Source organism: Nostoc sp. NMS2 (genome assembly GCF_017115105.1).
Taxonomy (GTDB): domain Bacteria; phylum Cyanobacteriota; class Cyanobacteriia; order Cyanobacteriales; family Nostocaceae; genus Nostoc.
In genome coordinates this window covers 1-53,648 of the sequence record NZ_JABXKH010000034.1, presented here as the reverse complement: position 1 = coordinate 53,648, position 53,648 = coordinate 1, and the positions used below count along the sequence as shown (strand labels likewise).

General features: G+C 42.3%; 41 protein-coding genes. 19 read left to right on the top strand and 22 right to left on the bottom strand.

The window, feature by feature from the left end; genetic code table 11:
• Positions 1-104: 104 nt before the first annotated feature.
• A complete protein-coding gene (locus HWQ36_RS03715) occupies positions 105-1,115 on the bottom strand; it encodes a zinc ABC transporter substrate-binding protein (RefSeq protein WP_292698213.1) in 1,011 nt (336 codons plus the stop codon).
• 336 nt (positions 1,116-1,451) lie between these two features.
• Here HWQ36_RS03715 and HWQ36_RS03710 point away from each other — a divergent pair, with 336 nt between their 5' ends.
• Positions 1,452-3,059 (top strand): iron uptake porin, encoded by a 1,608-nt coding sequence (locus tag HWQ36_RS03710; protein ID WP_292698211.1) that lies wholly within the window; start codon positions 1,452-1,454, stop codon positions 3,057-3,059.
• Between the two features lie 180 nt (positions 3,060-3,239).
• Here HWQ36_RS03710 and HWQ36_RS03705 read toward each other — a convergent pair whose 3' ends face one another.
• Positions 3,240-3,413: a hypothetical protein gene (locus HWQ36_RS03705; RefSeq protein WP_292698215.1), complete on the bottom strand. Its 174-nt coding sequence runs from the start codon at positions 3,411-3,413 to the stop codon at positions 3,240-3,242.
• A 97-nt stretch (positions 3,414-3,510) separates the two neighbouring features.
• Between HWQ36_RS03705 and HWQ36_RS03700 the strand changes: the two genes are divergently transcribed.
• Together HWQ36_RS03700 and HWQ36_RS03695 are read left to right on the top strand one after the other, a co-directional pair.
• Positions 3,511-6,420 carry a hybrid sensor histidine kinase/response regulator gene (locus HWQ36_RS03700; RefSeq protein ID WP_292698209.1) on the top strand — a complete coding sequence of 970 codons (2,910 nt, stop codon included), beginning with the start codon at positions 3,511-3,513 and terminating at the stop codon, positions 6,418-6,420.
• A 213-nt stretch (positions 6,421-6,633) separates the two neighbouring features.
• Entirely contained in the window at positions 6,634-7,953 is a 1,320-nt protein-coding gene (locus HWQ36_RS03695) for a response regulator (protein WP_292698207.1), read from the top strand.
• Positions 7,954-8,280: 327 nt separating this feature from the next.
• Here HWQ36_RS03695 and HWQ36_RS03690 read toward each other — a convergent pair whose 3' ends face one another.
• Both HWQ36_RS03690 and HWQ36_RS03685 read right to left on the bottom strand, forming a co-directional pair.
• Positions 8,281-8,877 (bottom strand): DUF6745 domain-containing protein, encoded by a 597-nt coding sequence (locus tag HWQ36_RS03690; protein WP_292698205.1) that lies wholly within the window; start codon positions 8,875-8,877, stop codon positions 8,281-8,283.
• Positions 8,864-9,157 (bottom strand): hypothetical protein, encoded by a 294-nt coding sequence (locus HWQ36_RS03685; RefSeq protein WP_292698203.1) that lies wholly within the window; start codon positions 9,155-9,157, stop codon positions 8,864-8,866. The genes HWQ36_RS03690 and HWQ36_RS03685 overlap by 14 nt, the downstream gene beginning before the upstream one ends.
• A 443-nt stretch (positions 9,158-9,600) precedes the next feature.
• Between HWQ36_RS03685 and topA the strand changes: the two genes are divergently transcribed.
• The 5 genes from topA (at position 9,601) to HWQ36_RS03660 (ending at position 17,499) form a co-directional block, all read left to right on the top strand.
• A complete protein-coding gene (topA, locus tag HWQ36_RS03680) occupies positions 9,601-12,249 on the top strand; it encodes a type I DNA topoisomerase (protein ID WP_292698201.1) in 2,649 nt (882 codons plus the stop codon).
• Between the two features lie 492 nt (positions 12,250-12,741).
• The gene (locus HWQ36_RS03675; protein WP_012410890.1) at positions 12,742-12,882 is read left to right on the top strand and encodes a hypothetical protein; all 141 of its coding nucleotides are present in this window, start codon (positions 12,742-12,744) and stop codon (positions 12,880-12,882) included.
• Positions 12,857-13,351 (top strand): type II 3-dehydroquinate dehydratase, encoded by a 495-nt coding sequence (aroQ, locus tag HWQ36_RS03670; protein WP_292698198.1) that lies wholly within the window; start codon positions 12,857-12,859, stop codon positions 13,349-13,351. The genes HWQ36_RS03675 and aroQ overlap by 26 nt, the downstream gene beginning before the upstream one ends.
• A gap of 86 nt (positions 13,352-13,437) precedes the next feature.
• Positions 13,438-14,376 carry an ADP-ribosylglycohydrolase family protein gene (locus tag HWQ36_RS03665; RefSeq protein ID WP_292698196.1) on the top strand — a complete coding sequence of 313 codons (939 nt, stop codon included), beginning with the start codon at positions 13,438-13,440 and terminating at the stop codon, positions 14,374-14,376.
• A 423-nt stretch (positions 14,377-14,799) separates the two neighbouring features.
• The gene (locus HWQ36_RS03660; protein ID WP_292698194.1) at positions 14,800-17,499 is read left to right on the top strand and encodes an HD family phosphohydrolase; all 2,700 of its coding nucleotides are present in this window, start codon (positions 14,800-14,802) and stop codon (positions 17,497-17,499) included.
• A 273-nt stretch (positions 17,500-17,772) separates the two neighbouring features.
• Here HWQ36_RS03660 and HWQ36_RS03655 read toward each other — a convergent pair whose 3' ends face one another.
• On the bottom strand, positions 17,773-17,985 hold the full coding sequence (locus tag HWQ36_RS03655) for a hypothetical protein (RefSeq protein ID WP_292698192.1): 213 nt from the start codon (positions 17,983-17,985) through the stop codon (positions 17,773-17,775).
• Positions 17,986-18,648: 663 nt separating this feature from the next.
• Between HWQ36_RS03655 and HWQ36_RS03650 the strand changes: the two genes are divergently transcribed.
• Together HWQ36_RS03650 and HWQ36_RS03645 are read left to right on the top strand one after the other, a co-directional pair.
• Positions 18,649-18,849 (top strand): hypothetical protein, encoded by a 201-nt coding sequence (locus tag HWQ36_RS03650; RefSeq protein ID WP_292698190.1) that lies wholly within the window; start codon positions 18,649-18,651, stop codon positions 18,847-18,849.
• 6 nt (positions 18,850-18,855) lie between these two features.
• The gene (locus HWQ36_RS03645) at positions 18,856-19,242 is read left to right on the top strand and encodes a hypothetical protein (RefSeq protein ID WP_292698189.1); all 387 of its coding nucleotides are present in this window, start codon (positions 18,856-18,858) and stop codon (positions 19,240-19,242) included.
• A gap of 351 nt (positions 19,243-19,593) precedes the next feature.
• Here HWQ36_RS03645 and HWQ36_RS03640 read toward each other — a convergent pair whose 3' ends face one another.
• The 3 genes from HWQ36_RS03640 to HWQ36_RS03630 form a co-directional block, all read right to left on the bottom strand.
• Complete coding sequence (locus HWQ36_RS03640; protein WP_292698187.1) at positions 19,594-19,728, bottom strand: hypothetical protein; 135 nt, start codon at positions 19,726-19,728, stop codon at positions 19,594-19,596.
• Positions 19,725-19,964 (bottom strand): hypothetical protein, encoded by a 240-nt coding sequence (locus HWQ36_RS03635; RefSeq protein WP_292698185.1) that lies wholly within the window; start codon positions 19,962-19,964, stop codon positions 19,725-19,727. The genes HWQ36_RS03640 and HWQ36_RS03635 overlap by 4 nt, the downstream gene beginning before the upstream one ends.
• Positions 19,965-20,116: 152 nt before the next feature.
• A complete protein-coding gene (locus tag HWQ36_RS03630) occupies positions 20,117-20,773 on the bottom strand; it encodes a TetR family transcriptional regulator (protein ID WP_292698183.1) in 657 nt (218 codons plus the stop codon).
• 333 nt (positions 20,774-21,106) lie between these two features.
• Here HWQ36_RS03630 and HWQ36_RS03625 point away from each other — a divergent pair, with 333 nt between their 5' ends.
• Together HWQ36_RS03625 and HWQ36_RS03620 are read left to right on the top strand one after the other, a co-directional pair.
• Complete coding sequence (locus HWQ36_RS03625) at positions 21,107-22,060, top strand: Rieske 2Fe-2S domain-containing protein (RefSeq protein WP_292698181.1); 954 nt, start codon at positions 21,107-21,109, stop codon at positions 22,058-22,060.
• Between the two features lie 76 nt (positions 22,061-22,136).
• Complete coding sequence (locus HWQ36_RS03620; RefSeq protein ID WP_292698179.1) at positions 22,137-23,501, top strand: cytochrome P450; 1,365 nt, start codon at positions 22,137-22,139, stop codon at positions 23,499-23,501.
• Here the strand turns inward: HWQ36_RS03620 and HWQ36_RS03615 are convergent.
• Positions 23,492-27,532 (bottom strand): DEAD/DEAH box helicase, encoded by a 4,041-nt coding sequence (locus tag HWQ36_RS03615; RefSeq protein WP_292698177.1) that lies wholly within the window; start codon positions 27,530-27,532, stop codon positions 23,492-23,494. The two genes, HWQ36_RS03620 and HWQ36_RS03615, sit on opposite strands and share 10 nt — an antisense overlap.
• A gap of 424 nt (positions 27,533-27,956) precedes the next feature.
• Between HWQ36_RS03615 and HWQ36_RS03610 the strand changes: the two genes are divergently transcribed.
• Positions 27,957-28,532: a Uma2 family endonuclease gene (locus HWQ36_RS03610; protein ID WP_292698175.1), complete on the top strand. Its 576-nt coding sequence runs from the start codon at positions 27,957-27,959 to the stop codon at positions 28,530-28,532.
• 119 nt (positions 28,533-28,651) lie between these two features.
• Here the strand turns inward: HWQ36_RS03610 and HWQ36_RS03605 are convergent, their stop codons facing one another.
• The 3 genes from HWQ36_RS03605 to HWQ36_RS03595 form a co-directional block, all read right to left on the bottom strand.
• The gene (locus HWQ36_RS03605; RefSeq protein WP_292698173.1) at positions 28,652-29,887 is read right to left on the bottom strand and encodes a DUF445 family protein; all 1,236 of its coding nucleotides are present in this window, start codon (positions 29,885-29,887) and stop codon (positions 28,652-28,654) included.
• 250 nt (positions 29,888-30,137) lie between these two features.
• Positions 30,138-30,851, bottom strand: coding sequence for a bifunctional demethylmenaquinone methyltransferase/2-methoxy-6-polyprenyl-1,4-benzoquinol methylase UbiE (gene ubiE / locus HWQ36_RS03600; RefSeq protein ID WP_292698171.1), 714 nt, complete (start codon positions 30,849-30,851; stop codon positions 30,138-30,140).
• Positions 30,852-30,924: 73 nt separating this feature from the next.
• A complete protein-coding gene (locus HWQ36_RS03595; protein ID WP_292698170.1) occupies positions 30,925-31,863 on the bottom strand; it encodes a response regulator in 939 nt (312 codons plus the stop codon).
• A gap of 335 nt (positions 31,864-32,198) precedes the next feature.
• Between HWQ36_RS03595 and HWQ36_RS03590 the strand changes: the two genes are divergently transcribed.
• Positions 32,199-33,287, top strand: coding sequence for a RuBisCO accumulation factor 1 (locus HWQ36_RS03590; protein ID WP_292698168.1), 1,089 nt, complete (start codon positions 32,199-32,201; stop codon positions 33,285-33,287).
• 213 nt (positions 33,288-33,500) lie between these two features.
• Here HWQ36_RS03590 and HWQ36_RS03585 read toward each other — a convergent pair whose 3' ends face one another.
• Positions 33,501-34,724: an ATP-binding protein gene (locus HWQ36_RS03585; RefSeq protein WP_292698166.1), complete on the bottom strand. Its 1,224-nt coding sequence runs from the start codon at positions 34,722-34,724 to the stop codon at positions 33,501-33,503.
• 120 nt (positions 34,725-34,844) lie between these two features.
• Between HWQ36_RS03585 and HWQ36_RS03580 the strand changes: the two genes are divergently transcribed.
• The gene (locus HWQ36_RS03580; RefSeq protein ID WP_292698164.1) at positions 34,845-37,313 is read left to right on the top strand and encodes an ATP-dependent helicase; all 2,469 of its coding nucleotides are present in this window, start codon (positions 34,845-34,847) and stop codon (positions 37,311-37,313) included.
• A gap of 739 nt (positions 37,314-38,052) precedes the next feature.
• A complete protein-coding gene (locus HWQ36_RS03575; RefSeq protein ID WP_292698162.1) occupies positions 38,053-38,217 on the top strand; it encodes a hypothetical protein in 165 nt (54 codons plus the stop codon).
• Between the two features lie 46 nt (positions 38,218-38,263).
• Here HWQ36_RS03575 and HWQ36_RS03570 read toward each other — a convergent pair whose 3' ends face one another.
• Together HWQ36_RS03570 and HWQ36_RS03565 are read right to left on the bottom strand one after the other, a co-directional pair.
• On the bottom strand, positions 38,264-38,839 hold the full coding sequence (locus HWQ36_RS03570; protein ID WP_292698159.1) for a GNAT family N-acetyltransferase: 576 nt from the start codon (positions 38,837-38,839) through the stop codon (positions 38,264-38,266).
• A 30-nt stretch (positions 38,840-38,869) separates the two neighbouring features.
• Complete coding sequence (locus HWQ36_RS03565; RefSeq protein ID WP_292698157.1) at positions 38,870-39,538, bottom strand: DUF1345 domain-containing protein; 669 nt, start codon at positions 39,536-39,538, stop codon at positions 38,870-38,872.
• Positions 39,539-39,876: 338 nt separating this feature from the next.
• On the opposite strand from HWQ36_RS03565, the gene HWQ36_RS03560 reads away from it, so the two are divergent.
• Positions 39,877-41,025, top strand: coding sequence for an alanine--glyoxylate aminotransferase family protein (locus HWQ36_RS03560; RefSeq protein WP_292698155.1), 1,149 nt, complete (start codon positions 39,877-39,879; stop codon positions 41,023-41,025).
• A 394-nt stretch (positions 41,026-41,419) separates the two neighbouring features.
• Here the strand turns inward: HWQ36_RS03560 and HWQ36_RS03555 are convergent, their stop codons facing one another.
• The 4 genes from HWQ36_RS03555 to HWQ36_RS03540 form a co-directional block, all read right to left on the bottom strand.
• A complete protein-coding gene (locus tag HWQ36_RS03555; protein WP_292698153.1) occupies positions 41,420-41,824 on the bottom strand; it encodes a response regulator in 405 nt (134 codons plus the stop codon).
• Positions 41,825-41,879: 55 nt separating this feature from the next.
• Positions 41,880-43,298: a DUF3370 domain-containing protein gene (locus HWQ36_RS03550; RefSeq protein ID WP_292698151.1), complete on the bottom strand. Its 1,419-nt coding sequence runs from the start codon at positions 43,296-43,298 to the stop codon at positions 41,880-41,882.
• Positions 43,299-44,042: 744 nt separating this feature from the next.
• Entirely contained in the window at positions 44,043-45,470 is a 1,428-nt protein-coding gene (locus HWQ36_RS03545; protein WP_292698149.1) for a hypothetical protein, read from the bottom strand.
• A gap of 672 nt (positions 45,471-46,142) precedes the next feature.
• Positions 46,143-46,472, bottom strand: a complete 330-nt coding sequence (locus HWQ36_RS03540) for a hypothetical protein (protein ID WP_292698147.1) — start codon at positions 46,470-46,472, stop codon at positions 46,143-46,145.
• Between the two features lie 465 nt (positions 46,473-46,937).
• Here HWQ36_RS03540 and HWQ36_RS03535 point away from each other — a divergent pair, with 465 nt between their 5' ends.
• Positions 46,938-47,711 carry an MlaE family lipid ABC transporter permease subunit gene (locus tag HWQ36_RS03535; protein ID WP_292698144.1) on the top strand — a complete coding sequence of 258 codons (774 nt, stop codon included), beginning with the start codon at positions 46,938-46,940 and terminating at the stop codon, positions 47,709-47,711.
• Positions 47,712-47,898: 187 nt separating this feature from the next.
• Here HWQ36_RS03535 and HWQ36_RS03530 read toward each other — a convergent pair whose 3' ends face one another.
• A complete protein-coding gene (locus HWQ36_RS03530; RefSeq protein ID WP_292698142.1) occupies positions 47,899-48,348 on the bottom strand; it encodes a hypothetical protein in 450 nt (149 codons plus the stop codon).
• A gap of 362 nt (positions 48,349-48,710) precedes the next feature.
• Positions 48,711-49,838, bottom strand: a complete 1,128-nt coding sequence (locus tag HWQ36_RS03525; protein WP_292698140.1) for an ABC transporter ATP-binding protein — start codon at positions 49,836-49,838, stop codon at positions 48,711-48,713.
• 202 nt (positions 49,839-50,040) lie between these two features.
• Here HWQ36_RS03525 and mrdA point away from each other — a divergent pair, with 202 nt between their 5' ends.
• A complete protein-coding gene (mrdA, locus tag HWQ36_RS03520) occupies positions 50,041-51,888 on the top strand; it encodes a penicillin-binding protein 2 (RefSeq protein WP_292698138.1) in 1,848 nt (615 codons plus the stop codon).
• Positions 51,889-51,992: 104 nt separating this feature from the next.
• Here the strand turns inward: mrdA and ada are convergent, their stop codons facing one another.
• Complete coding sequence (ada, locus tag HWQ36_RS03515; protein ID WP_292698136.1) at positions 51,993-53,069, bottom strand: bifunctional DNA-binding transcriptional regulator/O6-methylguanine-DNA methyltransferase Ada; 1,077 nt, start codon at positions 53,067-53,069, stop codon at positions 51,993-51,995.
• Positions 53,070-53,648 lie beyond the last annotated feature (579 nt).

Here is a 53,648-nt window from a genome sequence, read left to right as displayed (position 1 = left end):
GTCATTGGTCATTGGTCATTGGTCATTGGTCATTGGTCATTGGTCATTGGTCATTTTTCATTGGTCATTAGCAAATGACAAAGGACAAAGGACAAATGAAAAACCTATTTACAGGACGTTTCCAAAATTTTTAAGTTAGCTTTCATTGCCTTGAAATAATGCTGTGGATCTGTTTCACCAGTTTCCAGCGAATCCAGAGGGCGCAAAGTTAATTTCAAATCTTTGGAGAGGCTACTTAGGAGCTTGTTATCTACTCCTGGTTCACTAAATAAAGCTTTAACTTTGTACTTTTTCACAGCATTGACTGCATTTTGCACATCAGTTGGTGAAAGTTGATCTTCGGGAATTTGCACCACAGCAACTTGCTTAAGGTTATAGCGTTTTGCTAAATATGGAAACGCATCATGAAAGGTAATAAAGGTACAACTAGGAGTTTTTTGTAAAGTCTGCTGAAATTCACTATTTAAACTTTCTAATTCTTTAATATAAGCCGCAGCATTTGCTTCATAATTAGCTTTATTTGCCGGGTCAGCAGCAATTAATCCATCCCGAATATTAGTTACCTCTTGTTTTGCCAAAACTGGATCTAACCAAACGTGAGGATTACCTTGGGTGTGTTCGTGGTCTTCTTCCTCCTTCGCTGTTTTTACAACGGGTGAAATTTCATTTAAGGGTTTAATACCAATGCTTGCATCAATTTCAACTAATTTGGTATTTTGGGCATTTTTGACCGTATTTTCCAAAAATTCCTCCAAACCTAAACCATTTTTTAGTAACACATTTGCAGTTGCGATCGCTTTGACATTTTCGGGTGTCGCTTGGTATTCATGTACCTCCGTACCAGGCGGCACTAGAATTTCTACATCTGCAACATTGCCAACAACTGCCTTAGTAAACAAATATATCGGCAAAAATGTCGTCACTACTTTAGTTTTTCCCAACTGCGGTACTGGGGTGGATACAGTCGCCTGTGCTGGCGGTGACTGTTCAGAAGTTTTTCCCTGATTGGGATTCGATTGGCTACAGCCAGCAGTCATTGACAACACTAACAGAGCAATTATGGACAATTTACCGCTTCTTTGTCTGCCTACTCTAAGTCCTCTGCAATTCCCCATCACAGCGTTTTCTCCTCAAAATCGATGCAACGTCTGCCTCTGCCACCATTCCTATTGACAATGAGACCTATTCTAAATTTTATACTATAATAATTCTCATTCTCATTCATGACACATAATATCATTCTCAGTTTCGTGTGTGATGAGTTACAACAAAGCTTTTTCAGATGGCACAGTCCTCTGCAATTTAGTTTTCCCTGAATAATTAGGATTTCTTGACTTTTTTTGTTAAAAAGTTTGCTGACTTCTGATAAGATTGCTGACAAAGATTCTCATAAAATAGCGTTTAAAAAAACGTGCTTTGGGTGTGAATTAAAGATCAGTGTGAGGAGAAAAATGCAAAAATTCTGGAAATATCTGCTAGTTAGTCCAGCAGTCTGCTGTGCAATGCTATTTGTGAATACTGCTGCATTTGCAGGTGAAACATCAGGTACATCTGAAATTAATCAACCGCAAATTTTAGCTAGTCCAGACACAAATACTCAGATAACGGGGCAAGTTACTTCCGTATCTCAATTTTCCGACGTACAACCCACCGACTGGGCATTCCAAGCATTGCAGTCATTGGTTGAGCGCTATGGCTGTATTGCAGGATATCCAAATAGCACTTATCGCGGTAATCGCGCATTAACGCGATATGAGTTTGCTGCTGGTTTGAATGCTTGTCTCGATCGCGTTAACGAACTTATTGCTACAGCCACAGGTGATTTAGTTAACAAACAAGATTTAGCCACATTACAAAAGCTGCAAGCAGACTTTTCAGCAGAACTGGCGACACTCCGAGGTCGTGTAGATACAGTAGAAGCTAAAACTGCTGAATTGGAGGCGAATCAGTTTTCAACCACAACCAAGCTGAACGGGGAAGTAGTAATAGCGATCGCAAGTGTCGTAAGTGGTAATACAGTTAATGGTCAAGAAGTCAACCAAAATGCTGTCCTGGCAGACCGGGTACGTCTGAACCTCGACACCAGTTTCACTGGTCAAGATTTACTGAGAACACGACTTCAGGCAACAAACCTAGACCCCTTCTCTGACACTGCTACCTTTACACCAGAAGGTGACTTCCGATTTGCTGGTGGTAACAACAGTAATGGAGTTGTGATAGACGCACTGTTGTATCAGTTCCCTCTCGGTGATAAAACAGGCATCACCCTGGAAGCAAATGCAGGTGCAATTGATGATTTCACTAACACAGTCAACCCGTACCTAGATGGGGACGGTGGTAGCGGTGCCCTTTCCCAATTTGGGAGTCGCAACCCAATTTATTATCTAGTTAATGGTACTGGTATAGGAATCAAACACGAGTTCAGCGATAAGCTGGAATTAAGCTTGGGGTATTTAGCGAATGATGCTGCTAGCCCTCAACTAGGCTCTGGACTATTCAACGGTGCTTATGGTGCTATGGCGCAGTTAACTGTTAAGCCTAGCAACCAAATTACCCTTGGTTTGACTTACATTAACGCCTACAAAAATACTTTTTTTGCCAATGGTAGTGGTGGTAGCAATAACGCTAATGACAATATATTGCAGAATGCTTCTAGTAACTCCTACGGTATAGAAGTATCCTTTCAACCTAGCTCAAAATTCGTGATTGGCGGTTGGGCTGGCTTGACCAAAGCTCGTGTCCTTTCGGTTACTCCTGGCGATGCTGACATCTGGAACTATGCCGTCACACTGGCTTTTCCGGATCTTGGTAAAACAGGTAACATTGCAGGCATTATTGTTGGTATGGAACCTAAAGTTACCAGCGTGAGCAATTCTCTCAGCAATGCAGGTATCAACAAAGATCCAGACACTTCATATCACATTGAAGGTTTCTATCAATATAAGTTGAGTGACAATATCAGCATCACCCCAGCAGTTATCTGGCTAACAGCGCCAGATCATAATAATCAAAACGATGATATCGTGATTGGTACAGTGAGAACCACATTCACTTTCTAATTTTCAAATATAAAAAAAAGACGCAAATTTATCCTTTGCGTCTTTTTTAGTGTGTGATTTAAAAAATCAATATAGCGACTCCAGGGCTATTTCATTCTTATCTGGCCCGCTACCATAAGGAGAGATAATAGTCTTACACTTTTTTAGTATGGTTCTAAATTGGTAAATTCGCTGAAGCAGTTATGTTTGCACACCAAATGCCTCTGGAGCTACACCCCAATTTACCCAGCGAATTGCTTCATGCGCTGAGTTCATATTCGGTGGAACTCGCAAGGCGTGAATAAAGGCTGTGCTAGAACAAGTCATTTTTAATAAAATCCAAAACCAAGACGAGCCTGAGTAGTTGGATAGCATAAAACCTGCCCGTCCCTAAAGATAGCCCATGATTACATGGACGAGAAATGCGGGACGGAAGAATGTTCAAGCTAGAAATTTTTGGGGAATCATCTTAATGAGAGCAACAGTTTTCGCTGGTTCTAGTGAATTCAAAGCCGTGCCAGTAGCTCTCAAAATGAACCAAAGTTTCCAGCGTATGAAGATCCATCCATCATCCAGTAAATTCCGGGCATTGCCATTACAGCTTGTCCTCATCGTTCCTTTTGTCGTGCAAGTGTTTGGCGCAGTGGGGTTGGTGGGATACTTGTCGTTCAAAAATGGTGAGAAAGCAGTTAACGATCTGTCTGGGCAATTGATGAAGCGAACCAGCAGTGAGGTAGATCGCTATTTGGCTGCCTACCTGTCGATTCCGCATAAAGTCAATCAGATCAATGCTGATGCAATTCGCATGGGATTGCTGAATGTGCGCGTAGGCGCAGCCAGCACTTCGGCTGCGCTCAGTGACCACCGTAGGCATCGCAAAACCATTGGCAAGTACTTCTGGCACCAAATGCAAGCCTATGACCTGACCTACATCGCCCTGAGTCTTCCCACCGGGGAAGGGGCTGGAGCCGCCCGTTTCGATGGCAAGACAGTTACCATTGATGATACTGCAACCAAAACGCCCAGCCTACCGAAAAATGCAACAACTTACTTGGCAGATAACGATGGCAACCCAACTCAAGTCGTAGCTACCACAACGTGGGATACTGTCAACGAGCCTACGTACACCGAACCCGTCAAAGCGGGAAAACCTATCTGGACTCGCATCTACACCTACTACGACCCTGCCTATCCTCCCTATATTGCGGCATCGGCTGGTCGCCCAGTTTATGATGCCAGCAAAAAGCTGATTGCCGTAGTGGGGGTTGATATCCATCTGTCGAAACTGAGCGAATTTTTACGAACCTTAGATATTAGTCGCTCTGGGCAAGTATTTATTCTGGAGCGGGATGGTATGTTGGTAGCTAATTCCGGTCAGGAGCAACCTTTTACTGTCACTAATAACGAAATTAAACGCCTCAAAGCAACGGAGAGTTCCAATCCAGTTGTGCAAGGCATTGTTAAGCAGCTTCAAAAAAGCATTCCAGACTTCCACTCCATCACTAATACCCAAAAACTAAGCGTCAATTTCCAAAGCGAAAAATATCATGTGCATATTAGTCCCTGGCGCGATAAATATGGCTTGGACTGGTTGGTTATAACCAGCGTTCCAGAAAGCACCTTCATGGCACAGATTAACGCCAACACCCAAACTAGTATCCTGCTTTGTTTAGGGGCGCTGGTAGTAGCAATGGTGAGCGGTGTCTTCACCTCCCGGTGGATTGCACGTCCCATCCTGCACCTGAATCAGGCGAGTCAGGCGATCGCAGCCGGTGACTTAGACCAGACAGTCACAGAGGGCAACATCCAGGAATTCAACACCCTTGCCGACTCCTTTAACCACATGGCAGGGCAATTGCGCGACTCTTTCATCGCCTTAGAGAAAAGTAATGCAGATTTAGAAGAACGGGTAGAAGAACGCACCGCCCAACTACAACAAGCAAAGGAAGTCGCCGAAGTTGCCAACCGCAGCAAGAGCGAATTTCTCGCCAACATGAACCACGAACTGCGAACCCCACTCAACGGCATCCTCGGCTATGCCCAGATCCTCCAGCGCGACCCAGCCACCACCCCCAAACAACAGAAGGGATTGGGCGTAATTCACCAATGCGGCTCCCACCTGCTGATCCTGATCAACGACATTCTGGATTTGTCAAAACTGGAAGCGCAGAAAATGGATCTCTACTCCCAAGATTTCCATTTCGCCAACTTTCTGACCACCACCGGAGAAATCTGCCGCATCAAAGCCGAGCAAAAGGGGGTAGCCTTCTATTATCAGCCCGCCGCCAATCTGCCCACCGCCTTCCATGCCGACGACAAACGCCTGCGGCAAGTGTTACTTAACCTCCTCAGTAATGCGGTGAAATTTACCGACTTTGGCAGCGTGACGTTTAGGGTTGAGGCAGTAGGAAATGGGGAAATTGCCCTTGGTGAAGCCTCCACGCAGGGGAATTGCCTCTCTACGAAAATCCGCTTCCAGGTAAAAGACACAGGCATTGGTGTTGCCTCAGAAAAACTAGCAGCCATCTTTTTACCCTTTGAGCAAGCCGGGAAACGCGATCGCAACAGTGAAGGCACTGGGTTAGGGCTGGCAATCAGTCAGCAAATTGTCCAGATGATGGGCGGCACTATTCATGTCAACAGCATTTTCGGCCAAGGCAGCACCTTTTGGTTTGAGGTAGATTTGTCCACCGCTACTGATTGGCTCTCTCAGCCTGCGACTGCCCACCAAAAGGTGATCGGTTATCAAGGCGAACGGCGCAAAATTTTGGTAATTGACGATCGCCCAGACAATTGTGCCGTGGTGATCGGAATGTTGGAACCTCTGGGCTTCAAGCTGGCAGAGGCAGACAATGGCCAGACCGGACTGGACAAAGCAATCCAGATGCGTCCAGATTTGATTGTTACCGATATCATGATGTCAAAAATGAATGGGCTGGAAATGACTCGCCGCCTGCGCCAACTGCCAGATTTTGCCAATACACCCATTATCGCCTCCCCTGCCAGTCTGTCTCAGGTGGATATGCAACAGACGATGGATGCAGGCTGTACTAGCTTTTTCCCCAAGCCCATTGAGTTCGCTGGACTGTTAGGCGAGTTACAGCGCCACTTGGAGTTGCAGTGGATTTACGAAACCGCACCAAATACGGCTGAACCCTCGGCTGTAGTTGACAATGTGGCAGATTGGGTGATGCCAGCGCCAGAGGAACTAGCAGCCCTCTACCAGGCAGCCCAGGACGGCTTTATGGCTGATATTCAGCAGGAAGCCAACCGCCTCAAGCAACTCAATCCCCAGTACGCGCCCTTCGCCAACAAGTTACTAGAACTGAGCCAGCAGTTTGATGACGAAGCCATTCTCAATTTACTACAACCGCGTATGTAGTTACACGTAGCGGAATTAAACATTCAAAATGTCCGCCAGCACGCAATATAGTTCAGTTAAGCATTTCTCCCTTCTCTTCCTTCTCTTCCTTTGCGTACTTGGCGTCCTTGGCGGTTCGTTAAAAAATTGACCTTGACAAAAAGTTAAGCCTTAACCCAAGCGTATTGCGCCAGCACGGATTTCTCATTTTTAATTGTTTTAAGGAATTCATCTATGTCCATTGAAACCACCGCCCCAGCCGGAACCATTTTAGTAGTGGATGATAACCCTACCAATATTCAGGTTTTATTTGATGTCTTGAGTGAGATCGGCTACCGAGTGGCGATCGCCAAAAGTGGGGAAGCCGCCCTGCAACGCCTCCAGTCCTACCATCCCGATATCATTCTGCTAGATGTGATGATGCCAGGGATTGATGGGTTTGAAACCTGTCAGCGACTCAAAGCCGAACCCGCCAACCGCGACATTCCCGTCATTTTTATGACCGCTCTCTCCGATACAGTGGATAAGGTCAAAGGGTTGAGCTTGGGTGCAGTAGATTACATTACCAAGCCCATCCAACACGAAGAGGCATTGGCACGGATTCGGGTACACCTGCAACTGAGTAATTCCCAAAAGATTCTCGAACAACGTACTATCGAACTCTCTCAAGCGCTAGACAATCTAAAACAGACACAGGTGCATCTGGTGCAGAGCGAAAAGATGTCGTCCCTCGGTCAATTGGTTGCGGGTGTGGCACACGAAATTAATAATCCCATCAACTTTATTTCTGGGAACCTGGAACCCGCCGAAGAATACATCCAGAACTTGATTACCTTTGTCTCATTATACCGGGAATGCCATCCCCAACCCCATCCTCAAATTCAAGCCTGGATGAAAAAGGTGGATATGGATTATCTAGCGGAAGACTTGCCTAAGTTGCTCGATTCTCTCAAACTGGGGAGCGATCGCATCCGTCAACTCGTCCTCTCTCTGCGAAACTTCTCCCGCCTAGACGAAGCAGAACTCAAACCCGTCGATATTCACGCAGGTATCGACAGCACTCTGGTGATTTTGCAACACCGTCTCAAAGCCAGTTCTGACCATCCCACAATTCAAATCATCAAAGACTACGGACAACTGCCAATGGTGGAATGTTACCCTAGTCAACTCAACCAGGTAGTGATGAATCTTCTCAGTAATGCCATTGATGCGCTAGAAGACGAAATGGGAAATCGGTCAGAGAGAATGGGGAACAAACCTACATTGTCTAATCCCACAATTACCATCCGCACTTTCGTTACCCATAATAACTGGGTGACGATCGCGATCGCCGATAACGGCATCGGTATCAGCGAAGAAATCCGTTCTCAACTCTTCGATCCCTTCTTCACCACTAAATCCATTGGCAAAGGCACTGGATTGGGACTGTCCATCAGCCATCAAATTATCACTCAGAAACACGGCGGCAAAATTGATTGTGATTCTACTTTCGGGCAAGGAACCGAGTTTGTGGTGCAGATTCCAGTGGGACAGGCAACATGTCAGATTGCTTAGAGATTTTGGCATCACCATGTCAACCCGAGGAAATTTTCCGCGCTTGGCTGAAACTAAGATGGGTTGAACTTTTTAACAAAGTTTGAGAGTTTAATTCCCCAGCAATACAGGCAGCAGGTTTTGATGCCTTTCCCCAAGTGGAGGACTTTTCCAAGACAACAGTACTTCTGGGCAAGAAGGATCTGCCTCTATTGAGGAAAAGCATGGGGAGAAGACCGCCAATACTATTAATGGGTAACTTGATATAGTAAGCGGATTTCTTTGAACCATGAATAAATTAAGTAGCGATTATTGAACAATTTCTAAATGGGAAAGTCTCTTCAGCAATTATGTTTGCACACCAAATTCCTCTGAATCAATTCCCCAAATTACCCAGCGAATCGCCTCACGCGCTGAGTTCATATTCGGTGGAACTCGCAAGGCGTGAATAAAGCTTGTGCTAGGGCAAATCATTTTTAATAAATAAATTGATTCTTCATCAACATCAGCATCAATTTTTAGTAGCGTATATTCTTGCCAACTATCTAATTCAATAGCTTGTAGTTCTTGGCAAATTCTAGCGTAACCGATACCCTGAATTAGCACTCGCCGTAGTTCGGCATTTTCCTCTAATAAAAGCCATTGAGATTGCCATTGCTGCGGGTGGATTTTACCGTATTTTTCAGGTAAGGTTACACCGTGGGATGAGTACAAGCTATATCCATCGGTAAATTCAATGGCGGGTTCACCTTCAGCATGGAGGCGATTTTCATTGTCGAAGCGCAGGTGAAGGGGGCGATCGCAGATAATACAAATATCATCTACAGCTTCCGCAGCTTTTTCACGATCAATCCGCTCAGTTGAAAGCGCGATCGCTCGCCACTTCTCTCGATAGACTGGAATCAAAGCCTCTTGCTCAGGCGTTAACTTTTCAATCAGCGACATATCGCCAACCTTCAGGTTCGTATTCCCTTTGAATTTTCACCATCCAGTCACCTTGAGGAATAGAAATAGCTTTATGCTCCTCATGAGCTAGCAATGCTGACTCAGAAAACACACGCAAATAGAGTGTGCTATCTTTCTCGTATAATTTCGCCTTTCCCTCAGTAATCCGATGTTTATGACCTGTAACTTCGCCTTCTGCCAAAGTTAAATGAGGTATTTTTTCTCCTTCAACCTGCTGCACAGGCAGTAAGATAACATCACCTTGACGAATTGGTTGCATAGTTTTGCTTTCCTGACATGGGTACAAACCCTACTTCGCTTTTCCTTTCAAATTTGATTTAATTTTGGCACAAGCTTTTAGGGATTGGGAATTGGGCATTGGGCAGATCAATTCAATAGTTATTCTTCCCTTGCTCCCCCTGCTCCCTTATCTCCCTCATCTTCCCCATTCCCCACTCCCCATTCCCAAATTTAAAAACTGTAGTCGCCAATTATGCGTTAGATAAGTTAAAGATTGAAATAGCTGGAAATTCACATCCAGCGTAGCCTCCTCTATCCTTTGGAACAGACTGGGGCATAAGTTCAAGGGGTTTTCTCCCAAGCAGACAGTTTATGTGAGGATTAAATCACCGCCCTAAGCGCGACCTTTTATCTTGACAATTTGCAAAAATTACCTCAATTTGACTGTTTAGCTTAGTAGCTATTCTTTTTATTGAAATTTCCATGTCAACTCTCGTCATCGTCGAATCTCCAACCAAAGCTCGTACCATTCGCAACTACTTGCCAGCAGGCTATCGGGTGGAAGCGTCTATGGGTCATGTGCGTGACTTACCCCAGTCGGCTAGTGAAATTCCTGCTGCCGTCAAGGGGGAAACATGGGCGCAGCTAGGGGTAAATGTGGACGCCGACTTTGAACCGGTATATGTTGTCCCGAAAGACAAAAAGAAAATTGTCACCCAGCTTAAAGAAGCCCTTAAAGATGTCGATGAACTGATTCTGGCAACGGACGAAGACCGGGAAGGTGAAAGCATTAGTTGGCATTTATACCAATTGCTGAAGCCGAAAGTTCCGACTAAGCGGATGGTGTTTCACGAAATTACCCAAGAGGCAATCAAAAAAGCTCTGAAAAACTGCCGCAATATCGATGAGCAGTTGGTTCGCGCCCAAGAAACGCGGCGGATTTTAGATCGGCTCGTTGGCTATACCCTGTCTCCTCTGCTATGGAAAAAAATCGCCTGGGGATTATCTGCTGGGCGGGTGCAATCTGTAGCTGTACGACTTTTAGTCACTAGGGAACGCCAACGCCGCGCTTTCCATGAGGGTACATACTGGGATTTGAAAGCCAGTTTGTCAAAGGAAAAAATGCCCTTTGGTGCCCAGTTGGTAACATTGGCAGGAACCAAAATTGCTAACGGCAGCGATTTTGATGCAGCGACTGGAGAAATTATCGCAGGTCGCAATGTCTTGTTGCTAAACGTTGAACAAGCGGTAGCGCTCAAGGAACGCCTAACTGGGAAAACCTGGAATGTTAACGACATTGAGGAACGCCCTGTGACGCGCAAACCGTCGCCACCGTTTACCACCTCGACGCTGCAACAAGAATCTAACCGGAAACTGCGCCTCTCAGCCCGCGACACGATGCGGGTTGCCCAGAATTTGTACGAACAAGGGTATATTACCTATATGCGGACAGATTCGGTGCATTTGTCAGATCAAGCGATCGCAGCTGCTCGAAGTTCTGTAGAAAAGCTTTACGGTCAACAATACCTCAGTCCCCAACCCCGGCAATACACCACCAAATCCAAAGGCGCACAAGAAGCGCACGAAGCAATTCGTCCAGCAGGTAGCACCTTCCGCACTCCCCAAGAAACTGGTTTGGGCGGTCGAGAACTTGCCCTTTACGATTTGATTTGGAAGCGGACTGTTGCCTGTCAAATGGCTGATTCTCGCCAAACTCAAATTACCGTGCAATTGCAAGTTGAGGATGCTGGATTCCGGTCTTCTGGCAAACGGATTGAATTTCCGGGATATTTACGTGCCTACGTCGAAGGTTCAGATGACCCAGAAGCAGCACTGGAAGACCAGGAAGTAATTTTGCCGAATCTGAAAGTGGGAGATCATCCGAATTGTACAGAACTGGAAGCAGTTGGACACGAAACTCAACCGCCAGCTAGATACACCGAAGCAACTTTAGTGAAAACCTTAGAAAGTGAAGGTATCGGTCGTCCCAGTACCTACGCCAGCATCATTGGCACAATCATCGACAAAGGTTATGCCCATTTGGTGAGTAACGCTCTCATTCCTACCTTTACCGCTTTCGCCGTCACCGATTTACTGGAAAAACATTTCCCAGACATCGTTGATCCCAGTTTCACCTCGAAGATGGAGCAAACCCTTGATGACATTGCTACAGGTGAAGCAAAATGGCTACCATACTTGCAGAAATTTTATCTGGGTGAAAAAGGGCTGGAAACCCTGGTAAAAGAACGGGAAAGTCAAATTGATGCCACCAAAGCTAGGACTGTAGAACTGGAGAATCTAGATGCCAAAGTCCGTATTGGTAAATATGGCCCCTACATTGAAGTTACAAATGGTGAGGGGGTGATTACCGCCTCAATTCCCAAAGACCTGACACCAGCAGACCTCGACCCCAAACAGGTAGAAGTATTGCTGCGACAAAAAACCACAGGCCCTGACCAGGTAGGTCGGCATCCCGAAACTGGCGAACCGATTTATGTGAAAATCGGTGCTTATGGGCCTTATGTCCAATTGGGTGATAAAACCGACGAAAACCCCAAACCGAAACAAGCCTCCCTACTCAAGGGTGTCACCCCAGAAACCGTTACTCTGGAAATGGCTGTTGGTCTGTTGGCACTACCCCGGACATTGGGAGTTCATCCAGTGACTGGCGGCAAAATTCAAGCAAGTTTGGGGCGCTTTGGCCCTTATGTGGTTCACGACCAGGGTAAGGAAGGGAAAGATTACCGTTCCCTCAAAGCTGCTGACAATGTATTGACAATTAGCCTAGAACGTGCATTGGAATTATTGTCCGAACCAAAAAAGGGGCGCAGTTCCACCAACAGCAAGTCCAAGGCAGCCTTGCGCGAATTGGGTCCACATCCAGAGGACGGGGAAACAATTAATATCTACGATGGCCCTTATGGTCCTTACATCAAGCATGGCAAAACTAATGTGAGTATCCCAGAAGGTCAAACTGTAGAAGATATAACCCTGACTGAGGCGCTGAACTTATTGGCAGCAAAGGCATCGACAGCGAAATCGACTCGCAAAACGACTAAATCAACGAGTTCCAAATCTAAATCAACTGCTAAGTCAACGACGACTGCGAAAAAGAAAGTCACAGAAAGCTAACTGTAAGTCAACTAATTTTGGATTTTGGATTTTGGATACTTCGACTTACCTCGACTTCGCCCTTCGGCTACGCTCAGGACAGGCTCGGCACAAGTCGCTCAGTACAAGTTTTGGATTTTGGATTAAAAGCAATTTTGGGGTTCTTGCCCCATGCCACTTGCTTTATACCGGAGAACCTGTCCACCGCAGTGGCTCCCCCTTGGAGGCGAAATAAATCTAAAATCTAAAATCGGAAATCTAAAATTCGTAGTCAAGAGTCCAAAGTCCGAACTTTAACTTGATATTCATCCTTGATAGGATGCAGTCCTGTAGGTTGCAAGTGTGATACTCTAAAAAGTAAGGGAGAACACAACGCCAAATTTTAGAAGTGGCTTATGTCCCAAATACGGGATTGTGTCTGTGCCCAGTTGGAAGCCAGAGGTGCGATAATGTGCCACTTTCTGCGTACCCGTTAATCAAAATTTGAGGTAGTATCTCAGGAGCATTCAGTTCATGGACTATATAGAAAAGGTGCTGGAAAAGCTTAAGGAATTAGCACGCAGGCTAATTGAGAGCCTGTTAGGGCCAGAGGCTGAACCGGAACCGGAACTGATTCCGATTCCTGTAAATGATCGCTCGCGTCGTCGCCACTAAACCCAAAGTGCTGAACTCGACATCGCAACCCTTAAGCATTCTGGCACTGCATGGGCCAAACTTAAATTTGCTAGGACAGCGAGAACCAGGAATTTATGGTTCGTTGACACTGGCTGAAATTAACCGCCTGTTAGAAGAAGAAGGATTCAAGTTACAGGCGAAAGTTTTTCCATTGCAATCAAATCATGAAGGAATTTTAGTAGATACTATTCATGGGGCATTAGGACAACATCAGGGAATTTTGATTAATGCCGGGGCATATACTCACACAAGTGTGGCATTGCGAGATGCGATCGCGGCTGTTAACTTGCCCACAGTCGAAGTACATCTGAGTAATATTTACCGCCGGGAAGATTTTCGCCATCATTCGTACATCGCCCCAGTTGCGATCGGGCAAATAAGTGGTTTTGGTGTTCAAAGTTACTTGTTGGGCTTACAAGCTCTGGTAAATCATTTAAGAAAGAGTTAGGAGTTAGAAGTTAGGAATTGGTAGTTGGTAGTAAAGTTAGGAATTAGCAATATTTCATGAACTCCTCACTTTTAACTATATAATTCATGCGTTACTCTCCTACAAGTCGGTTTAGAGGTACTTTCCTCGGAGCATTTCTAGGGGGAAGTTTAACATCTGATGGTAAAATACAGTCTCAGAGTTACCCAGATTTTGGCAGAATGGCGATTCTGGGTACTGAGAGTTTAATTAAGTTGGGTAGATTAGATTTAGATGATTGGATAGCGCGTCAGCAAAAAGAATCTCTTCATTTAGCAGCAACTGATGATATATCGATAAAAATAATTATTGCCACACTACCAGTAGCACTTTTTTTTCACGAAAATCCGATTAAGCTGCGACAAAACTTGCTGCCTGTACTCAAAATCTGGGAAGATGACCCAGTAGTAAGGGATGGAACACTAGCGGTAGCTTATGCTATATCTCTTGCCCTAACTGAAAAACTCGACCCTCTAACTCTCATTCCACAAACAATTTCTTTTCTCGGTGAAACACCGACATCAATACCAAAAAAATTATTAAAAGTCCAGAATTTATTAGAGCAAGGGGCAGGATTGTCAAGGGCGCAAGCTGAGTTTGCTAGGGAAGAAAAACTCAGTAACACTATTGCTATGGCATTTTACTGCTTTTTAAGTACCTTAGAAGACTTTCGCCTGGCAGTTTTGCAGGCTACTCACAATGGCAATTCTAAAGTGCAAGATGCTACATCCTTAAGCTTACAAGCTACAGGTGCAATTACTGGTGCTTTATCAGGGGCATATAACGGTATAAGCGGAATTCCTGTAAATTGGCAATTGCTCTTGCAAAGGAATTCTCCAGCATGGGGATTAACTAGCTTTTCCCAAATGTTAGAATTGACCGATGCATTTGTGGCGGTGTGGTCAGGAGTGTATGATACCCTAAATCCCAAAGAGTTAACAGAGGAGGGATGTGAGGTAGCTTTGCTTTCAGTTTACGCAGCTCCTCGCGTTATTCGATCACGTTAATCTTATTTCCACCGAACAAATCTCAATTAAATAGACAAAAGCCTAGACAAGGGGCTTTTGCCCATTTCTATAGTGTACTAAGTAAGTTTGCACGAAAAAACCCAAGTATGTTACGAAACGTAAATAGGCTTAAAGCCTTTACTAATGACCAATACTTCGGCTTACCTCGACTTCGCTCGGCACAAGTCGCTCAGTACAAGTGACAAATGACAGCCTTTGCTAGTTAGCTTTAATTGCGCCGACCTACTTAGTCTTATATACTAGAACTTTTCAGCAAACTCTCAAACAGATTCTGTCGGTAGCTATTGTGGCAAATCAGCTTTAATTAGCCTCTGTCACCGTAGTTGCAATAGTAGCAGATCAAATTTCCCTGATGATTGTCTTATTTTGAGCTATCAAAGTAGGCAATTGCAGGCAGAGATAATGAAAATGCAGCAATTTTTGCAGTTCTTAACCCAGCAATTGACTCACTGGCGGCGACAGTACAAAGGACTACGCCGTAAAGGAAAGTTAATGAGAAGTCCCAAAAGTAAAAGCGATAGAAGGCAACTTCTAAGGAGTTTCCTGAAGGATGTAATCTTATTTTTATCAAAAACCAATGACAAAAGCTGTCGTCGAAAACAAGAAATAGCGCTCCAGTCGAAGGCAAAATCGGTCAAAACTAAGAGTAATATTTATACAGTTTGTTTAGATTGGCTACATGAACAGCGTTCCTTGGGAATTTTAGTGATCGCTGTATTATCCCTTACAGGCGTTATTGGGCAAAAATTATATAACCAAACTCAACTCCAAGTAGGACATCCCGCGCCCCAAACCATTACAGCACCTTATACAGCTAAAATAGAGGATCAGAAAAAAACAGAAGCCGATCGCAAAGCCGTCAGTATAACCTCCTTACAAGTGTTGATGCTGGATGCGCGAATGAACGAACAAATCAACGAAAATTTGCAACAACTTTTGGATGATGGCAACGAAATTCGCGCTGTTGCTGGAGCTTTTCCTTTTTTTGATCCTGCTGTTTTGCCCATCTCTACCCAGCGTTACCTCCGCTCTTGTAATGATTCAGAATGGCAAGCACTGCTATTAGCAGTAGAAAATAGTAAAAATCACCAGAAGAAAGGAACAGGACACACCGCCTCATCCCGTCCATCATCTATAGCTGCACCCAATCAGGAACGCCAACCGCACACAACACCACAGAAAACAGAGCCAGTTGATTTTTCTCAAAGTACTGATTTTACTCAAGCAGTTGCAGAATTAGAATCTTACCGCCTCACAACTTCTGAGAAAAACTTGTCTTTACTGATTGCCCAAATTTCCCAAACACGGCAAAGATACACTCAAGCGACTACCAAACTTTTACAGTTAGAGACTGTTACCCCAGAAGCAGTATACGAAGAATCCTTTCTTTTGGATTTGTCAGATGTGGAATGGGAAAAAACACAAATGGGAATCCATCAGAGTGCAGAGCGGATTCTTACCCAAGGCATCCCACAGGGACTACCAAAAAATATCTTACAGGATGCGGTGAGTTTACAATTGCAGTCCTTTGTACCAGAGTCCGCCGAAGCTTTGGCAAAGAACCTGTTGCTCGCTGTACTCAAGCCGAATCTGCAAAAAGATGAAGAACAAACCAGAGACAATGCTCAAAAGGCTGCTGCTGGAATGCCACCTGTGATGGTGAAGGTACGGCATGGTGAGGTAATTGTCAAAAAAGGAGTGCAGATTACTGTATGGAACTTAGAAGTGCTAGAGCATTATCACCTGGTTCGCAGAGAGGTAAAATGGCGGGGGTTGGTGAAGTTAGGAGGCGTGATAGCGATCGCCATTGGCATTTTTGTCTGGGTAGAACGACATATTGATTACGAATTGCGACAACGCGATCGCCTATTGGTGTTACTGCTAACTCTGAGTGTGCCAGGATTGGTAACGATGGGATTACCTTATACCACCTGGAGCGCCCTTGGTTTATTGTTGGGAAGCTTTTACGGCCCCACTTTAGGGTTGACAGTTGTTGGACTGCTGTTGCCGATATTAGCTGTTAGCTTGGATATGAGCAAGTGTGCGCTTTTAGCTGGTGCTGGTGGGGCAATATTAGGTAGTTACATAGCACAACGATTGCGATCGCGTGAAGAATTGGCATTATTAGGGGTTGCGATCGCTTTAACTCAGGGCGGCATTTATCTGGTTGTTAAAATCTTAATTGGTCAAGCATTTGGTTCAACCTGGTATATCGTCCTCCGAGAAGCCGGATTGTTCGCTTTATCCGGTTTAGGCTGGAGTGTTGTAGCTTTAGGGTTGAGTCCTTATCTCGAAAAAGTTTTCGATTTAGTCACTCCCATCCGTTTAGCGGAGTTGGCGAACCCTAACCGCCCCTTATTAAAACGACTCGCTACAGAGACTCCTGGAACTTTTCAACACACGCTATTTGTAGCTACTCTTGCCGAAGCTGCTGCCAAAGAACTAGGATGCAATGTTGAATTGGTCAGGGCAGGGACATTATACCACGATATTGGCAAAATGCACGACCCACTTGGATTTATTGAAAATCAAATGGGGGGGCCAAATAAACATGATACAGAGATTAAAGACCCTTGGAAGAGTGCAGAGATTATCAAAAAGCACGTAACAGAAGGGTTAGTGATGGCGCGTAAACACCTTTTGCCGACAGCGATTCAAGCTTTTATTCCAGAGCATCAGGGAACGATGCTAATTGCCTATTTCCATCATCAAGCCCAGCAAATGGCTCAGGAAGATCCAAGTTTAACAGTGGATGACACAGATTTTCGCTATGATGGGCCGATTCCCCAATCACGGGAAACCGGAATTGTCATGTTAGCAGATTCTTGCGAAGCGGCGCTGCGATCGCTGCAAGCATCGACTTCAGCAAAGCGTGTGGGAGAGAAGCGATCGTTTAAAGATGTCTCCACTGAACAAGCTTTAACAATGCTAAATAATATCCTGCGTGCCAAATGGCAAGATAATCAACTCGTAGATTCAGGACTAAAACGGGAAGAGATGTCACAAATTGCTCAGATATTTGTGGATGTTTGGCAGCAATTTCATCACAAACGGATTGCTTATCCGAAGTTGAAGGCTAGTAACGCTGTGCGAAATTTGTAATTAATTGTAAATATTAACTAAGGATGCGATCGCGAATTATTTTAAATTAATAAAAACTTTAAATATACTAGCATTAAAATGCCCCTCAATAACTAACTATAGGGGCTTTTTCATAAAAGCATAAATAATAATTAATTGAAGTTACATTCAATACTATTGATGCAATATTCAACGTAATTGCCACTATTTTCCTGAATCAAATTTACAAAAAATATTTAAAATATCAATGCCAGGAAATTTTTATGATTATCAAATTGTCAAAATATACAAACACTACCGAGCCAATATTTCAATCAGCTGTCTTTCCAAGTGTTCAGTTGTCTCCTGTTCAACTCGAAGATATTCAATTACTCGTGCGAGTAATTCATCAAGCGAAATATTCAATCTATTTGCAATAGACTTAATTGCGTTATAAGTTTCTTCATCTAACATCACATGAGGGCCACTTGATTCATTATTGGTGTTGTAACATACACTAGCAGTCATAATAACCCCCTTTCTTATGTACTATAGAGATACCCTTAAAAGGGACTAAAAGCGTCCTATTGTCATTCTAACTAGTTATGCAGATATTTGACGGCTAATTAAAAAATATTTCTAAAGATAGTTCTTTCTGTTTACTATGAAGGAAGAAAAAAGGCTTGAATTTTTATAAATATTGATCTGTGATGTCTACAAACAAGTATAATTTTTGTCTTATATTTATTTAATATTACGTAAGCACTATCTTCATTCTAGATAAGAAAAATCTTATATAGTAAGGGTTACAATTTGTTTTGAAAAGATCAAACCACGTCCCAAAAGAAGCGTATAAAACGCATCTCAAGTATATAAAGATTTGGTTAAGATTTATAAAAAAGAATATAAGCATTTTGTGAACATATTGAAAGAATTCTCTTTAGGGGTTATTATAGGGATAATAAACAGGTACACTATTGTACCAAGTATATATACTACTGTGCAACTTCTGGGTGACACTTTTATATCTTCTCCACTCTCATAGTCATAATTTAGCTTTTTACTGCTTATGGCACTCACGCTTTAGATGACGAGAGTTAATCTAACTACCGCATGGGCAGTGAACAACTGCTCATTTATGGTGTGTCTACCTATATCCTTGCATGGCTTTGTAAGAAGGAGATTGTAACTATGTCAGCACGTAAATTTCGAGTTAATTTGAGTGAGAAAGATTCAGAGTATCTGAAAGAAATAGCCGAAAAAATGAACACATCGGAGTCTGAAGTTATCCGAAAAGGGTTAAAACTTATTGCACTTTATGCTGAAGATGAGGAAAATTCACTAATACTCAAAAATGAAAAAAGTGGCGATCAAACATTAGTAATTTTGTAATTACTAATGGACAACACTCCTAAAGCAAGTGATTCTTTAAATAATCTCATTCCCCAGTTTGGTGAAAAAACAACCAATATTAGTCCTGCTGATAAACGTCAAAATTTCAATACTTATCTAGCAGGGACGTTAGCATTAATGTTGTGGGGTACTTTGATAGGAGTAATATTTTGGCACGCTTTTGCAATAAATTACATATCAAAGAGTCTCTGGGGAACAAGTTCTTCAATTGAGGAGGTTCAAAAGAAATCTGAAACATCATCAGCTTTAATCAATGATACTGCTAAAACTTTATACTCGTTAATAGGCCCATTAGCCACAGCAGTTACGGGTTTCTATTACAATTCTGTAGCTTTATCTAAGAGCAATTCTAGAGAAGAGGACAATGATTAAGTTATCTCTTCTAATGGATATGCCTTAACCAGTGACAACCAGAAAACAAATCAGGATTTTTACGTTGTAGCTTACTTTGTTCGCATAAAACACTAGCCATTATCGCGCAAAAGTGTTACACAGTATTACCAAAGAGAAACGCTTGTGGAGACTCACTTACTATTTTGATACCACAAGCGTTTCTTAATTTTTGCTTTTTACTTGTAAATAATTTTCCCGTGTAGTTTTACGATAATCTCAATTACTCCTAAACCCTGAGATTGATATTCTTCTATATATCAATACCTTCGCCATTTTTTGTAGGTTGGGTTGAGCGAAGCAAAACCCAACGTATTTGTTGGGTTTCGTGCCTCAACCCAACCTACGAATCTCAATTACTCCTAAACCCTGAGATTGATATTCTTCTATATATTCCCGATATTTTTTAGTTAATCGCTCGTTATCGTCAATCCACCAAACCCAGATATGTGTATCAAGTATAATCATTGCAAAACTTCCCAATCGGACAAAGCGACGGGTTCTGTTGGGTCATCATAACGGAGTAGTTTCCCGCGCATTGGATAAAGATTATTTTCTAACTGGCTAGGTAGTGCTTCTTGAGGCTGTGGAGTTTTAACTTCGAGAATAATTACCTCCACAGCATCTCCTGCATGAAAAGGTAAGCCACACAGGATTAAAGTTCCATCTTCACTTAAAACAGCTTCTACTTTATGAGCATTCATCTTGCTACTCCTGTTTTTTAATGGAGAGAAAGAGGAAAGTTAGTTACTTCCTCTAGTTTTTTATTATGATGCTTTGGCACGCGATGCCTACGGTGGTCACTGAGCGCAGCCGAAGTGCGGGCTACGCCTACGCGTTTCCCGATATTCAATCCCTAATTCCCAATCCGTTGCACACCAGCCAAAATAAAATTAACTGCTGCTTGAGTATGTTGCTCAATCATTTCTGGACTCAGTAGTTGCAAATCAGGTCTAGTATGCTTGATGTTTTCGTAAGCGTTGAAGTATAAATTACAAACCCCAATAATATGCAGAGTGGTGAGAAATGGATCGATCTGACGGAAACAACCTTCCGCCATCCCCCGCTCTAAAATTTTGGTGAGATAACTAAAATTTTCTTGCCAATTCCCCTGTTTAAAATACTTTCCCTGATTTTGGTTTGCTTCTTGGAACCAAAGCATTCCTCTGTGCGGGTGAGCAGCTTCATAAGCGATCGCTTCCTTAACAAGCAGCTTCAAGGCTTCCTCTGGTGGAAACCGATCCAGATTTAGCTGCCCCAACCCTTCGTGCATCTCCACCGCCGGACGTTGCAGAACAGCTTGATATAGCCCTTCTTTGCTCTGGAAGTAGTAGTAAATCATCGCTGTGGTGACACCTGCACCTCTAGCGATCGCTCCTGTCCGCGCCCCTTGAAGTCCATTTCTGGCAAACTCCGCTTCCGCCGCATCGAGAATCTGCCTTTTCGTCGCCTCTGCATCGCGCACCTGGCGCGGCTTTTTCGATGAGAATTTTGACTGCGTTGAACGACCCACGTTGCTCCATCATCATAACGAAAATATATTAACTAAAAAATTGGTTAGTAGTTGACATAGAAGATGAAATTTATTACATTAATATCTATTAACTAAAAAATTAGTTAATTATATAACTCATCCATGCAGTAGCCGAAGTTAGCCGAGTAAATGCTCGGTAGTATTAGTTCGTCCATTGCAGACAAGACTTTAATTATCCCAATTGACATTAAAAAGAGTGATGTAGGACAGGTAATATCAGCTTGTCTACAACTTTTAAGTTTCAAGATTTCGTTACCTTTTGCTAACACATCTACCAATTTTTAAATAAATTATCAATATTTTGGAGGAAAAATGGAACCAATTTTACCAGGTGCGCCTTGGTTAATCGCGCACAAATCTATATTAGGAGTGAATAAACCTAATAAAATCACTTTAAACGGACAGGATTATGTCATTTGGCAAAACCAAAAAGGCGAAATATTTGCTCTTGATAACATCTGCCCCCACATGCAAGCACCTTTATCAGAGGGCTGGGTTTGTCAAGAGAGAGATACTATTACTTGCCCTTTTCATGCACTAGAATTTGATGGACAAGGCAGACTACAGCAAGGAGAGAAAAAAGAAAATCAACCTATTACCAAACCATTAGAGCTAATTATTAGCAATGATTGCATCTGGACTTATGCCGGATTTAAGCCAAGATTGCCTATCCCCGATTTGCATCAAAAAATTGTTGATGAATACGAGTTTCTCGGAGTAACTGGGGATAAAAGTATTCAGGGTAAATTTTTGAGTAACCTGATGGTTAACTATGACTATAACCACCAAAATGGAACTCATAAAGAACTATTTAAAATTACATACTGTCATGTTAGTTCTTTTGAGGAAAAAGGATACTATGCCATAGTCAAACAAGATTTGAGAAGAGATGATAATACAATAGGAGAAATTATAAAAAACCCCGTTTTAGGGATTTTCCCAAAAAATCTCAGTAACACACTTGAATACGCTTTTCCTTCAACTACAGCTTTTTTTGCTAAAACACCGATTGGTGACATTGCTCAAATCCATATTCTCTACCCGGAAACAGAAAAAATCACCAAGACGTTTATTTTGATGTATGCCAAAGTAGTAAATCCTTTGATGAAATTTGTGTTTAAAAATTCCGTTTTAAAAACAGCAGCCACAGTCATTAAACAAGATACAGGTGCAGTTGAAAGTTTGTATCCTCGGCAAAAACCAAAAATTAGATTGCCAAATGAAGAGATTATGTTCTACGCAGAAAAACTCTACCGTGATTGGTAATTTGGATTTACAAAGTCTAACTGCGCTTTACAATTAAGTAGATACTGTAGCTAATGACTGCTGGAGGTAGTTAAATATGCGGCAGCTAAAATCCGCCGAGTCAATGCCTGGTAGCTATGGCTTGCCCATCTTGGGGGAGACTTTAGAAATATTTCGGGATTTGGAACTGTATATATGGCGAAGATTCCAGCAGCATGGCTCAGTTTTTAAGACAAGCGTCCTGGGACGTAAACGTGCTTATTTAATTGGCCCTGATGCTAATCGGCTGGTGCTGGTGGAACAAGCGGAAAATATGTCGTCGCGGATAGGGTGGTATTTTCTAGAATCAACATTTGGCAATAATATTTTATTACAAGATGGCGAAGAACATCGGTTAACTCGTCGCTTAATGTATCCAGCATTTCACGGAAAAGCGATCGCTACATACTTCGATACCATCCAAAATATTGTGCAAGACTTCCTCAAAGATTGGGGAGAACGGGAAACGATTTCCTTAAATTCTAGTTTCCGTCGGCTTACCCTGATGGTTGCAACTCGCCTATTTTTGGGAAGTCAGAACAAGAGTGAAGTTGAGCAAACCAGTCAGTGGTTTACCCAACTGCTAGATAGCAGTATGGCGATATTAAAATGGAATGTCCCTTTTACTTTATATGGTCGGGGTCAAAATGCTAGGGGTAAGTTAGTAGCTTTCTTGCGTGAAGCGATCGCCCAGCGTATCGAGCAGGGTAACTTAGAGGAATCAAAAGATGTTTTAGGATTGCTCTTAGCTGCTGTTGATGAAGACGGTAATAAGTTGAGCGAAACACAGGTAATCAACGAGGCATTATTATTGTTATTTGCTGGACATGAGACAACAGCTTCATTACTGACTTGGGTAATATTTGAATTAGGTAATCATCCAGAATGGCGAGAGCGACTGCGCCAAGAACAATTAGCTGTTGTGGGAGATAATTCTCTTAGCCTGTCTCATCTCAAACAACTTCCACAGTTAACCAATGTGCTAAAAGAAGCAGAAAGACTCTATCCGCCAGTGTATGCCTATAATCGTGGAGTCCTCAAGGATATTGAGTATGCAGGCTATCGCATCCCAGCAGGTTGGTTTGTGACTATTTCGCCGATGCTGACTCACCGTTTACCAGAACTGTACACCGAACCCGATCGCTTCGACCCCGATCGCTTTGCACCACCTCGTGAAGAAGATAAGAAACATCCCTTAGCACTAATGGGTTTTGGTTATGGTTCGCACAGTTGTTTAGGCATGGAATTTGCCCAAATGGAAATGAAAATCGTGCTTTCCACACTGCTTCGCCATTACGACTGGACAGTAAAACCTGATTATTCTGCGATCGCTCCAGTTCGTCAGCCTTCCAAAGTTAAACACACTCTACAAGCATATATTCAGCCTTTGGTGACAAAACATCCTTCGCAGAGTCAAACATAAATCTTTGATGAAACAAATCGATTTTCCGCATCTAGCATGAAGTCATAGGTATTTAGAAAATCAGACTGCCACTTTTCAGGTTTTTGGCAAATTGCGAGTGGAAATCCTGCTAAATCAAACCATTGAATATCATCTCCAATTTCTACTGGTACTACTCTCCAATTTTTACTTGGAGCCTTACTAAAATCTTTCAGCAAACTGACATTAATTCGGTTCGGAGGTTTGGGAGTTGGTAAATGTCGTTCAACACTAGAAAATGATTGTTCTACCCAATTTTTAATATTTACTGCATTAAGATGTTCATTTGGTTCCGATTCTCTTTCGCTAATGTAGTGATAGTAAGTTTGCGCTAATTCTTCAGCTTGTTTACGAGTTGTTACATCTTCTGCTTTAGCAAGCAAGTATGCGGCTACTGGGTCTAAAGTTCCCCATACAATAAGTTCTTTCATCCAGAAAACAATCCAAGGTAGCCCAGTTTGTGACCAGTTTTCCAATGATGATTCAACTAACTCGCCACCAAAAGCTTCATCTATTGCTAGTGCAATAACACTTCCTAACCCCCAGTTAAATCGATATCCAAAATTTTGGCTAATGTATGAATGCCATTTTGAAATTTGAGTTGGTTTTGGTTGTTTAATTGCTTTAGTAGGGTCAAGCCACCAGCGCAATATTTCATTCCAAGAAACATTTATTGATGAGTCACTAAGTCTGAATTTGGACAGACTGCTTAAATTACTAACTATATTTTGAATATAATTAAAGCGTTCTTCTACTGTCCAAATAGCATAATCTCCACCCACTGCTAATTGTTCTTTAAGTCTAGGATAGAGAGTTAAAAGCTGATTTCCATCACGTGGTGGTAAACTTGTGCGATACAAGCGCCGACGCTGTGACAAATCTTTATAAATTTCTATTTTTAGTGCCCTACCTCGCCTGATAAATAAACTTTCTAATCTTTCTTGTTCGCGGCTAGCGTAATGAGCAAAGCTTCGTTGCCAAATTTTTTGCAGATGCTCCTCCAATTCATTAGGGCTTAAATCTTTAGCTTCTAGCTGTTCAATTTCGACAATGGCAGACAATAAAATACTATCCAGCGAATCGAGAGTTTCAATAGCTGATAATTGTGCATCAGAAAGATTATTACCTGGGTTAAGCGGTGCAGTTTTTTCCAGCCAGTTTAAAAAATTATCCTGTCTATTATAAATAAAAATTAACTGCCATTGTTCTTCCAAACGTAGCAGCAATTCTGCTAGAGGACTTAGAGGATTTGCATTTGGGTTAATTGCCTGTGTTTGATTCTCTAATTCTCCTATCAAAGATAAGTATCTTTTACGTGCTTCTTTGTCGCTCCAATCTGTCGATGGATTACTAAGTAATACTAAACTACGTCCTTCTGTGCCAAATCCAGGTCTTCCAGAACGGCCAACTAAATTACCAAACTCACGAATATTTAGTTCTCCTGTACCACGTCTTAAACTTGGAATTAATACTGTTTCAAAAGGAAGATTAACCCCTTCGGAAAGAGTTGATGTTGCTAAAACTAAATGTACAATTTTTTTATCTATGACATCGATAAGTAATCGAGCCATCAAACCTGGCATTTTTCCATGATGTACTATAATTCCTTTCTCTAACAGCTTATACTCACGGGATTTAGTACCGAAATAATCTTCACATGAACGTAAACATTTTCGCCAAATCTCAAGTTTTTCTGGCTCTATAGGTTCTTGAAAAAATGAAGGTATTTCTATTTGCGAACATATTTTTAAAAAATTCAGAAAGTCTTCAGCATAACCGCCGGGGTACTGTGTAACTGAAATAAGAACAGCACGCCTTTGTCCTTTTTCATCTGGTGCAGCTAAGTGCATAGCTGCCCAGAAAAGATAAGGGCGTAACCTTTTTTCAACTCCTTCTTTTTTCCCTTTTGGCACAGGAGGATATGTCGGAAAAGGATTTGGAATAAAAGGTGTGTCAGCTTGACCACCTTCTTGAAATTCTAAGTAAATTACTAAAGGAGCCGAACTACTAAAATTGTTAGGATTTGTTGTTCCCAAGAACAAGCTTTGTAGAATTGCAATTTCAGCTATTGTTGTTTTTCCTGAACCTGTAGGGGTACAGAGCGCAAATGATTCTGCTGTTGCTAGTCGTTCGATTCCACAAATTTGAGAACGCCATGCTAAAGCTTTACACTTTTGATAACTTTGACGTAAATAACGTTCTAAGAAATTTCTACCATTTGGAGTAATCATCTGAGAAAGCAATTCTAGATGGTGTCGTAGAGAAGTTTGTATATATACAGACGTAACTTCAGCGCACAATTTTCCTAAAAGCCAAGAATAAGTGTCATGTCCATGAAGAAGCACCTTAGCAATATCAGAAAGCTTTTCAATAGCTCTTTGTAATCTTGGTTCATTTCCCCAGCGCATTTTTGCACATAAAATTCCTAAAGAGCTAGCAGTTTCTTTAACAATCAACTTGTTAAATCTGTCAGCATCTGTATCAGTATCATCCCAAAGAAGACTTGTTTCAGTTTGGAAATTTGATGATGTTGCAGTTGCCCAATATTCTGTCAGTCGTTGCAATAAACTAGGAAAATCAGCTTTTAACAAAGAACGTAGAATTTCTGACTCTACTCCCTCACTTATATCTTCATTGAGTAAACCCGCAGCCCTAGCAGGATAACCAGCAAGTTCATACACAGCTGCTGCAAGCAAACGAATTGGTAAAATATCCGGGTTTAGTTGGGGATGAGATAGCCATTCAAATAACTCACCAGCCCGTAGCATTCCATTACGCCAGTTAGTATCTCCAGCTTCTCGCTGGATAAATGCAGCCTCAATAAGGCGCATGGCATCATTTAATCTTTCACCTGCTTCATCTTCTCGCCACCCAGTTAACCCATCTTCTCCTGCGCGAAGTCTGGTATGTTGGCTATAAAGTTTTGCAATTGCTGGTGTTAGTTTGTTACCTGCCAAACTATTTTGTAGTTCTGCCGCTAAAGCAATGACTTCTTTACTTGGTTGAGTCATCTCATTTTGCAGAACTTCCTCTTCTACTATGACATCAGAGGTTACAAAAGCAAACTCTGCATCATCTGGTTGTTGGATTGTTGGGTTATGAACCTGTGTTGAAACTTCAACAATTGTCCGATGACTGTAAACTGTTGTAATAAGCTTTTCAACTTCATACAGGTGAATTTCAACCGCTTCAAGTCTTCTCCCTCCTATATATTTTTCATGCGCTGTTTCGCTAGATATCCAGGTTTGCTTATTGACAGGATGTTGACCACAGATATAACTAACTAAATCGTAGCGTTTATAAATTTGGTTAGTTTTTCCTTGTCGTAAAAGTCTTAGAGCATCAACCCATTCTGATGAAAAAGAATCATTATAATCTAGTAGAATTTCTATTAGTTGTAAAATGTCAACTGACTTTATATTTGCTGCACTTGCTTTTTTATGTGCCTCAAATATCATATGCGGATCATGTTTCGCTGTGCATTTAGCTTCACAAGCCAAATAATCAATTATTTCTCCTTCAATATTACGCCGAAAAGCAAGACAATCATCACCTGTGCGTCCAGGTTGGTTCTTTGCACTTTCTCCAGTTTGATTTATAAATTCTAAATGCTGAAACACAACTGGATGGAATCGAAAAAGGAAAGCAGGAACTTCCCAGTCATCATGTTCAAAAGGAGAAAAGTTTTCAACAATAATTCCTGCAAATATCTCTCCAAAAAAACCTTTAAGAGTCTGGATATGAAGACGTTCAGGATAACCTTGGCTGGGATCGCTTTCTGAAAATTCCCCAAATGGAGCGAGAGAATTTCCTGCTAACTTACGAAGGCGATATCGAGCATCATCATGAGCTTTTTGAACGATTAATATTAATTCATTGAGAATTATATCTCGTTGGCTTTTATCTTCTCTGAGCAGACGATGTGTGTACCGCTTATCTTCAGATTCGCTAACTGAGTTAGATAACCACTTTGATATTCCGTTAAATCTAGTGATTTTTTGTCTTTCTTTCATTTAATATACTCTCTAAATATTAATCAGATTTACAATAAATATAAGCCTTGAACTAAAATAATTTTAAACTATATGTAAAATTTAATACTAGAAAATTAATAGCATAGCAAAATGATGCCATAAGCATGAACGAGAGCTATAACGCTTACTCTGTTTTACTTTTGGGCGAGGACAGGTTCGGAAATTTAGACTAAATTTGCTAAGTCAATAAAACAATAAGAGGGTGTGATTGAATACAGCATCCTGCTAGTAGAAGCTGAGAGAAAAAACATCAACTCTCATCTGCTCTTATCAGACAGATAACAGTGAAACAAATTTCTACATGATTGGAAATAGCTTTCTAGTAAGTATGGTAATTGTTAGATGGTTAACCTAGTATGTAAATCAAATGCTACGCTACAGTTAGAAAGATTGAGAGGCAACTATGACTGCCCTGATTCTGAACCTCAGCCCCACCATTGAACTAACAGATGAGCAGTTCTTCCAACTGTGTCAAAATAATCGAGATTTGCGACTTGAGCGCACGGCAGAGGGAGAATTAATTATCATGCCACCAACTGGATGGGAAAGTGGAAATCGAAATAGTAGACTGACACAGCGTTTAGGTAATTGGGCTGACGCTGATGGCACTGGTTTGGCTTTTGACTCCTCAACGGGTTTCAAACTCCCCAATGGTGCAAATCGCTCTCCTGATGCATCCTGGGTGAGCCGGGAGCGATTAGAAGCCCTGAATCCTGACCCTGCTAAATTCCTCCCGCTCGCTCCCGATTTTGCGGTAGAATTACGCTCTGCTTCAGACAGCTTAAAGACTGTGCAACAAAAAATGCAGGAGTACATTGACAACGGTGTGCGTTTAGGATGGCTGATTGATCCGCAAAACCAACAGGTGGAAATTTACCGCCCAAGACAGGATGTCGAGGTTTTACAATCGCCTACTAGCTTATCAGGAGAAGATGTATTGCCTGGGTTTGTGCTAGATTTAGCACAGATTTTGAGTTAAGCGATCGCTTTTTACTCACATATCTTCTCAAAAGGCGTAGGCGTAGCCCGTCGTAGACATCGCTCAATTTCACTCATTTCAGAATTTGGACAACTTGCAGCTATGGTCTGGTAAAAAAATTAATATTGACTTAATACTAAAAATACTGTCTGCAATAAGCCGATAACAAAACCTAAAACACCACCTAAATTCACAATCGCTTGCAATTCATTTTTGACAATTCCCTCGATAGCTGCTTCTAAATCAGCCGGTGAAGTTGATTTCACCCGATCAACGATCACTTGATCTATCGATAAAATCGGAATCGCCTGTGCCACAATTACTTCTAAATCTTTTTCCAAATACTTGTCTAAAATTATAGCCAACTCTTGACTCATCACTTCTAAAGAAGTACTGACAACAGGTGAAGCACTAAGACGATTCAGCAGCACTACAGCAATATTTTGCCAATCAACAGAATCAGTTAATCCTTGTAAAAAATCGCTGCCACTGTTTTGCAGATAATGGCGGACACTTTCGCGGGTGGTCTTTCGTAGTTGGCGCACTGTACCCATCGGCAAGTTTTGTAATGATAAATTTTGCAGTAATTTCCGAATGCGATCGCGTATTTGCAAATCTTGAGTCAATTCCTGCAAGCGATTATTGGTAGCTTCTTTCTCATCTAAGCAAAAAGTTCGTAGCCGTGTAAGAGTATTACGTAAGCCAAACAAATTTGCTACTACCCAATAAGTACCACTGGTTTTTTCGCGGAACCCTTCATCAATAATTTGAATCGTGCGATCGGTCAAAAAATCAACTATCGCTTGGCGTAGCAGATCCGGTGGTAAAACTGCTTCCAACAACCAATCAGCAAGCCGCGTAGCTTGTTCTTCACTCAGTTGGAATTCCAGTAATATCTGGTCAAAAATTTGATTTATCTGCGCTTCCAAAAAGTCTTCACGTCGCGCTAAAACCTTGAGTAACCGTGGTAAGGATTCCCCTAGCAAATCCCGCAAAATTCCCGCCACAATTTTGGCACTTTTCTCGTTTTTATCTGTTTTGATTTGTTCAATCGCCAGCCGCAATAACCAGAGAATTGCTGCTTGCACGCGTTCTGTTTGCAACAAACGCCGCGCCAAATTTTGCAATTCTTGTGGTGTCAACAGTGACCCCATAATAGTCTTGGAAATGTTCAGAGCCAGACGTTCCTGATTGCGGGGAATCAAGCCAGGGGTGAAGGGTACTCTTCGTCCAGCAATGTAAATTGCTCGGTAAGGACGGAACAACATTTTGATGGCTATATCATTTGTGAAATAGCCAATAATTCCACCCAGTACCGGGGGAGACACATAAAGCCAAAGATGAGACCAGTCCACAGGATTTTGGATTTTGGATTTTGGATTTTGAATTCTAGATTAGAAATTAGGGATTGGGGATTGGTAATTGGCGGTTATTAGTTGCGAGTTGTTTTTCCACTAACTACTAACGATTTTCCATGAGCCATATTACCTATTCCGCAGTCCCCAATTCAAAAAACGATCGCAGACTCGCCATAAGCGAATCTATGACGTTGGCGAAGTCTCTCGTAGAAGAAGGCTTTACGCCACGCTATCCCAAATCTAAAATCTAAAATTTGCTGACTACCAGCACTCCCATCATACCGTTCGCAATGGGGTAGTGTGTGGCAACAGCAAAACCAACTTGACGCGCTAACTCTATTTGCTCTTTGCCTATGGGAAAGCGGTCTAAGCTGGGACTGATGTAAGCATATTCTTCTTTTAACCCTAAATAATTGGCAACTGGCACCACGAAACTATCCAGATACAACTGCTGAAAGGCACGTAACTGAGGATTGCTCGGTCGATGAAAGTCTAAAATTGCAGCTTTAGCACCCGGTTTCAAAACACGATATAACTCTTGGAGACTGCGGGGAATATCTTTAACATTTCTTAAACCATAGCCCATTGTTGCAGCATCAAATTGGTTGTCGTCAAAGGGTAAATTTAGCACATCGGCTTCTACCCAGGCGATGCCTACGGCGGGCAAAGCCAACGCAGGTTGAGGGTACTGCTTTTGGGAACGTTCTTTAGCAGTTTCTAGCAGGTTGCAGGAAAAATCCACTCCATATACCTGTCCTGTGGCTCCCACGCGCCTTGCCAAACGTAAGGCTAGATCGCCACTACCGCAGCACAAATCTAATGCAGTATCACCCGATTTAGCCGCACTCCATTTAACTGCCATTTCCTTCCAAATTCGATGCTGTCCTAAACTCAACCAATCGTTCAATTGGTCATAAACTGGAGCAATACGGTTAAAAATGGATTGAACTTCGTTAGTCATTGGGTATGAGGCATTGGGTATGGGGCATTAGTCATTGGTTTTTGACAAAGGACTAATGACTAATGACAAAGGACTAATGACAACTAGTCAGAGCGATCGCTACCAGTTGTGCTGATAAATTAATTAGCATTAATTCATCTTCCCGCAAAGTGCAAGGTTGTTTCCACTGTAGCGACAATACGCCCAAAAGTTGATTATGGTAGCTAATAGGGATGACTAAATGTGCTTGCACACCAGTATTTTGGTAATGAATAGCATCAATCAGTTTAGTATCTTTAAGTACATTTAAACATACTTGCATTTGCCCAGTGGCGATCGCTTGCGTTGTGAGTGGGTCAACAGATAGCCAATTTTCTATTGTACCTGTATCGCTGTAAGTTCCTTGAGTTGCAATCAGAGTATTGCCATTTGTAAGTTGTAAAATACAGCCTTCTGCCCCAAAAGTCTCACTTACAGCCTTAGCGATTGGAGCGAGAGTTTCCTCTAAGCTAGAAGCTGCTTGAGTTACCTGTACCAAAACACTCAGCAGCGCCATTTGAGCATGAGCGCGGCGTAATTCTTCTGTACGTTGCTTGAGCAAGTCGTAGGTTTCTGCTGCTCTTTGCACCACTGCCTTTAGTTCTCCTGGGTCCCAAGGCTTGGTAATATATTTGTAGACTTGTCCAGCATTAATCGCCTCTACCAAGTCTTCAATATCAGTAAATCCAGTAAGAATTATCCTGACTGTATCAGGAAACTGAGGTACAGTTTTGCTCAGAAATTCAGTTCCTTTCATTTCTGGCATCCGTTGATCGGAGATAATCACAGCTACCTCTCCTTCTGCGGCCAAAACTTGTAGGGCGTTCACTCCACTATCAGCTTTCAGAACATTAAAGTCGCGTCGAAATGTGCGATAAAGCAGATCGAGATTATCTGGCTCGTCGTCAACTACCAAGATTTTCAGCTTTTTTGGCCGTTCGAGAGTCATTACTTGATATTGGACTTTATCAATTTCGACACTGGGATTATCCATAAGATATTTCCTTTAAATATTTACTATCTTGTTATATTCCATACCAAGCTTAGTTGAGAATAGCCCAAATTTATCACGGGTTATTACGGACTTAATTAGCATATTTAAGTACAGCAATTATGTTTGCTACAGAGAATATTTGCCTGCCGCGATCGCAAGCACCCTTGCGTGGCTGTAAATTTAGATGGGGTTGAGAGCAACAGATGAATTCCTGCCCCCTGCCTCCTGCCTCTTTCTAAACTCAAGGCAGTAGGTGTGGGTGGTTCTATAGATTAGAATAAGACTTGCTCATGAGGTGTTAATCATCCTCTCAAGTTGAAGCTCGCATCCCGATTATGACTGATCTACCACCCAACGCTCAGAATCCCGAAGAAAATGCTACCAACGATGTAGCACAAGAGTTATTGCGAAGGCTGAGGCAAAAACAAGGCAACTGGGTGGAATGGGGAACAGCGATCGCCTCGTTGCTAAAAACCGGTTACAACCCCCAAGAAATTTTTGAGGCGACTGGATTTGAACCAATTCAACAAAATCAGGTGGTTGTTGGTTCTCAAGTTTACAATTCTTTGGAAAACTCTGGAGTATCGCCAGAAACGCGATCGCACTATGCAACACGCGGCAGTGATGTTTTATACGAACTCCGTTTGCTCACCCAAGAAGAACGCGCTGCCGCCGCCGAACTGATTTTCTTTCACAAAATCGATGCTGATGAGGTGAAGGAAGTCGCAAAAGCAATTAAAGAGTTCTCCTATTACCGGACTTTGCCAGAAGGGTTTTCTGCCCATCCTGGAGATGCTGTTGCTCACCAAGTCTGGAAACTGGCACGCCAAAATACAGATTTACAACAGCGCTCGCGCCTAATCGCTAAAGGTTTGCGTTTTGCTCACACGCCAGCAGCCAGGAAACAAATCGAACAACTACTGACTGATTTTACTACTGTTCCCCAGCGTCCAGCGCCAATTTTACCCTTTTACCGCCTGGAATTTGAAGAACAATTACCCCGAATTTTGCCTGTAGTGGGTGAATTGCCATTATCACGGCAAGATTTGCAAGCTGTGCCGATATTGACAGAAATTGAACCATTTCGTCTGGTTAAGTTTTCTGGAGATCAAGCTTGGGTACCATTACCAGGTTGGCAAGTGCTGTTAGCGGCAGAAGATCCAGTAGTGATTTTAGCGAATAGCGATCGCTTTCCCATCCAAACCCAAAACCAACTCGGACCCGTTGTAGTTGTGGTAGATCGTGCCAAACGAGAATGGGATGCCTCTAGCTATTTTGTCGTTGAAAATGGTGGTGAATTAGAGTTTCAATGGTTTGAAACTGAGCCAGAAATTCCCTTACTAGGACAAATTATTATCATTGTGCGTCCTAAGAAAATTCTGGATGAAGAATTAACTAAGGATTCCTGGCAGATTGACGAATAATTGAAGAAGAATTCAGGAGTCAGAACGGGCAAAACCCTAGCTATCCGCTAACAGAATTCAGAATTCTGCTTTGATAAACTTTCATTTTACTTTTCTCTCGCGGTTTTTAACCTCTCTCCTAAAAGTAGAGAGGCTTTGAATTTTTCCCCCTTCCCGCTTCGGGAAGGGGGTTAGGTTTGTCTGCATATATGTACCTCACCGAATTGCAAATGGCTATATATCTTTGCCATTAACAATTGTGCTACTCATTTGTTCTCGCAAAATTGCAACTTGAGAAATCATAATTTTCTCTAACGCACCAGTTTCCATCGCTCCCATCCAACGAATCATTGATGAGAGAAATAATTCTTTGAGGTAGGCAAAAGAAAAGCCTTCTGTTAATTCAACTATCTGAATCACAGCCTGTTCAGACAAGCCCATCGCACTTTTTAATTTTTCATTCCACAATGTGATATAGGCTTCTCGTTCGGGGATAGCTGGTAGATCGAAATGATATTTGCGATCGAAGCGGCTGGGGCGATTGCTAATTGCTGAATCTAAACGTTCTGGATGATTAGTGGTTGCAATGGTGACAATTCCTTGATTAGAGGCAAACCCATCAAGCTCATTTAAAAAGAAAGAGCGGTTTTCATCATTCAATAGAGAATCAATATCTTCTAATACCAAAACACAAGGGGCAGATTGCCGTGCTTGTTTGAATACTTTACGGATATTGTCACTATCAGTAGCATACTCAGACTTAAAGCTTTTAACATATAAGCAAGGCTGCTGCATTTGATTAATCAATGCTTTAACTGTATGCGTTTTTCCATTTCCTGGTGAGCCAATAAATAAAATACCACGTTTCCAAGGAACACCGTAATTTGCGTAAGTTTCGCGGGAGGCAAAGAAGTTTATTAGGTCATCTTGAATATCTTGTTTAAGAGTTCTATGCAAAACTAGATTCTCAAAAGTTGCGCTTTGAATAGATTGAAATAGGTCTGGATTTTTATCCCAGTAACCATCTTCAAAAACTAACAGTTCATCACGAATTTCTAAGTTCCAATCACAAACTGCGGCGAAAAACTTTTCGGCTACTTCTATGCTATCCGCCAAAATCCAAGAATAGCGAGTTTTACAATAACCTTCATTCCAACTCATTAAGAGGACATCAAGTTTATTTCCTTGCCATGAAACTTGAAATCTGGCATTTTCAGTATATTTGTAAATCTCGTTTTCCATCCCATTCCAACCAGTAAGCATCTGGTTATGGATATGATTATCATATTTAATTTTGCAGAAATTTGCCTCAGCGTACTTTTCTAAATTGAAAGAACTATCATTACTTTCCAGCAATGCTTTTTTAGGATAAATAGCTGCTAGTTCCTGACTAACATGATAGGAGATAGCATTATTAGATAAGCTAAGGGCGTATGTAATTAGTTTTTGAATTTTCATGTTTATTTTTTCTGGTTAGTTAGAGCTTAGAAAAATATCAAATTAAGCTAATCTAACATTAAGATGGCTGATTTGCGAATTCTGGCTTAAATAATTATTCTTCCAAATATAAAATTTGATATGTCAGACTCTAAATTTACTAATCCTGTCGTTCAAGAATCCCTGCACTCAGAATTGTCTGAGCGATCGCCTGTTCCTAACCTGCGCGAGAAGATTCTCGCAATTCGCAACAGTCTCCGCCCTGGACAACAACAAATGGCTGATTGGGGATCTGGCCCCTTGGCTATTTCTGCCGTTCCTGGCGCAGGCAAATCTACTGGGATGGCGGCGGCGGCGGCGATCGCGATCGCCCGTCAATATGAACGTTATGCCCAGTCACGCCCATCCTCGCGTCGTCATTTGGTAGTCGTCACCTTTACTCGTTCTGCTGCTGCCAATATTAAAGCGAAGATCCGCAAATTCTTACGAGATGATTTATCTCTACCTCAGACAGGCTTTTTTGTCTATACCTTACATGGTTTAGCGTTGAACATTGCTAGCCGCCATTCAGATTTATCGGGTTTGCAATTAGAAAATGTCACATTAATTACACCAACCCAAAGTCACCGTTTTATCAGAACATCTGTAGAACAATGGATTGCCAATAATCATCGAATATATTTGCGGTTATTAGAAGGTCATCAATTTGACGGAGAAGAAACAGAAAGGTTGCGTCGTCAATCGGTGCTGCGAACAGAAGTATTGCCAGAATTAGCTAATACAGTAATTCATGAAGCAAAAAGTTCGGGGATATCGCCCGAAAAATTGCGGGAGTGGAGTAGACAAACCACAGACGAATATACAATTTTGAGCGTAGCGGCGGGATTGTATGAGCAATATCAAAACTTAATGCGATCGCGTGATTTCATCGACTACGACGATATGATTTTAGCTGCACTGCGCGTTTTAGAAAACGACAGCGCCCGTCGCATTGAGCAAAACCAAGTTTTCGCCGTCTTTGAAGACGAAGCCCAAGATTCTAGCCCTCTACAGACGCAACTGCTAGAAATTTTGGCAAGCGATGCAGGAGATAATTCTTCACTCCTAACAGACGCGATGAATCGCGTCTCTGCTGACTCTTGTACAGACGCGATTCATCGCGTCTCTCCCCACTCCCCACTCAATTTAGTCCGAGTTGGCGATCCCAACCAGGCGATTAACTCTACCTTCACCCCAGCCGACCCGATTTATTTTCGGCAATTTTGCGAAGAGTGCGATCGCATCAAACGATTGGCAACGATGGATCAAGCTGGTCGCAGTAGTAGAATTATCATTGAAGCCGCGAACTTTGCCCTGAAATGGATTAATAATCAGTCCTTAGCAAAAACGAATAACGGACAACAGATTCCTGACAACCGACAAGTGCCATTTCGCTTCCAAACAATTCACCCTGTTGAAATTGGAGATCCGCAAAAGAACGCCAACCCAGCACCAATAGGACGGGGATTAGAACTTTATACCCCGCGTGACATTCATCACACCGTTGAATTGTTATCTCAAAGAGTAATCGAGTTATTTGGCGAAGACCCAACACAAAATAGTGCAGCGATTTTAGTGCGAGAAAATCGCCAAGGACGATGGTTAGCAGAGGCTTTAACATCTGTATGTAAAGAGCATAATATTACACTTTACGATGTGGGAGAACGCGATCGCCGTTCTCATGTACCCCAAGAGATTTTAGCATTGCTGCAATTTTGCGATCGCCCCCACTCCCCCGATTACCTCAAAGCTGCATTAGAAGCATTAGTACAGCGCCAGTTAATTCCTACCCAAGACCTCAACGCCCTTGCTAGTCTACCAGAAGAATTTTTGTATCCTGGCCCCCTAGCAGCATCCCAGCCAGAAACAGTTCAAAAGGCTGCACGCTTGTGTCGCAATTTACTTCGCGCCCGCTTGGAATTGCCCCTGTACCAGCTAATTTCCTTTCTCGCTTTGACCTTAAATTATGACCAGGCAGAATTGGCAACTGCTGACAAACTTGCAGAACGGGTAAATCAGCAGATAGCTGGCAATAGTTCAATGGGGGGAATGCTGTCAGCTTTAAGTGAAATCGTCAGTTCCGAACGGTTTGAACCAGTGGAAACCGAAGATTCGGAAGAACGTTACACTCGTCGCGGTCAACTGACCATTATTACCATGCACAAAGCCAAAGGGCTAGATTGGGACTATGTATTTCTTCCCTTTCTCCACGAAAACTTAATTCCTGGTAGATTTTGGGTTCCTCCCCAAAGCCAGTTCTTAGGAGATTTTACCTTATCAGAAGTAGCCCGCGCTCAAATTCGTGCTGCTCTCCACGGCGAATCTACTATACCAGATGTCACACAAGCATGGGAACAAGCAAAGCACTTGAAAATATCTGAGGAATACCGTTTACTTTACGTTGCGATGACACGGGCCAAGCGTCTGGTGTGGATGTCAGCAGCGCAGAAAGCCCCCTTTACTTGGAGTAAACCAGATAATTTACAAGAACAAGCGCCTTGTCCAGTTTTTCCAGCATTAAAGCGGCAATTTCCTGAATGTGTGATGAATTTAGCGGTAATGGCTAAATAATACCATTTCACTTTAATAATGATACAAATACACTGGTAGGGGCTTGTCTTTGCCATTGGTGTCAACTTAAGGGACTTCCAAGAAATAAATTATTCCATCTTGTGGGGTGGGCATCCTGCCCGCCCTGAATATGGGACGGGTGTTAGCGTAGCGGCACGTAGTGCGGACACCCATCCCACAAGAAAATTTGGGATGTTTTTTTATTTGGAAGTCCCTAAGAGAAAATCTGCTTTGTTTCAAGGTTTTGCCCTCATCCCCTAACCCCTTCTCCCAAGTTAGGAGAAGGGGAACTGAAGAATTTGCTCCCCTCTCCCAATTTTGGGAGAGGGGTTGGGGGTGAGGGCACAACCTCGAAAGCTTGCCAATCCTAACTTCACTCGTTTTGTTGACACCTATGGGCAAAGACAAGCCCCTACGAGAAATCTATATGTATCAGGATTTTTGTGAATTGGTATAAGGGCGTTCAAAAGCCGATAACGGGGCGTTTAGACCGTCCTGACTAGAGAAGCCAGTGCGCCCTTGCGGTTCCCTACTTGTTCGCTCTTAGCGTTCCCGCAGGGTAGCAACTGGCGCAACGCAGAGAGAGGAATCGGAGATTTTCACGACTCATTTAGGATTGCTATAGTAGCGATCAGATTGTGAATATTTGTACGAAATAAGCTATTTAAAGTGAAAGTTGCCGTTTGAAAATTGGTGTTATGTATTGGTGCTGAGATTTTAATCAGAAATTCATTTACCAATGAAAACCCAACAGTTGACAACGACACAAGAAAATAGACCCAGCAAGACAAAAAAACAGTCTTTTCCTGGCATTAGTATTGGTACTCCTAAAGTACCATTCCGCCAATGCAAGAAAACTGTACAACAGCATGAGTTACTCAGTAACTGGGAACACGCGAGTTAATTGTGTAACATCCTCTCATCCCAATTTACCAATCGTGATGCATAAATTAGGAGTGCAATGGATTTTTCCAGTCTATTGCCATAAGCCAACAATCTGAGTATTTCCCTTCATGTAGCTCATGGGCGGGCAATAGCTTCACTTTGACAAAACCACATTTTTCATAGCAACGGATAGCGCGAGGATTGTCAACATGAGGATCTATGACAATTTTATAAGCTTGTCGCTCTTCAAAAAGATAACCGATAACTGCTGACAAAATTTTTGTACCAATTCCCTTGTTCCAATAGTCGGTTTCGCCTATGAACAAGTCAATTCCGTAGACATAATCAGTTTGATCGAGATGATACAATTGTCTATCGGTTTGCGATAAGTCATTGAGCGCACAATACTGCAAATAACCAATGGGGATATTTTCATAGTAGAACAGACACGGAACAACCGGGTCATCTCCCTTGATCATAGGTTTGTACGTTTCTATAATTCTTTCTAAATCAAAAGGATTATCTATTCCTTCATAAAATTTCAAAACTTGTGCATCAGTTAACCATTTTGCCATCAACTCATAATCAGATATTTTATCTTGCATTAGACGAATAGCAATTTTATGTTGTTCAATTAGCATTTCTTGTGTATATTTTTCTAGCTATACTTTTTAAATCAGCGATGCAATGATATTGATACTCATAGCTAAGATCGTGGTATTGAAAAAGAAGGATAATATGCTATGTAACAGAGTCAAGCGCCTCATATCGCGCGATCTCGTCTCCACATCTGAAACTTGACTAGTCATGCCAATTACAAATGAATAATATAAAAACTCCCAATAGTCTGGATAGTCGTTATTAGGAAAATCTAAACCTCCGATGATTTCTTCACTATTATTACGATTAATATATTTGTAATAGCTGTGTGCATATTGCACTGCAAACATCGTATGCACTAGTAACCAGGAACCAACAATAGTCATAATTGCAAGTATGACATGTAGAATAAGTAGAATTGTTGACAACCCTTTTTTATCATTTAGTAAAAACCCGATCGCTAAAACACTAGCACAAGCCGCAGCTATCACCAGCATAAATATAGCTAAATGTCCTTCATATTCATTCTCAGCATAACGGCGAATTTTTTCTGGTGTAGCCTTAATCATCTTCCACCAGGTTACGGCTAAGAACAAGTCAACACCGGAGTTCCAAGTGCAGAGAATACGAGTCGCTAAGTGCAGCCAACGGGGAAGAATTACTGAAACTAATACAGCAAGTGCGACAGCAATTATCAATCTGGGTCGGGGGTCAAAGTTTTTAAATAAGTTAAGTTTCATAAATATCTTGCACCAAATTAGAGATAAAAATCGAACTTTTAAACCCTGACTGTATGCTACGTGTAATAGTTGGGGTCTTAGACCGTTTCTTTGTGATGCATATATTTACCCCCCGGCTACACCGTCCCCCCTTGTGAACGGGGGACTTATTATGTGTATCTTCATACAGAATTGGTCTTAGACCCTTGAATGTACGATAAATATACTCTCACATATTTACTTGAATCACTGTAATGCTTTGTGGCAATGACATTTTCTGGTAAATGACAGATTTCTTAAAACATCAGTGATGCGATCGCTCTATGATTCGGTAAGTATGGTCTAGGCGAAGACAGATTATGACGCAAACAATCTCAATCAACGACTCCGGGCGGTTGCAACTCACACCTCTAGAAATCCCATCCCGTCTATTGTTAGGGCCTGGCCCCTCCAATACCCATCCTACAGTTCTCCAAGCGATGAATACCTCACCAGTTGGGCATCTTGACCCAACTTTTCTCGCCCTCATGGATGAAATTCAGTCGTTGCTACGCTACGTATGGCAGACAGAAAACCCACTTACTATTGCAGTCAGTGGTACAGGAACAGCCGCAATGGAAGCAACGATCGCTAATGCTGTTGAACCTGGTGATATAGTTTTGATTGGTGTAGCTGGTTATTTTGGTAATCGCCTCGTAGATATGGCTGGACGTTATGGCGCTGATGTGCGAACCATTACCAAACCTTGGGGACAAGTTTTCAAGCTTGATGAACTCAAAACTGCTCTAGAAACTCATCGTCCAACGATTTTAGCTCTAGTTCATGCCGAAACTTCAACCGGCGCACGGCAACCGTTAGAAGGAGTTGCTGATTTGTGTCGTGAATTTGGTACTTTGCTGCTGGTGGATACTGTGACAAGTTTGGGTGGTGTCCCCTTGTTTTTGGATGCTTGGGGAGTTGACTTAGCTTATAGTTGTAGCCAAAAAGGGTTGGGTTGTCCCCCTGGTGCTTCGCCTTTTACCATGAGTGCGCGTGCAGTTGAGAAGTTGCAACAGCGCCAAACAAAGGTTGCAAACTGGTATTTAGATATGTTGTTACTGGGTAAGTATTGGGGCGCTGAACGCACCTATCACCACACAGCACCGATTAATTTATATTATGCATTGCGGGAAGCATTACGTTTGCTGGCAGAAGAGGGGTTAGCAAACTCCTGGCAGCGTCATCAAAAAAATGTAGAGTATCTCTGGGAAGGGTTGGAGAATTTAGGACTGAGTATGCATGTTGAGCAAGAGTATAGACTACCAACCCTTACCACTGTCCGCATTCCCGCAGGAGTAGATGGGAAAGCGATCGCGCGGCAGTTACTCAATGAACATAACATTGAAATTGGCGGTGGTCTTGGCGAACTAGCTGGTCTTGTCTGGCGCGTGGGATTGATGGGCTTTAATAGTCGTAAAGAAAGTGTTGACCAACTTTTAGCAGCACTACGGCAGGTTTTGCCTAAGTAATTATTGGGTGAAAATAGTACGTTAACAGTCAATACGGTTCAGTTAAGGCTAAAACTCTGGTTCCAAAGTCAATTTTTTAACGAACCGCCAAGACGCAGAGAAGCCAGTGCGTTGGGCGGGTTCCCCGACTTGAAGCAACTGGCGCGACGCAGAGAGAAGAAAGAGAGGCCTAACTGAACTGTATTGCGTTAACAGTAGCTTAACGCACTTAATTAGCGCGATGTGCGACTTATTCTTAAAACCCCGCTTCCATTCCTCTCCCCGTTGGCGTCAGCCTGCCGTTAGGCAAGCGGGGAAAGGCTTTAAGTCTTGCTCCCCTTCCCTCGTAGGGAAGGGGCTGGGGGTTAGGTTTGAGAGAAAGTTGCACACCGCGTTAATTATGGCATTACAATCATTACCAATTACAAGAAGCAACCAAGCTAGCTACTATCTCAACTAGTTCATCTGGATCGACGGGTTTAGATACATGAGTGTCAAAGCCATCTTCCAAAGCACGGATACGAGCTTCAGCATCAGTATAGGCTGTTAAAGCAATAGCTGGGACTCGTCCACAATTCTTTGATTTGAGCGCACGAAATTTGCGGATGAAAGTGTAGCCATCCTCCCCAGGCAACCCAATATCAGAAATTAAAACATCAGGCTGCAATTCGGATAATACTTGGCGTGCCTCATCTGCTGATATTACTGGTATAACTTTTGCTCCATCCATTTCCAACACAGTAGTAATGAAAAAGCGAGTATCATTATCATCTTCAATGACCAGAATATCTAAACCAGCAAGAGTTCCAGAAGGTTCCATAAAAGACATTTTATCGTACTTACGAATTCGTAATTACGAATTATTAACTAACTCCTCACTTGTCTAAAGTTCTTACACTCAGCACTTGCGGTGGTGTCGAATCTGGCGGGTAAATCACATCTACCTGTACTATCCGTTTAGTGGCAGGTGGAAGTACAACTTTTACCAATGGTTCTAACACCTGACCAGTTCTGTGCCATAAATGTATGTAGCGCGTCTTTTGTTGACCTTGGTCATCGAAATAACGTAGCCGCACTGTACCACGGAAGAAGGGAAAATCTAGGGATGGTTTCCTAAAACGTACACCACCTTGGGATAATTTATCTTCCTTCAAAGGCGTTTCTAAAGTGACGGTAACAGTCTGGTTTTGGTTGGTATTGTTGCTTAAAGGTAAGGTGAGTTTATATTCCACCCCATAATTACCATGTGCTTCATAAGCCGTATCTGGATAACGTACCAGCATTTTGGCCGTTTGGATTTGTTGAGTACCCAATTGGCCACTCCGCAATGTGTCTAAAACATAAGAAATAGCTTTGCCACGCTGGGGAATAGTAAGATTTGTGCTTTGGGGATTATCCACCAACTTTGCTTGCCACTGGGAACCTTGTGACACACCAGCTACACGCCCATAAATCAGTGCGCCACTGGTAGCATTTGGAGGAGTTGGGGTTTTATCTCGCGGCCCGGCAAAGTTCCCGTTATCTAGTAAAGCTTGCCATTCTGCAAGAGTTGGTGGGCGTTCTGTATTCTCAGAATTTTTCTTGGCAAACATTGCTAAACTTGCCGCATAAACTTGATCGCTACTACGCAACCGCATAAAGCTAGAGCGACCATTTACAGGCTTTTCTAGATTTCGTACAGGGATTGGATGATTTAGCAACATCCGGCTTTGTCCTGGGGGAATTATCAGCTTTGTGGGAAAATCAGCTTGTCGAACACCTCGCAGTACATCACCTACAGCGCGATCGCCTGGCCCAGAATAAGCTTTACCATCGTTATTTTCTACGTAGGGTGGTAAGGTAACAAATGGCGCATCTTGCATCAAATAGCTCGCTGCTTGCAACACATCTACTGTTACAGGTTCTTTACCAGGATTATGCACAATTACACCCAGGTATAGCGTTTGTAAATCCTTGGGAGTGTGGGTGTAATGGTGGGCAAATAAGTCAAAGCGTCCGTTGAAGGGAAAATTTAGGTGCGCTGCTGCAACTTTTTTACCCTTTGTAGGAAATGTAGAAAGTAGGATACCCTCAGTTTTGATCCATTCTGGGCTATTGCTGTTAAAAACGGGTATTGTATCCAACTTGCCTGGTAGCGCCAGAACTTCTCCTGGTTGCACAATTTCTTGGGGTGCTAGCTGAGGTGAAGTTTGAGCGATCGCTGAATTCCTTTTATCTACTGTGCATCCAAAGGTTTGAATTATGGCAAGTCCTAATAGAAGTGTGAATACAGGCAATGGTAATTTAGCCAGCATAAATTTGCGCGTCAGTCAAGCTGTAGTGTTAGATATAACAAGTTATTATTACAAGTTACTAGAAGCGAATTTCTGAAAATGCGTAGGCGTAGCTCAACTCAGGCATCGCTATCTATAATATATCTGGTATTCCTGACTAGCTCACTGTGAGAAAAAACCAACAAACAGTAGAGGTAAGAGTATTAGTAGGGATACGATTAATACGAGGGTTGCCGGCTCGATTTTAATCTGATTCTTTTCTGGATCGCGCATTTGGCTTTCTCTGGAAAAATAAATATATTAACTTAGACTAAAGGATGTTTATTCCTTTTTCCAAGCCCAATCAGGTTGAAAAATGTAAATTTTTAGCAACTTTATCGCCATATCAGCTTATTTTTTCCAAGGCAATTTAGTTCCCATCTCAGTCAATGCAGAAAAGATGAGATATAGGACGAGTAACCCAGCACCTACAAGGAAAGCCAGTAAATCATTATCCATAAATGCGATTTGCTAAAACTTTGCTAAGAGACTTCCAAGAAATAAATTATCCAATCTTGTAGGGTGGGCATCTTGCCCGCCATATAAACTGGGCGGGCAAGATGCCCACCCCACCATCAATAATTGAATATTTTTTTATTTGGAAGTCCCTAATCATAGCGAAATAAACCAAATTATGTTAATAAACATAAACAGGCTTAAAGTCTTTACTAATGACAAAGGACAAATAACAGCCCTTGTCAGTTAGCTTTAATTACGCCAGCCTACTCAATCTTTAGCATTTTTCTGAGTCTGCAATCTTTGGTCTTCTGGATGCAAACTGTACCAGCCATACCAGTGACGAGCTGCTAGCCAAACGGCTGAAAGCCAACCCGCTAGGCTGAGGGTGAGTCCACTGAAGGGTACTAATAATCCAAAGATGGGTAATACTGCTCCAGCAATAGTGCAGATAATCGCAGCTAAAGAAGCACTGCGACTAGCTCCCAATCCCCATGTCAAAAACAGTAAGATGATAGAAATTAAAGTCCAAGCCAACTGAGCATTGATGACACGAGCCAGATAGGTCAAAATCAATAGACAAGCAAAGAAAATACTACCAGCGATCGCAACATTTCTGAAACTCATTGGTAGTGATAAATATAACAACAATATCCACCACAAAAATATTGCTGGTGCTAGCAATAAAAGCCGCGGAATTACCCCCGTATGACGAATCGGTTCGGTATTCGTAAACACTCCAAATGGATTTTTGACTGAAACATTCTCGTCAAATTTCCAAGTAAATTGTGTACTGCGTCCGTCAGATTTAATCTCATCAGGTTCAATACCACTGGCAAAATTAGCCGGAGCAAAGTTAGCAATTGCTGTAAGACGGAAGTTAGATAAAATCTGTCCCCCTGCACTATAAACCCAGCGAGGCCCGCCTCTAGCCTGATAGGTGACTTTAAATGTAGTTTCTTCCCCTGGTTGCAGGCGGAAGGGAAAACCATAATCTTCTGGATTGATTTGTTGCAACCTAGTCCCATCACGCTCGATTTTGTAGCTAGAAAGCAGTGTGTACCCGTTGGGTGGCGGTGCTTCAAAGAAAAAATTATTAATATCCTTGAGTTGGTTAACTACTTTATAATCGGCAGTATAATTCGCCCGATAAATTGAGCTACGACCTGGAACATCTACACTTTGGTCAAGTTTGACTTGAATTTGCGAACCAGCCAAGGTCAAGAAGCGGTTAATGTCTCGTGTCTCATTTACCTTGACTATTTTGTTACCGACTTGAGTGTTATATGAGTATGGCTCCCGGATAGTGTAGCGGATTTGGGGGGCAAGTTGTTCGAGCTTTTCACCTGCAACACTTTCGGTTACTTGAGCTACCTTTGCTTGTTCCCAGTAGTGGTAGCGATTGCTTAAGGTTGAACAGAGAAAAAATCCCGGTACTAACAGAACTAATATTAGAGTTAAATGTTGTAATCCGCGTAACAGTTGGGAATAACCAATAGCCCATTCGCCGATGAATATAAGCTGTTCTGGCTGGCTGCGACGGAGGGAAAAACTTATCAGTGCGATCGCAACTCCTAAAGCTACAATCAAAAATACTAATAACAGCGAAGCTTTAAGCGCCTGGGTTCCAAATTGAACAAGCTCAATCGGATGCGTCAAATCCGGTAATCCGGGAATACCTTGAGCAGAAGATGACATTGGCTAATTTTTGCAGAATTTGGAGAATCAGACTGATAAATTCTCTTAAAAGTTTCTGAATAATAGTTTTATTTAATACGCAGATATTTTCAACAAGTGCTGCTGAATTGCTCAACGGCAACTGAGAACTTACACAAAAGATACCTCAAATTCTTATTTATCTGTGTTCTCTGTGGCTCTGCTGTAGTCTGCTGCAAGCCCTGTTGTATCTACGTTTTTCTGTTAATCATGCCTAAGTCTTATTAGTATCAACATCAAAAACCCGGTCTTCATGAACGGGTTTTTGAGTGGAAACATGGGGCTATATTGCCCGAAGGTTAGTTATAGAAATTCAGTATAAAATCGATGCTCTGATCAGGGATACCGCTCGACTGTTATCGATTTCGGAAAATTAGCTAAGAATTTTTGAGTAGTACAGCACGGCGTAAATAAACCACCAACGAAACGCTTACGCTGTATTCATTTTTAATTTTTAATTTTTAATTCCGCCTTGCGGTAGTAATCTTCCTTTCTCTTCCAAAACACATCAACCGACTGGTCACATCAGAATGTAGGATTGAAAAATATTCATTTTCCGGCTTTTGCTGATGAATAATGTATTTGGTAGCTGGCAAGAATGGTTAACAGTATTCACCTATCTAGGTTTTACAGTCTTTATTATCTGGCGCGTGTTTACCGCCGAGAAGAATTAAAAAAGCTGCATATCATTTCACCAGGGTCTTTTTGCTCAAAGGGCAAAACAGCCCCACCTTGTTGAACTTTGACTCGTTCACGGCAATTGTAAACCTCAGTGGGTCTTTTGACTCCATCTACACTAACGACTGCCTTGTATTCCCAGTAACTTTTAGCACTTCGGTTGATGCTGAGAATACAAATCTGGTGGCGTTGGGGTAGCCGGTCGTAGAAATCGTAATTGCGGCATACAGATGCAAAAGCTGGATGTGCTACGGATAAGTCTAGTATCAATAGCAACAAAAATATTCCTATTTTGATCCTGTTCATAAAAAATTATTTAACATTAGGAACTCCGTAAAAATAAAATACCAGTTATGGGAGAGTCCTACAGGACTCCTATTTGATTTTTGAGCAAATTAAGTACCAATCGAAAAGGCTTATTCCCTACTCCCCACTACTTCGGCTTACCTCGGCTTCGCTCGGCACAAGTCGCTCAGTACAAGTCCCTATTCCCTACTCCCAGCCTACGCAAGTCAGTTCAATAATCAAAGCAAATCACTCCATATAGACAATTTGTATTGAGCAGAAAAATCTCAAACTTGATGGTGTTCATGTACCATACCTTAATACCAATTCGTAATATCCTGCGGGAAGCCGGACTTCGTGCGTCTACGTAATTGAGAAAGTCAGATTACATCTAGTTGGGTTTCCACCATTTGTATCTGTAGTCTTATTTTGGAGAATTGATATAACAATAATTTGCAAAAAAAGCCAGTCTTAAGGACGATAAAATTGCGACTAAAAACAAATTTTGAGCAATCTGAGATTGCACGCTGTTGTTCGGCAGTGCTGCTTTTCGGTCAAGTGTGGCTACATTTTATCCAGGGAAAAACTTACTACCGCAAAATTATGCAACATCTGGTGACTGCTGGGCCTGGTTCTATCTCTCCAGTTCTCCTGGTTAGCGGTTTTGCAGGAATGATTTTTACTATTCAGACAGCAAGAGAATTAGTCCGATTTGGGGCTGAAAATGCTGTGGGAGGTGCTTTTGCCTTAGCTTTTTGTAGAGAATTGGCTCCAATTTTAACCGCTAGTATTATGGCAGGACAAGTGGGTTCTGCTTTTGCCGCAGAAATAGGTGCAATGCGGGTAACTGAGCAAATTGATGCACTTTATATGCTCAAAACTGATCCCATTGATTATCTAGTACTCCCTAGAGTAATTGCTTGTTGTTTGATGGTGCCTTTGATGACGATTTTGGCTTTAGTAACTGGGATTATCGGCGGAATTTTTGCCGCATCACATTTTTACAAAATTATTCCCGAAACATTTTTAGAATCAGTCAGAAATTTTTTAGAACCATCAGATTTGTTTATTATTTTGCTAAAAGGGTTTATTTTTGGTGTGCTGGTTGCTGTCATTGGCTGTAGTTGGGGTTTAACTACCAAGGGGGGAGCTAAGGAAGTAGGAGAATCGGCAACAAAGGCAGTTGTTACTAGTTGGGTATCCATTTTTATCATGGATTTTTTCCTTTCTCTACTGCTATTTGACCAGCCTGCATTTTGAAGGGAGCAGGGGGAGCAGGGGGCAGGAGAAGAAAATTAGTGGTGACAGAGCTTACTGTTCGCGTAGCGTCCCACAGGTAAGTACAGTTTTCCTCCTGCCTTTATTGAGAAATTTTTAGGTAAGAAATATCGGTTCTGAAGCGTTGGCGCAGTCCGCCACAGGCATCCTTAGTTTTTCTGAGTATACTTCATAACGTTACCAGAACGTGTGAATATATTAACTTGTAGATTAGCGCACCCAAAGCTAAACCTGCCAATGAAAAGATAGATGTAGTAAAAAAAGCTAGCCCTTCTCTAAGACCTGCTCTTTGAAAGTCTATCCTGACTAATATAGTTGCCGAAATGATGAGTAAAGTATCAAGAAATACCCGAAACCAGGCAATCATCAGAAAAAATAAGAAAGCTGCTAAGACGGCAACGCCAAAAGACCTGATATTTGATTTAAGCAAAATACCGAAGTAATATGTCATTCTCGGCCAAGGAGTGGTCAACGTAACTATTAAAAGCAAGATTGCAACCACAGTCAGCACCCACACAAACACAGGAGCGTGTGTTTCAGATATTACCCAGCCCAAGGTGCTGTAACTAAGCAGTACTAGCGCCAGGGACACCCAAGGAACTCTTTTCAAAATTGACATGGGTTAATATTCCTAGTACAGGGTCAAGGTATTATTCCATTATTAAACTAATTCGTAATTCGTAATAGAGCCTCCGGCACGCTACGCGAACGTAATTCGTAATTAAGTTTTGCATTAGCGTTCGCGAGTCCGCGAGCGTCTGGGCAAACTCCACTGCAAAACTTGTCATTTGTTAGAACCGAGGGACTTAGACTCCTCAAAAATTTTGAATTTTATATAGAAATGCGCTTTGATTTATGTTCGCTCAGTGTGGCGTGGCTATAGTTATTTGGCTTAAGAAGCAACGGAAAATAAGGCTCTTTGAGTTGTGCCTAGTTTCGCAAAAATCAAAAATAAGCCCTATAGAAGGCGGACTATTATAACTATTGACTAATAGCTAAACAATCATTTTCTGCCCACCAAGCGTAGATGGGCGTGTCGCGGTCTGGTAAAGCACCAAAAGTATTAGGTTGCAATACATTTATCCTAATACCATTTGTTAATTCCACACCATAATTAATATGTGTGCCCAAATACATAACATTGACAAGCCGTCCTTCAAAGCAGTTAGTTGGCAAATTAGGTGGATAAAGAGAAAGCTGTATTTTTTCTGGGCGCACACTCACTACTACCGCTTGTGATAATTGAGATGGTGTGTCTTCAGCGCGGCTAATGACAATTGAGAGTCCTGTTTTTGTGGAAATTTTCACATTTGAGGAGTCTACTGCTACTATTTCACCACTGAATAAATTAGTATCGCCAATAAAATCAGCCACAAAAGATGTCTGAGGACGTTCGTAAATTTGGCTGGGAGTGCCAACTTGTTCAATTTTGCCTTGATTCATTACAGCAATGCGATCGCTCAAAGATAATGCTTCTTCTTGATCGTGTGTCACCATCACAAAGGTTACTCCCAAGTCTTTGTGTAAATTTGATAACTCTACCTGCATCTCTTTACGTAGTTTTAAATCTAACGCCCCTAAAGGTTCATCTAGTAATACGACGGTGGGACGGTTGACTAAAGCCCTTGCTAAGGCGACTCGCTGCTGTTGACCACCAGAAAGTTGACTGGGAAAACGCGATCGCAAACTTTCCATTTTCACTAACTTTAAAGCTTCTTGAACTCTAATTTCAATTTCCGATTTACGGATTTTTTTTAACCGTAGTCCGAAGGCGATGTTATCCCAGACATTCAAGTGATTGAATAGAGCGTAACTTTGAAATACAGTATTGACGGGTCGGCGGTAAGGCGGCACATTAGTCATAGACTGACCCTGAATCAACACTTTGCCAGCATCAGCGATTTCAAAGCCAGCAATTAAGCGTAGTGTTGTTGTTTTGCCACAACCGGAGGGGCCTAAAATACTAAAAAATTCTCCTTGTCTGACATCCAAATCTACTCCATGTACTGCTGGTTCTTGGTTAAAAAACTTGAACACGTTACGCAGTTCAACATCAAGTGGCTGAAAAGTTGTTATCCCCCTCTGATTCTGCATGACAATTTGAGCCATAATCCTTAGTAGAATGCCGTGATCTTACGTAATTTTGTCACTAGTCTATTGGGCAGACTATATTTGACACTTTGGTTTATTGTATCCGCCAAAAACAATTGTTCAAGAATATACTTGCCCGATTTTTTCATACCCAGTCTTGGGCATGAGTTTAGGGTAATTGTATACAGATAATACTGCTCTGAGAATCATTCTTTGTCTTATGTCTTTATTTCCATCAATTGGCAGCAAAAAAGATACACGCACAGTTGGACGTGGTTCCCAATCAATATTTTTAATCGTATTTACCCTCTTAACGATCGCTGGGATTGAGGCTCGTTTGGCCTATTTGCAAATTGTTGAAGGGCCAAAACTCCGAGAACGAGCCGAAGCGAACCGGATTCGGATGATTTCTAAACAACCCGAACGGGGTAATATTTTTGACCGCAACGGTAAACTTTTAGCCAGTACTCGCTATCCTAGTTCTGTATATTTGTGGCCGATGGCACATACTAAGCCTTCCTGGTCTATAGTCGGCCCGCGTCTAGCGCAAATTCTCAACATCCCGCAAGATGAGATGGAAAAGAAATTAGAACAAGCAGGTGCTAATTCTTCTTCACTCATTCGGGTGGCTCGCGATCTCAATGAAGCAGAAATTACGGCACTAAAGGAGTATAAAAATGAACTCCCAGAAGTGGAAATTAATACAGATTCTGTCCGTTATTATCCTCATGGGAAGAAATTAGCTCATGTATTAGGTTATACGCGAGAGTTGACCGCCGACCAGTTAAAGGACAAGAAGCAGGAAGGCTACCGACTGGGAGATGTAATTGGTCAGATGGGGGTGGAAAAAGCTTATGAGAAAGTGCTGCGAGGCGAATGGGGCGGTCAGCAGGTGGAAGTGGATGGTGCGGGTAGACCAATCCGGGTTGTAGGGGAGAAACAGGCAAAAGCTGGTAACGATTTGCATCTGACCATAGATTTGGATGTGCAACAGGCAGCAGAAAAAGCTTTAGGAAATCAACGAGGCGCGATCGCAGCACTCGATCCAAATAACGGTGCTATTTTAGCATTGGTATCTTACCCCACCTTTGACCCGAATATCTTCTCAAAACAAAAACTCTCCCAGAAAGATTGGGAAAGCTTGCAAGGTAAAGATCATCCCTTGGTCAATCGGGCTTTGAGTGCTTTTCCACCTGCCAGTACTTTCAAAATCGTCACCACGACAGCCGGGTTGGAATCAGGTGAATTTTCTCCTGATACAATATTGCAGACCTTTGGTTCTCTTACCGTTGGTGGAGTGACTTTTGGTGAGTGGAACCACGCCGGATTTGGGCCATTAGGATTTCCCAGAGCGATCGCTATGAGTAGTGATACTTTCTTCTATCAAGTTGGGAGAAAAGTTGGTGGCCCAACTTTAATCCAATGGAGTCGCAAATACGGGTTTGGTCAAAGAACTGGCATTGAATTTCGTGATGAAGAATCAATAGGCTTAGTTCCAGATGAAACATGGAAGCAGAGAGTTTTGAAAACACCTTGGACTGTAGGCGACACCATTAATATGTCAATTGGTCAAGGCGCTTTGCAAGTGACACCCCTACAATCGGCAATTATGTTTTCTGTCCCTGCTAATGGCGGATATCGCGTTCAACCGCATTTGCTCAAAGACAACGAAGAAGCAAAAAGTTGGCGAGAATCCTTAAATATGAAGCCAACAACTATCAAAGTTCTCCGCGACGGACTGCGGAGGGTGGTGAGTGAGGGTACTGGTAAGCGCTTAGACGTGCCAACAATTGCCCCGGCTTCTGGAAAAAGTGGCACTGCTGAAGCCGGTGTTGGTCGCCCAAATCATACTTGGTTTGGTGCTTATGCCCCTAGTAATAAGCCAGAAATTGTGGTTGTGGCCTTTGGTGAAAACTCCGGCGAACATGGCGGTACTATTTGTGGCCCGATGGTTTTACAAGTGCTAGAAGCTTATTTTCAGCACAAGTATCCAGGTAGGTATGAAAAACCTAAGTCTGAAGCATCAGAAGCAAAAACTCAGAATTCAGGACATGGCACTGGAGACTAGTGGTTCATATCATTAATTTTGATAGGTGAGGGTGAGCAGATTGAGCGGATACTGCGGATACTATTTAATTCACATTAGACGTGAATTACGAATTACGAATTATTTTAATCTCGCGCGGTGCGTTCTGATTCTTGTACAAGCAGTTTTTGCTTTCGCTCAATCCCCCAGCGATAACCACCAAGACTACCATCACTCCGCAGCACCCGATGACATGGTATAATCACCGCGATCGGGTTAGCACCACAAGCATTTCCTACCGCTCGGACTGCTTGGGGTTTGGCAATATCACGAGCAATATCAGTGTAGGTACGAGTTTCGCTATAGGGAATTTTTTGTAACACCTGCCAAACCTGTTTCTGAAATGCTGTCCCACGGATATCAAGTGGTAAATCGAGATGTGCTTCATCTCCCGCAATCAAGCCGAGGATTGCTTGTATCCATTCTTTGTGTATGTGGTCATCACGGATGATATGCGCTTGGTGAAATTCTTGATTCAAGATGTGTTCAAGTTTGTCTGCTTCATCACCTAGTTTAACGGCGCAGATACCCTTATCTGTTGTTGCCACCAGTAAATATCCTAGCGGACATGGAGCGATCGCATAAACAATGCTGATTGTCTTTCCGGCTTGTTGGTAAATTTTTGGTGTCATTCCCAGTTGCTTAGGTGCTTTCTCATAGAGTTGACTACTTGAACCATACCCCGTGTCGTAAACTGCATGAGCAATTTCTTCTCCTGACTGGAGACGCTGCTTCAATCGTTGGCTACGCAGTGCATCTGCATATTGAAAAGGGGATACACCAATTATTTGCTTGAATACCTTTTGCAAATAACTAGGACTCATTTCCACCTGAGAGCATAATTCTGAGAGCGTGGGGACGCGATCGCTTTGTGCTTCAATATATCGACATACTGCTAAAACTTTCGCTTTGGCTGGATTTGGAACTGTTTCAAATTGTGGCTGACAGCGCTTACAAGGTCGAAAACCTGCGTTTTGAGCTTCTTGTACCGACTGGAAGAAACAAACTTGATTGCGATTTGGTCTACGACTAGGGCAAATAGGCCGGCAATAAATGCCTGTGGAACGAACACCGTAGAAAAACTTGCCGTCAATTGTGACATCTCGATTGAGAACGGCTTTCCAGAGGGTTTCCTCAAAAAGTTGTGTCTGTTGTAATTGCATTCATACCACCTCTGCCCTTTCTGTTCCACTATGTACTAAGCTGCTAACACTAGATTAAGTGGATTGAAAAACTACTTTCTATCTGATTGTTGCGATCGAAGTCGGCTCCGTTTACTGCAACTACGGCTAGACGATATTACGGGCAATGCTTACGGTGTTCTGGGTGCGTAAATTTCGAGAATAATTTATGAGAATTTAGGATGCGATCGCTTTTTTGGAGTTTTGCTACTTTCTACGACTGTTATAGTGTCTTCGGCTTGGGTAACAGTTCGCCATGTGTATCTGCTCAGGATGATTCATTCAATATATCTAAAAGTTCTTGAAGAATTTTGAGAGCTTGTTATTGTAGCGGTTTTTACCAAGGAAATTCGCAAGTTCACCTTGAAGTGTATACTAACGTTTGACGATAGTAACGTAAAGCGATAGGATTGTGATTGTTAGTTTTAAATCTGAAGAGACAAAGCTTATCTTTGACCAGGGTTAGCGCGTCTCAAAGCCTATTGACAAGAGGACTTGCCTGATCAGCAATCTTTGTTGGAAACAAAGTGACACCATCCGAGGTAGGGTAAGATTTAATTC

What these genes read in the sequence shown, in the direction of transcription:
- HWQ36_RS03590 (WP_292698168.1), top strand. Translation starts at nt 32,199, where the DNA reads ATGACTGATCTACCACCCAACGCTCAGAATCCCGAAGAAAATGCTACC.
- HWQ36_RS03525 (WP_292698140.1), bottom strand. Translation starts at nt 49,838, where the DNA reads ATGGCTCAAATTGTCATGCAGAATCAGAGGGGGATAACAACTTTTCAG.
- HWQ36_RS03550 (WP_292698151.1), bottom strand. Translation starts at nt 43,298, where the DNA reads ATGCTGGCTAAATTACCATTGCCTGTATTCACACTTCTATTAGGACTT.
- topA (WP_292698201.1), top strand. Translation starts at nt 9,601, where the DNA reads ATGTCAACTCTCGTCATCGTCGAATCTCCAACCAAAGCTCGTACCATT.
- HWQ36_RS03575 (WP_292698162.1), top strand. Translation starts at nt 38,053, where the DNA reads ATGAAAACCCAACAGTTGACAACGACACAAGAAAATAGACCCAGCAAG.
- HWQ36_RS03655 (WP_292698192.1), bottom strand. Translation starts at nt 17,985, where the DNA reads ATGACTGCTAGTGTATGTTACAACACCAATAATGAATCAAGTGGCCCT.
- HWQ36_RS03645 (WP_292698189.1), top strand. Translation starts at nt 18,856, where the DNA reads ATGGACAACACTCCTAAAGCAAGTGATTCTTTAAATAATCTCATTCCC.
- HWQ36_RS03690 (WP_292698205.1), bottom strand. Translation starts at nt 8,877, where the DNA reads ATGTCGCTGATTGAAAAGTTAACGCCTGAGCAAGAGGCTTTGATTCCA.
- mrdA (WP_292698138.1), top strand. Translation starts at nt 50,041, where the DNA reads ATGTCTTTATTTCCATCAATTGGCAGCAAAAAAGATACACGCACAGTT.
- HWQ36_RS03560 (WP_292698155.1), top strand. Translation starts at nt 39,877, where the DNA reads ATGACGCAAACAATCTCAATCAACGACTCCGGGCGGTTGCAACTCACA.
- HWQ36_RS03540 (WP_292698147.1), bottom strand. Translation starts at nt 46,472, where the DNA reads ATGAACAGGATCAAAATAGGAATATTTTTGTTGCTATTGATACTAGAC.
- HWQ36_RS03665 (WP_292698196.1), top strand. Translation starts at nt 13,438, where the DNA reads ATGCGTTACTCTCCTACAAGTCGGTTTAGAGGTACTTTCCTCGGAGCA.
- HWQ36_RS03530 (WP_292698142.1), bottom strand. Translation starts at nt 48,348, where the DNA reads ATGTCAATTTTGAAAAGAGTTCCTTGGGTGTCCCTGGCGCTAGTACTG.
- HWQ36_RS03565 (WP_292698157.1), bottom strand. Translation starts at nt 39,538, where the DNA reads ATGAAACTTAACTTATTTAAAAACTTTGACCCCCGACCCAGATTGATA.
- HWQ36_RS03705 (WP_292698215.1), bottom strand. Translation starts at nt 3,413, where the DNA reads ATGCTATCCAACTACTCAGGCTCGTCTTGGTTTTGGATTTTATTAAAA.
- HWQ36_RS03650 (WP_292698190.1), top strand. Translation starts at nt 18,649, where the DNA reads ATGTCAGCACGTAAATTTCGAGTTAATTTGAGTGAGAAAGATTCAGAG.
- HWQ36_RS03675 (WP_012410890.1), top strand. Translation starts at nt 12,742, where the DNA reads ATGGACTATATAGAAAAGGTGCTGGAAAAGCTTAAGGAATTAGCACGC.
- HWQ36_RS03615 (WP_292698177.1), bottom strand. Translation starts at nt 27,532, where the DNA reads ATGAAAGAAAGACAAAAAATCACTAGATTTAACGGAATATCAAAGTGG.
- HWQ36_RS03700 (WP_292698209.1), top strand. Translation starts at nt 3,511, where the DNA reads ATGAGAGCAACAGTTTTCGCTGGTTCTAGTGAATTCAAAGCCGTGCCA.
- HWQ36_RS03625 (WP_292698181.1), top strand. Translation starts at nt 21,107, where the DNA reads ATGGAACCAATTTTACCAGGTGCGCCTTGGTTAATCGCGCACAAATCT.
- HWQ36_RS03685 (WP_292698203.1), bottom strand. Translation starts at nt 9,157, where the DNA reads ATGCAACCAATTCGTCAAGGTGATGTTATCTTACTGCCTGTGCAGCAG.
- aroQ (WP_292698198.1), top strand. Translation starts at nt 12,857, where the DNA reads ATGATCGCTCGCGTCGTCGCCACTAAACCCAAAGTGCTGAACTCGACA.
- HWQ36_RS03715 (WP_292698213.1), bottom strand. Translation starts at nt 1,115, where the DNA reads ATGGGGAATTGCAGAGGACTTAGAGTAGGCAGACAAAGAAGCGGTAAA.
- HWQ36_RS03660 (WP_292698194.1), top strand. Translation starts at nt 14,800, where the DNA reads ATGAAAATGCAGCAATTTTTGCAGTTCTTAACCCAGCAATTGACTCAC.
- HWQ36_RS03640 (WP_292698187.1), bottom strand. Translation starts at nt 19,728, where the DNA reads ATGATTATACTTGATACACATATCTGGGTTTGGTGGATTGACGATAAC.
- ubiE (WP_292698171.1), bottom strand. Translation starts at nt 30,851, where the DNA reads ATGACTAACGAAGTTCAATCCATTTTTAACCGTATTGCTCCAGTTTAT.
- HWQ36_RS03545 (WP_292698149.1), bottom strand. Translation starts at nt 45,470, where the DNA reads ATGTCATCTTCTGCTCAAGGTATTCCCGGATTACCGGATTTGACGCAT.
- HWQ36_RS03610 (WP_292698175.1), top strand. Translation starts at nt 27,957, where the DNA reads ATGACTGCCCTGATTCTGAACCTCAGCCCCACCATTGAACTAACAGAT.
- HWQ36_RS03620 (WP_292698179.1), top strand. Translation starts at nt 22,137, where the DNA reads ATGCGGCAGCTAAAATCCGCCGAGTCAATGCCTGGTAGCTATGGCTTG.
- HWQ36_RS03635 (WP_292698185.1), bottom strand. Translation starts at nt 19,964, where the DNA reads ATGAATGCTCATAAAGTAGAAGCTGTTTTAAGTGAAGATGGAACTTTA.
- HWQ36_RS03580 (WP_292698164.1), top strand. Translation starts at nt 34,845, where the DNA reads ATGTCAGACTCTAAATTTACTAATCCTGTCGTTCAAGAATCCCTGCAC.
- HWQ36_RS03710 (WP_292698211.1), top strand. Translation starts at nt 1,452, where the DNA reads ATGCAAAAATTCTGGAAATATCTGCTAGTTAGTCCAGCAGTCTGCTGT.
- HWQ36_RS03555 (WP_292698153.1), bottom strand. Translation starts at nt 41,824, where the DNA reads ATGGAACCTTCTGGAACTCTTGCTGGTTTAGATATTCTGGTCATTGAA.
- HWQ36_RS03595 (WP_292698170.1), bottom strand. Translation starts at nt 31,863, where the DNA reads ATGGATAATCCCAGTGTCGAAATTGATAAAGTCCAATATCAAGTAATG.
- ada (WP_292698136.1), bottom strand. Translation starts at nt 53,069, where the DNA reads ATGCAATTACAACAGACACAACTTTTTGAGGAAACCCTCTGGAAAGCC.
- HWQ36_RS03570 (WP_292698159.1), bottom strand. Translation starts at nt 38,839, where the DNA reads ATGCTAATTGAACAACATAAAATTGCTATTCGTCTAATGCAAGATAAA.
- HWQ36_RS03585 (WP_292698166.1), bottom strand. Translation starts at nt 34,724, where the DNA reads ATGAAAATTCAAAAACTAATTACATACGCCCTTAGCTTATCTAATAAT.
- HWQ36_RS03695 (WP_292698207.1), top strand. Translation starts at nt 6,634, where the DNA reads ATGTCCATTGAAACCACCGCCCCAGCCGGAACCATTTTAGTAGTGGAT.